The sequence below is a fragment of the Pseudomonadota bacterium genome, from assembly GCA_039193195.1.
Lineage (GTDB): Bacteria > Pseudomonadota > Gammaproteobacteria > Steroidobacterales > JBCBZW01 > JBCBZW01.
In genome coordinates this window covers 1-57,671 of record JBCCWS010000020.1, presented here as the reverse complement: position 1 = coordinate 57,671, position 57,671 = coordinate 1, and the positions used below count along the sequence as shown (strand labels likewise).

49 protein-coding genes (1 of these 49 running past the window's edge) are annotated in these 57,671 nt (G+C 64.8%); 18 read left to right on the top strand and 31 right to left on the bottom strand.

What is annotated here, in order from left to right:
• A protein-coding gene (locus tag AAGA68_15990; GenBank protein MEM9386559.1) for an FAD-dependent oxidoreductase crosses the window boundary here: on the top strand, positions 1–824 show its 3' portion. The gene continues 796 nt to the left of window position 1, outside the view; the window shows 824 of its 1,620 coding nt (coding positions 797–1,620); the start codon falls outside the window, past its left edge; the stop codon is at positions 822–824.
• Between the two features lie 117 nt (positions 825–941).
• Here the strand turns inward: AAGA68_15990 and AAGA68_15985 are convergent, their stop codons facing one another.
• Complete coding sequence (locus AAGA68_15985) at positions 942–1,994, bottom strand: SIR2 family protein (GenBank protein MEM9386558.1); 1,053 nt, start codon at positions 1,992–1,994, stop codon at positions 942–944.
• Between the two features lie 81 nt (positions 1,995–2,075).
• The gene (locus AAGA68_15980) at positions 2,076–2,900 is read right to left on the bottom strand and encodes a DUF2306 domain-containing protein (GenBank protein ID MEM9386557.1); all 825 of its coding nucleotides are present in this window, start codon (positions 2,898–2,900) and stop codon (positions 2,076–2,078) included.
• A gap of 222 nt (positions 2,901–3,122) precedes the next feature.
• Here AAGA68_15980 and AAGA68_15975 point away from each other — a divergent pair, with 222 nt between their 5' ends.
• The 3 genes from AAGA68_15975 to AAGA68_15965 are packed head-to-tail and all read left to right on the top strand — an operon-like array spanning position 3,123 to position 5,414.
• Positions 3,123–4,316: a sensor histidine kinase gene (locus AAGA68_15975; protein ID MEM9386556.1), complete on the top strand. Its 1,194-nt coding sequence runs from the start codon at positions 3,123–3,125 to the stop codon at positions 4,314–4,316.
• Complete coding sequence (locus tag AAGA68_15970) at positions 4,313–4,990, top strand: response regulator transcription factor (GenBank protein MEM9386555.1); 678 nt, start codon at positions 4,313–4,315, stop codon at positions 4,988–4,990. The genes AAGA68_15975 and AAGA68_15970 overlap by 4 nt, the downstream gene beginning before the upstream one ends.
• Positions 4,977–5,414, top strand: a complete 438-nt coding sequence (locus tag AAGA68_15965; protein MEM9386554.1) for a hypothetical protein — start codon at positions 4,977–4,979, stop codon at positions 5,412–5,414. The genes AAGA68_15970 and AAGA68_15965 overlap by 14 nt, the downstream gene beginning before the upstream one ends.
• A gap of 271 nt (positions 5,415–5,685) precedes the next feature.
• Here the strand turns inward: AAGA68_15965 and AAGA68_15960 are convergent, their stop codons facing one another.
• From AAGA68_15960 to AAGA68_15895, 14 genes are all read right to left on the bottom strand, one after another.
• The gene (locus AAGA68_15960) at positions 5,686–6,171 is read right to left on the bottom strand and encodes a BLUF domain-containing protein (GenBank protein ID MEM9386553.1); all 486 of its coding nucleotides are present in this window, start codon (positions 6,169–6,171) and stop codon (positions 5,686–5,688) included.
• A 13-nt stretch (positions 6,172–6,184) separates the two neighbouring features.
• Positions 6,185–6,712, bottom strand: a complete 528-nt coding sequence (locus AAGA68_15955; GenBank protein MEM9386552.1) for a BLUF domain-containing protein — start codon at positions 6,710–6,712, stop codon at positions 6,185–6,187.
• A gap of 31 nt (positions 6,713–6,743) precedes the next feature.
• The gene (locus tag AAGA68_15950; GenBank protein ID MEM9386551.1) at positions 6,744–7,493 is read right to left on the bottom strand and encodes a hypothetical protein; all 750 of its coding nucleotides are present in this window, start codon (positions 7,491–7,493) and stop codon (positions 6,744–6,746) included.
• 386 nt (positions 7,494–7,879) lie between these two features.
• Positions 7,880–9,358 (bottom strand): sialate O-acetylesterase, encoded by a 1,479-nt coding sequence (locus AAGA68_15945; GenBank protein ID MEM9386550.1) that lies wholly within the window; start codon positions 9,356–9,358, stop codon positions 7,880–7,882.
• A 108-nt stretch (positions 9,359–9,466) separates the two neighbouring features.
• Positions 9,467–9,958 (bottom strand): sterol desaturase family protein, encoded by a 492-nt coding sequence (locus AAGA68_15940; protein MEM9386549.1) that lies wholly within the window; start codon positions 9,956–9,958, stop codon positions 9,467–9,469.
• A complete protein-coding gene (locus AAGA68_15935; GenBank protein MEM9386548.1) occupies positions 9,959–10,339 on the bottom strand; it encodes a hypothetical protein in 381 nt (126 codons plus the stop codon). It abuts the gene before it with no gap.
• A gap of 54 nt (positions 10,340–10,393) precedes the next feature.
• On the bottom strand, positions 10,394–10,615 hold the full coding sequence (locus AAGA68_15930) for a helix-turn-helix transcriptional regulator (protein ID MEM9386547.1): 222 nt from the start codon (positions 10,613–10,615) through the stop codon (positions 10,394–10,396).
• Positions 10,616–10,621: 6 nt separating this feature from the next.
• Positions 10,622–11,041 (bottom strand): hypothetical protein, encoded by a 420-nt coding sequence (locus tag AAGA68_15925; protein ID MEM9386546.1) that lies wholly within the window; start codon positions 11,039–11,041, stop codon positions 10,622–10,624.
• A gap of 83 nt (positions 11,042–11,124) precedes the next feature.
• Positions 11,125–11,766, bottom strand: coding sequence for a 2'-5' RNA ligase family protein (locus AAGA68_15920; GenBank protein MEM9386545.1), 642 nt, complete (start codon positions 11,764–11,766; stop codon positions 11,125–11,127).
• A gap of 106 nt (positions 11,767–11,872) precedes the next feature.
• Entirely contained in the window at positions 11,873–12,688 is an 816-nt protein-coding gene (locus tag AAGA68_15915; protein MEM9386544.1) for a phytanoyl-CoA dioxygenase family protein, read from the bottom strand.
• A gap of 27 nt (positions 12,689–12,715) precedes the next feature.
• Complete coding sequence (locus tag AAGA68_15910) at positions 12,716–13,891, bottom strand: MFS transporter (protein ID MEM9386543.1); 1,176 nt, start codon at positions 13,889–13,891, stop codon at positions 12,716–12,718.
• A gap of 28 nt (positions 13,892–13,919) precedes the next feature.
• Complete coding sequence (locus AAGA68_15905; protein MEM9386542.1) at positions 13,920–15,122, bottom strand: aminomethyltransferase family protein; 1,203 nt, start codon at positions 15,120–15,122, stop codon at positions 13,920–13,922.
• Positions 15,119–16,675 (bottom strand): NAD(P)/FAD-dependent oxidoreductase, encoded by a 1,557-nt coding sequence (locus AAGA68_15900; protein MEM9386541.1) that lies wholly within the window; start codon positions 16,673–16,675, stop codon positions 15,119–15,121. Before AAGA68_15900 ends, AAGA68_15905 begins: the two co-directional genes overlap by 4 nt.
• The gene (locus tag AAGA68_15895) at positions 16,668–18,281 is read right to left on the bottom strand and encodes an NAD(P)/FAD-dependent oxidoreductase (GenBank protein ID MEM9386540.1); all 1,614 of its coding nucleotides are present in this window, start codon (positions 18,279–18,281) and stop codon (positions 16,668–16,670) included. Before AAGA68_15895 ends, AAGA68_15900 begins: the two co-directional genes overlap by 8 nt.
• Positions 18,282–18,449: 168 nt before the next feature.
• Here AAGA68_15895 and AAGA68_15890 point away from each other — a divergent pair, with 168 nt between their 5' ends.
• The 3 genes from AAGA68_15890 to AAGA68_15880 all read left to right on the top strand — a co-directional run bounded on the left by AAGA68_15890 (position 18,450) and on the right by AAGA68_15880 (position 23,976).
• Positions 18,450–20,411 (top strand): NAD(P)-binding protein, encoded by a 1,962-nt coding sequence (locus AAGA68_15890; protein ID MEM9386539.1) that lies wholly within the window; start codon positions 18,450–18,452, stop codon positions 20,409–20,411.
• A 25-nt stretch (positions 20,412–20,436) separates the two neighbouring features.
• Positions 20,437–21,930, top strand: a complete 1,494-nt coding sequence (locus AAGA68_15885) for an aldehyde dehydrogenase (protein MEM9386538.1) — start codon at positions 20,437–20,439, stop codon at positions 21,928–21,930.
• Positions 21,931–22,113: 183 nt separating this feature from the next.
• Positions 22,114–23,976, top strand: coding sequence for an NAD(P)-binding protein (locus AAGA68_15880; GenBank protein MEM9386537.1), 1,863 nt, complete (start codon positions 22,114–22,116; stop codon positions 23,974–23,976).
• Here AAGA68_15880 and AAGA68_15875 read toward each other — a convergent pair whose 3' ends face one another.
• On the bottom strand, positions 23,977–25,209 hold the full coding sequence (locus AAGA68_15875) for a diguanylate cyclase (protein ID MEM9386536.1): 1,233 nt from the start codon (positions 25,207–25,209) through the stop codon (positions 23,977–23,979).
• Positions 25,202–28,159 carry an EAL domain-containing protein gene (locus tag AAGA68_15870; protein ID MEM9386535.1) on the bottom strand — a complete coding sequence of 986 codons (2,958 nt, stop codon included), beginning with the start codon at positions 28,157–28,159 and terminating at the stop codon, positions 25,202–25,204. Before AAGA68_15870 ends, AAGA68_15875 begins: the two co-directional genes overlap by 8 nt.
• Positions 28,160–28,458: 299 nt before the next feature.
• On the opposite strand from AAGA68_15870, the gene AAGA68_15865 reads away from it, so the two are divergent.
• The 3 genes from AAGA68_15865 to neuC are packed head-to-tail and all read left to right on the top strand — an operon-like array spanning position 28,459 to position 32,856.
• On the top strand, positions 28,459–30,198 hold the full coding sequence (locus AAGA68_15865; protein MEM9386534.1) for an NAD-dependent malic enzyme: 1,740 nt from the start codon (positions 28,459–28,461) through the stop codon (positions 30,196–30,198).
• Positions 30,199–30,202: 4 nt separating this feature from the next.
• The gene (locus AAGA68_15860; protein MEM9386533.1) at positions 30,203–31,663 is read left to right on the top strand and encodes an FAD-binding oxidoreductase; all 1,461 of its coding nucleotides are present in this window, start codon (positions 30,203–30,205) and stop codon (positions 31,661–31,663) included.
• The gene (gene neuC, locus AAGA68_15855; protein ID MEM9386532.1) at positions 31,660–32,856 is read left to right on the top strand and encodes a UDP-N-acetylglucosamine 2-epimerase; all 1,197 of its coding nucleotides are present in this window, start codon (positions 31,660–31,662) and stop codon (positions 32,854–32,856) included. The genes AAGA68_15860 and neuC overlap by 4 nt, the downstream gene beginning before the upstream one ends.
• A 55-nt stretch (positions 32,857–32,911) precedes the next feature.
• Here neuC and AAGA68_15850 read toward each other — a convergent pair whose 3' ends face one another.
• From AAGA68_15850 to rpsU, 7 genes are all read right to left on the bottom strand, one after another.
• Positions 32,912–33,619 (bottom strand): winged helix-turn-helix domain-containing protein, encoded by a 708-nt coding sequence (locus AAGA68_15850; protein ID MEM9386531.1) that lies wholly within the window; start codon positions 33,617–33,619, stop codon positions 32,912–32,914.
• A gap of 265 nt (positions 33,620–33,884) precedes the next feature.
• Entirely contained in the window at positions 33,885–35,126 is a 1,242-nt protein-coding gene (locus AAGA68_15845) for a hydroxymethylglutaryl-CoA synthase (GenBank protein ID MEM9386530.1), read from the bottom strand.
• A gap of 225 nt (positions 35,127–35,351) precedes the next feature.
• The gene (locus tag AAGA68_15840) at positions 35,352–35,750 is read right to left on the bottom strand and encodes a BsuPI-related putative proteinase inhibitor (GenBank protein ID MEM9386529.1); all 399 of its coding nucleotides are present in this window, start codon (positions 35,748–35,750) and stop codon (positions 35,352–35,354) included.
• 360 nt (positions 35,751–36,110) lie between these two features.
• Positions 36,111–37,967, bottom strand: coding sequence for an RNA polymerase sigma factor RpoD (rpoD, locus tag AAGA68_15835; GenBank protein ID MEM9386528.1), 1,857 nt, complete (start codon positions 37,965–37,967; stop codon positions 36,111–36,113).
• A gap of 189 nt (positions 37,968–38,156) precedes the next feature.
• The gene (dnaG, locus tag AAGA68_15830) at positions 38,157–39,962 is read right to left on the bottom strand and encodes a DNA primase (GenBank protein MEM9386527.1); all 1,806 of its coding nucleotides are present in this window, start codon (positions 39,960–39,962) and stop codon (positions 38,157–38,159) included.
• 102 nt (positions 39,963–40,064) lie between these two features.
• Complete coding sequence (locus AAGA68_15825) at positions 40,065–40,517, bottom strand: GatB/YqeY domain-containing protein (protein MEM9386526.1); 453 nt, start codon at positions 40,515–40,517, stop codon at positions 40,065–40,067.
• Positions 40,518–40,547: 30 nt separating this feature from the next.
• Positions 40,548–40,763 carry a 30S ribosomal protein S21 gene (rpsU, locus tag AAGA68_15820; protein MEM9386525.1) on the bottom strand — a complete coding sequence of 72 codons (216 nt, stop codon included), beginning with the start codon at positions 40,761–40,763 and terminating at the stop codon, positions 40,548–40,550.
• 104 nt (positions 40,764–40,867) lie between these two features.
• Here rpsU and tsaD point away from each other — a divergent pair, with 104 nt between their 5' ends.
• The 3 genes from tsaD (at position 40,868) to AAGA68_15805 (ending at position 43,743) form a co-directional block, all read left to right on the top strand.
• Positions 40,868–41,893 carry a tRNA (adenosine(37)-N6)-threonylcarbamoyltransferase complex transferase subunit TsaD gene (gene tsaD, locus AAGA68_15815; GenBank protein ID MEM9386524.1) on the top strand — a complete coding sequence of 342 codons (1,026 nt, stop codon included), beginning with the start codon at positions 40,868–40,870 and terminating at the stop codon, positions 41,891–41,893.
• A gap of 87 nt (positions 41,894–41,980) precedes the next feature.
• Positions 41,981–42,334 (top strand): dihydroneopterin aldolase, encoded by a 354-nt coding sequence (folB, locus tag AAGA68_15810; protein MEM9386523.1) that lies wholly within the window; start codon positions 41,981–41,983, stop codon positions 42,332–42,334.
• A 56-nt stretch (positions 42,335–42,390) separates the two neighbouring features.
• Positions 42,391–43,743, top strand: coding sequence for a S41 family peptidase (locus AAGA68_15805; GenBank protein ID MEM9386522.1), 1,353 nt, complete (start codon positions 42,391–42,393; stop codon positions 43,741–43,743).
• Between the two features lie 36 nt (positions 43,744–43,779).
• Here AAGA68_15805 and AAGA68_15800 read toward each other — a convergent pair whose 3' ends face one another.
• Positions 43,780–44,562, bottom strand: coding sequence for a pteridine reductase (locus AAGA68_15800; protein MEM9386521.1), 783 nt, complete (start codon positions 44,560–44,562; stop codon positions 43,780–43,782).
• Between the two features lie 134 nt (positions 44,563–44,696).
• Between AAGA68_15800 and AAGA68_15795 the strand changes: the two genes are divergently transcribed.
• Together AAGA68_15795 and AAGA68_15790 are read left to right on the top strand one after the other, a co-directional pair.
• Positions 44,697–45,932 (top strand): SAM-dependent methyltransferase, encoded by a 1,236-nt coding sequence (locus tag AAGA68_15795; GenBank protein ID MEM9386520.1) that lies wholly within the window; start codon positions 44,697–44,699, stop codon positions 45,930–45,932.
• An 88-nt stretch (positions 45,933–46,020) separates the two neighbouring features.
• Positions 46,021–46,836 carry an undecaprenyl-diphosphate phosphatase gene (locus AAGA68_15790; GenBank protein MEM9386519.1) on the top strand — a complete coding sequence of 272 codons (816 nt, stop codon included), beginning with the start codon at positions 46,021–46,023 and terminating at the stop codon, positions 46,834–46,836.
• Between the two features lie 17 nt (positions 46,837–46,853).
• Here the strand turns inward: AAGA68_15790 and AAGA68_15785 are convergent, their stop codons facing one another.
• On the bottom strand, positions 46,854–48,089 hold the full coding sequence (locus AAGA68_15785; protein ID MEM9386518.1) for a multifunctional CCA addition/repair protein: 1,236 nt from the start codon (positions 48,087–48,089) through the stop codon (positions 46,854–46,856).
• A 24-nt stretch (positions 48,090–48,113) separates the two neighbouring features.
• On the opposite strand from AAGA68_15785, the gene AAGA68_15780 reads away from it, so the two are divergent.
• Positions 48,114–49,277 (top strand): aminopeptidase, encoded by a 1,164-nt coding sequence (locus AAGA68_15780; protein ID MEM9386517.1) that lies wholly within the window; start codon positions 48,114–48,116, stop codon positions 49,275–49,277.
• Here the strand turns inward: AAGA68_15780 and AAGA68_15775 are convergent.
• The 4 genes from AAGA68_15775 to AAGA68_15760 form a co-directional block, all read right to left on the bottom strand.
• A complete protein-coding gene (locus AAGA68_15775; protein MEM9386516.1) occupies positions 49,244–50,230 on the bottom strand; it encodes a complex I NDUFA9 subunit family protein in 987 nt (328 codons plus the stop codon). The genes AAGA68_15780 and AAGA68_15775 overlap by 34 nt on opposite strands.
• 110 nt (positions 50,231–50,340) lie before the next feature.
• Positions 50,341–52,386 carry a transglycosylase SLT domain-containing protein gene (locus AAGA68_15770; GenBank protein ID MEM9386515.1) on the bottom strand — a complete coding sequence of 682 codons (2,046 nt, stop codon included), beginning with the start codon at positions 52,384–52,386 and terminating at the stop codon, positions 50,341–50,343.
• Between the two features lie 115 nt (positions 52,387–52,501).
• Positions 52,502–53,911, bottom strand: coding sequence for a DegQ family serine endoprotease (locus AAGA68_15765; GenBank protein MEM9386514.1), 1,410 nt, complete (start codon positions 53,909–53,911; stop codon positions 52,502–52,504).
• Positions 53,912–54,259: 348 nt separating this feature from the next.
• On the bottom strand, positions 54,260–54,715 hold the full coding sequence (locus AAGA68_15760; protein MEM9386513.1) for an Hsp20/alpha crystallin family protein: 456 nt from the start codon (positions 54,713–54,715) through the stop codon (positions 54,260–54,262).
• A 482-nt stretch (positions 54,716–55,197) separates the two neighbouring features.
• Between AAGA68_15760 and AAGA68_15755 the strand changes: the two genes are divergently transcribed.
• Together AAGA68_15755 and AAGA68_15750 are read left to right on the top strand one after the other, a co-directional pair.
• Positions 55,198–57,342: an adenosylcobalamin-dependent ribonucleoside-diphosphate reductase gene (locus AAGA68_15755; protein ID MEM9386512.1), complete on the top strand. Its 2,145-nt coding sequence runs from the start codon at positions 55,198–55,200 to the stop codon at positions 57,340–57,342.
• Positions 57,343–57,476: 134 nt separating this feature from the next.
• Positions 57,477–57,671 (top strand): NrdJb (locus AAGA68_15750; GenBank protein MEM9386511.1); only part of this gene is annotated, 195 nt, incomplete at its 3' end.

The following is a 57,671-nucleotide window of genomic DNA, read 5'->3' as shown; positions in this document are numbered from 1 at the left end:
AACGCGGGACGGATGCACTGGCGGTACAGGATGAGGAGTTTGGACCCGGTGTGTACCAGATCGCCGGCGGCAACGACCAACTCGCCACTGTTCTCGCCGAGCGCTTGGGCGATCAGATCGTCACCGAGCACCGTCTCGTGCGGGCTGCCACAGAGGATGGGCGGACCCGACTGCACTTCGAGACCTGGTCGGGCCAAACCGAGGTGCTCGCGGACCGCGTGATCATGGCCCTTCCCTTCCGCGTCCTGCGCACGCTCGATATCGAGCAGCTCGCCCTAGGCCCACGCAAGCGCTTGGCGATCAGCACCCTCGGCATGGGTACCAACAGCAAGCTAGCGGTGCAGACCAGAGGCAAGGTATGGCGGCGCCAGGGCGCGTCAGGAGGCGCCGAGACCGATCGCGACTTTCAGGTGCTGTGGGAGCAGTCGGCGGTGCAGCCGGGGCAGACGGGCGTCTTGCTGAGCTTCACGGGAGGCGATCGTGGCGTCGCACTCGGCGAGGGCACGACCGCCGAGCAAGCGAGTAACTTCGTCAACGATGTGGACAGTCTCTTCCCGGGCGTGGCGGCGGACTGGAACGGTCGCGCGCTGCGTTCACACTGGCCGAGCGAGCCCTTCCAACTTGGCTCCTACGCCGGCTACGAGGTGGGACAGTTCACCACCCTGCGCGGCATCGAGTTCGCCCGAGAGGGCGCGGTCCACTTTGCTGGCGAGCATACGGCTCTCGCGTTTCAAGGGTTCATCGAGGGCGCCCTTCGCAGCGGAGAGCGCGCAGCGAACGAAGTACTTGCTGCGCTTGCGCGCACGCGGCTTGAGGCCGACTAACCGCTTAGGCATGCGCGGGAAGGGCATCCCCGCGTATCCTGCTTCACCCTATCCGCCGTTGCTCCACGCCTTGGAGTCTATGCGGGCTACTCCGCAGCAAGAAAAGGAATGGACTCCTCACGGACGGCGAAAGCACTCTTCTATCAACGCCTTGAAGGGTTCGCCCCACTCGGGCAGGACGTAGGTTTGCACGCCTCTTCGCTCTAGGTGAGAAGCGATGAAGCGCTCAGGGTCGTCTTGGACTGTGCAGATCCAGTAGTGACGCGAAATGGCTTGCCGCGTTTTGGCGTGAGCCCTGGCAGGCGTGTAGCCATTGTAGGCGTATCCTGCCGATCGGTCGCGCACGAACTCATCAAACCGCAGCCCCAGCCAGCGCATCATGTTGACGTCGGTCATCGACATGCCGATGAAGACGCAGTTGCTCAGGTGAAGTGCACTTTGCATCACGCGGTTGGCGAAGGACGCCGGATTCGCCACCGACTCCCAGTACTCCGCATCGGTGAATACCAACGTATCCTCAGCCCCTCGGTTGTAGTAGGGCTTGTGAGGGACGAAGCCATGTAGATGGTAGACGTCGATGGCCCGACGACCGTGGGCGCGAGGGCCGTACTTTGGGTGATAGCTTGCGCGGGGTATCGGGTAAGCGACGATCGTGTCCATGTCCTTACCTTCGTTGGTGCCACGCTCCAAGAGATCGTCAGCATTGAAGGTGATGACGCGAACGATGCGGCAATCGGCTCGCCGTTGTTCGTCCTGCAGCAGCGCAATGAGTACGCTGAGCGTGTCCGCATCTGTCGGCTCTTGCGGGCTGCCGTAAAGCTTGTTGCGGATCTTGCGCACCATCGCTTTGCGCACGACGCTCGGGTCGATGGTATCGGCGTGCACCTCTTTGACCAGGGCGATCTCCGAGCGCGTGGCACCTTCGATCTCCTCGAGCAGAATCTGATAGGCCAACGGGTGCGGTGGCGCCTGTTTGCCGGCGAGCCACTCGGGCACCTCGCGCTTAGGTTTGAGCTCCTGCCAGAGCTCCCGGACCAGCTTTGACCAGGAGGGTACGCCCCGACCGATGGAGACCCCCGCCCCAAGCACGAGCGTGATCTCGCCGTCCTTTGCCGCGTTTCTGAGCGACCTGCGGATATGGCGTTGGCGCTTGCGGACGTAGTGTCTCATCGGATCGCCTTAGGCAGGGTGCGTGCGCACAAGATGCGCCGATAGTAGCAGTCCCTGCAAACTTGGCGCCGCCCACCACGCTTACATCCTCGGCAGCCACATGCCGGTGGTCGCCGTGAAGATCCCAAGGCCCATGTACACGCTCAGCAGTGACAAGGTGCCAATGAAGGCCATTTGGTTGCCCGTGGAGCTGCCGCGCTGGCAGTGGAAATACCACTCCAGCATGGCCAGCGGCAACAGGTATTGCGCAAACCCGAGCACGTAGAGAAATGGACCCGTGAACGGTTCCCAGTCGATGCCGACACCGCCAGTGAGCAACACCCATCCCATAAGGCCGACGCGGAAGAACCAAACCGCACTCGCCACCATGAACAGGCGCAGAGCCCAACGGCGATGCTCGGCGATACGACGTGCGGCGGCGTGGTACACGGCAAGCGCCGCGAAGACGATGATCAGCACCCCGTCGGTGGTGATGCCGATCTTAGAGATGAGATCGCCTAGGGGGCTTCGGGTCCAGGTCATGTAGAGACCGAAGCCGGCGCTGGTCACCGCCGCCAGCAGGTAGCTGCGACCGAGCCAGCGATGGAAGCTGGGGAAGCGAGTGCGCACGGCGGGGACAAGCTGCAGAGGACCGCCGCCGATGACGATCGCGGCGAGCAAGACGTGGCCGATAGAAGCCAGGTTGCCGAGCGTATCGCCTTCGACGAAGCCTCCTGGGAGGTGCGATCCCTGCAGTGCGCGGATGCCGTGCTCGGCGACTGGAGGATAGAACACGGCGAGGATGTAGGCGAGGAACAGCCAGTGCCCCACGGTAGCGAGGATGAACCAGACCTTGACCGCCACCTGCACGGCCTGCCTCGGTGTGACCGCGCTCAGCATTCTTCTGTCTAGGGCGATGTCGTTCATGAGGCGTCCTTGGCGGCAACGGTGTGTTGGTGGCGCCATCTTGGGGTAGACCTCGTGCTCCAACATCGGCCGCAGGGTCGGTTTGCCTCTCCCCCAAAGGTCGTAGAAGCGCCGCCGCAGCGATCCGACCCGATGGGTATGACAAGCGTCGCACCACGGTTTAGGCTCTGCCCATGAACCGACCGCATTCGGGTGCAGCCTTCCTGCGTACTGCCGATCGCGATGGCTGAGCGCACCACCATCGCGGGTGTCCGCGCGTGGCGACCACTCCTCGCCCCCGCCCAGCGCTGGCCGCTCTCGACGGATCTGCTGATCGCCGTCCTGTCCCTCACGCTCACCCTGCTCATGTGGGCGCGCCAGGGCATGGCAATGACCTCGTTTACCGATGTAGGCACTTTCGTGTGCGCCTTCGTCGGCAACCTGGCGTTGCTCTGGCGTCGCAGCCATCCGCTGTGCACGCACTACGTGGTGCTCGCGGCATGCGTGCTGGTGCAGCTTGGCTCGATGAGTGGTGGGGTGTTCGCGTTGACATTCTCCCTCTACAGCGTGGGTCGGCACGCAAAGGAGAGCCAAGACAGCATGATCGCCATGGCGGCAGCTGTGCTGTTCGTCGCCGCGGATGCCTTCGTGATCAGTTCGGCGAGTATTGGTGGCACCCTCGCCGTGATCATGGCGGTAGCGCTCTGGTACGCAGGCCGACGGTATCGGTTCCGCGGCGAGTACCTGCGACTGCTCGAGGAGCGTGCGGAGCATCTCGAGCGTGAACGCAGCGTGGACGCGGAGCGGGCGGTCACCGCCGAGCGCACGCGGATCGCTCGCGAGATGCACGATATCGTCGCCCACCAACTGAGCCTGATGACGGTGCAAGCGGGCGCCGCGAAGACGGTGAGCAAGTCAGACCCAGAGGCAGCGCGCGAGGCGATGGCGGCGGTGGAGAAGGCGGGACGTCAGGCCGTTTGCGAGATGCGCCACCTGCTTGGGGTGCTAAGGCCGGTGAGCGAGGAGGAGAACGGACTTGACCCTCAGCCAGGCGTGGGCGATCTGCCGGCGCTCGTACGCGAGGTCGGCGACGTTGGACCCGCCGTAGCACTCACCATGGACCCGACTGCCTCAGCCTTGCCGGCCCGCCTTCAGCTCACTGCCTACCGTATCGTGCAGGAAGCGTTGACCAACGTGATTCGCCACGCGGGAGAGGGCGTGGCCGTGGACGTTGCGATCACGCGGCTGGAGGGTATGTTGCTGGTGGCCGTGAGGGACGATGGACGCGGGGGCGATATCACCGAGAGCAGCGGGCACGGGCTGCGGGGCATGCGTGAGCGGGTGGAGCTGATCGGCGGTCGGTTCGATGCGGGCAGGCTCGCCAATGGGGGCTTTCAGGTGCGAGCTGAGTTACCCGTCGAGCCGGGAGCAAGCTGATGTTGCGGGTTCTCGTGGTCGATGATCAGCAGCTTGTGCGACGTGGTTTCGCGATGGTACTTGGGCACGAGCCGGACATCGAGGTAGTGGCGGAGGCAGGCGATGGTGTGGAGGCGATTGCGGCTGCCCGGCAGCACCAACCGGATGTCATCCTCATGGATATCCGTATGCCTGAGCTGGATGGGCTTGAGGCGACCGCCCGCATCCTGGCCGAGGTGGGCGATAGCACCCGCGTCATCATTCTCACCACCTTCGATCCCGACGAGTACGTCTACCGAGCTTTGCAAGCAGGGGCTAGCGGGTTTGTCCTCAAGGACATTCCGCCCGAGGACCTGGTGAAAGCCGTGCGAACTGTGGTTGCGGGAGGCGCCATGCTAGCGCCCGCTATCACCCGCCGACTCATCGCCCGCTTTGCTGATCAATTAGGTGCTCAGGGCAATCTCACGCAGCGGCTTGAGCGCCTGACCGCGCGCGAGCGCGAGGTGCTGGAGGCGGTCGCGGATGGTAAGAGCAATGCGGAGATCGCCGGTGCCCTGTTCATCGGTGGCGCCACAGTGAAAACGCATGTCTCCAGCGTCCTCTCGAAGCTTGGCTTGCGCGATCGTGCTCAGGCGGTGGTGTTCGCGTACGAGTGCGGTCTGGTGAAGGTGGGGCGTCGGGATGTCGGTTTCTGACGCAGCGCGCGGGGCCCAAGACGAAGACAATGCCTTGTATAGGTTGGCGGCGGGCCTCGGCTTGTTGCTTGGCTTGTTCTTGCTCCTGGGCGCTTACGGACACTTCGAAGCGGTGCTAGCTGATCGAGCTCACCGCGAGCGGCTCTCTGTTGCCGCATGGCTTGCGCTGGCCGTGCCCGGTCTGATCCTCTCGGGGGCGGGGTCGATCAACATCGGCGTCTGCGCCGCGCTGTGGTCGGGTGTGTCCTGGGCCTTGAACTTGGCCCTTCTGGGCTGCGCCGGCGCTGTGGCGTATCTCGCCTACGTCATGACGACCGACTTACCCGGGCACCCCGTCGGCGCCTTTCTTGCGCTCGTGGCGAGCCACACGGTGCTACTCGGTGCCATTCGGGTCGGGTTGGTTTGGCCGGCGCCCACTGAGTGAGTCGCCGTATTCAGTACTCTAGCTAGTGGGCCGCTTGGTAAACAAGGTGCTACTCGCCCATCGGATCTGCCCAGGGGCAGCGTCCGCGGCGTTGCATCGCTTGCCAATGGCGATGTCATTGGCTGTGCGACGCGCCTTGCTGACGCTGCCCCTACGCATACTGAGCGTTACCCCATTTTACAAGCGGCCTACTAGGCCGACACAAACGCATGCGGGGGCGCTGTTGGGGGGCTCGGCGTCCAGCGTCGGCAGACCCGTTGCACGCTCTCGCTCAGCCGGCGATGGACACTGGGGATGAGCCTGGAGTTTCGCCTTGCCGCTCCGTGCTTCGTCGCCCGAGATCGCGCAATAGCGCTCGCGCGGATTCGACGTTGAGTAGATAGGGATTGAACTCGAGGGTCGTCGAGTACTTTAGGTATATCGCTGAGTTCTCCTCGGTGGGGGAGGCGTAATTCATCGACCAGCGTGCCCAAGATCTGGCCTTGATCTCGCGGCACTCGATTACCTGAAGATCATGGTGGCGTCGATCGGCGATGAGCTTGATCAGCAGGGCGTTGATGTGCGCGCGCGGCCCCTCCAGCGTCTGCAAGAAGTAGTCGCGGTTGAAGGTGAGCATTCCTGTGATACCCGCTCGCCGATTGTTGTCGCGTGCTTGCTCCAGGATCCTCTGGCAGTCTGCTGGAGACACGTCGGGATTCATTCGGCTTGCGTAGGTAAGTGAAACCAGAATGTGGGCGTCTGCGTGCGGCGAGGTCATGGCTGTTCTCCTCTCAGGCTTTGCCTAGTAGCCGGAGTAGGCGTAGCTTGGGTGTCGGTGTTTCGCGTCGAGGCCGCCTTTCCTGCATCTTGGTGAGGGACTCGATCAGCATCATCACTTGGCGAGTGCTCATCAGGTAGGGGTTGAATTGCGTGCCGCCGGAGAATCGTAGCGCTTCCTTCTGGTACTTCTCGCTTGGCGTCAAGTAGTTCATCGACCAACCTCCCCAGCGGCGGCCGTCAATCTCCCTCGCTTCGATAACCTGGAGGGAGAAGTGGCGCGAGTCAGCGGTGAGCTTTCGAAGTAGCTCGTTGATCATGGGGCGTCGCCCCTCGATACTCTGAAGAAAGTAGTTGTGGTTGAAGATGAGTACGCCGGTGATGCCGTTGGCGGTGTTGTTCTTGCGTGCCTGAGTGAGGATACGCTGCAGCTCTCCTGGCTCGTTATGGGTGTTGAAGCGACTCATGTAGGTGAGGCGCAGTAACACGTGCTCCCCGTGGAGATACTTGATGTTTTCGTCGCTGCTAAGTGCGGGCTGCATGGTTGCGCGATGCTCCTAAATCACGAAGGGCTCAGGTGTCCTCGCTCGCGTGGACCGCTGCCACGAGCTTAGCGATCTCTCGGGGCATTCGCCTGCTAACGCGCGTCCTGAAGGCATCCACGAGTTCGAGCAGATCCCCGGCCGTTCGGCATTCCTCCAAGCGAAACATCCACGACCAGCGATCCTCGATCTTGGGGTGGCGTTCGAAGAGCTCCGCCAGCATCGTGCGCAAGCGATCGACCCGCTCGTCCTCGAGCGATCCCGGGGAAGTGCGCGGTGAGGGCGCGGGGGCCGACAATTGATCGCGCTGGAGTTCGCTCGCGAATAGCCTAGGTGGTGTCGGCGGATCCGGGCGCGGCGGTGCTTGCGTATCTAACAGGGGTGGCTGTGCAAGCGCCTGACCCTGGTCGCTCGGCCCGAACACTGGGCTGGAGGACAGAATGATGTCCTCTTCTGGTGGGTTGGGATGCTCTGAATACTCGTCGAGCGGCGCGTCCGTTGTCTCGTCCGTCTCAGATTCCTCCCCCTCTGCCACGTCAGCGGTGATGAGGTCGAGATAATCGAGATCGATTAGTAGTGCGATTAGCTGGTCGACCCCCCCAAGGGACTCGAAAGCCTTGCTGCCATTCAACGCGGCGCGGTAGTTACTCACCGTGTCTCGTCCATTCACCAAGATGAGCAGGGTGCGAGCCTCGCGCGGCAAGATGCCGTCTGACTGCTCGCGCATCTCGGCGTAGCCTTTCTGCGTCTTCGCGAGCACCTCCTGACCCGTCAACAGCATGCAGCACCTCCATCCGATGGAGTGATCGCGTGGTTCGTCGGGACGTCGACCTGCCAGTGCTTAGCAGGTGTGCGGTCGCTGGCCTGGGCTAGCCAGCGGAGCTACGAACCTTTGATTAGTTGTTCTTGGTGGTTTCGAACTACCGAGTTTAGATAGTAGCGGTGCCTCGGTCGGCTAGCGAGGCATCTTCGTCATAATCTGTCGCGAGCCCAAAACGATCGCCGCCCATGGGGATCACGGCGAGCCAGGGTGTCTCGTTTTTCGTGCTCGGGGGTGCGCATGCCGCCATCGTCGTGCCTTTCGCATACGGCGATGGGCGCTGCGGGCCTGTCCGCAGGGCCCTATTTGGGCGTTAGCAGGCCAAGATGGATGATCAGGACTGGCGCCTAGTCGAGTAGCACCCGGAAGGCAGGCACGGCGATACCCGAAGCGCCCAAAGCCCAGCTCCGCTCGAACAGGCGCGAGTTGCCATAGAGTACTTCCGCAAGCCTGCCGCTGATAGGGCGCGATAGCGTTAGCGTGATCACGTTGCTCATCGCCGAGGTGCTCGCCACCGTATTGATTCCGGCTTCATCTGTCACCGAGTACAAGCGTGCTTCTCCGGCGAAGACCTCGGCGTCGTAATGGAGCAGCACGCTGGCACCGTCTGCGCCCAGGGTGACCTCCTGCAGCTCCGTGAGCGAATCGACCGCTTGGCCGTAGATCATCTCCCGCGCCGCCAGTGCGAAGCGGCTGCCGATGGTCTTGTAGCCCTCAACGGTGTAGTGGATGGTGTCCCAGGTTGGTTGATCGATCGCTGTCGCCAGGGCCACATGGGCGTCCTCTCGAGCCACTAAGCGCTGCGCTTCTTGCACGGCAATCCATGTGGGAACGAAGCTAAAGGCGTAGGTGCCGAGCTGACCGACGATGAAGGGCATCTGCGGGTCCTGAAGGTCGGCGCGGTAGCTTGCGATCAGCTCCCGCAGCAAACGTCGGTAATAGGCCGGAAAGGTCGTGATGGCATCGGACTCTCCCTGGAACCACAGCACCCCTGCCGGCGCGGCGCCGTAGTTCTGCAGGCGCGTGCGGTAGAGGAGAGATCCGTACAGGGTGTCGCGATTGGTTGTATCGTTGAAGTCCCGCTGCCACTGAGTGGCCAGGCTGCTGCCGCCTAGGGGACCGGGGATGATCGCGATGGGCACGCCGGTGGCGCTGTAGACGTCCTTGGCGAAGCGCAGCATCAAGGAGTGGGACGGGAAATCCAAGGAGACCAAATCCACCTGCTGCCAAAAACCGTCCATAGGTTCCGTGCCGCGCTTCCAGGCGTAGTCGTTGCCGAACAGGTGAACCTCGTCGATCGGCAGCTCCATTGGCGTGCGCGATTCGGCGTATCCGGCCATGTTGCTTTGTCCCGCAGCCAGGTACACGTCGCCTACCGCGACTTCCTCGATGGTGGCCTCGGCGGCGACATCGCCCGTCACACCGTCCACTAGCCGCAGCAGGACGTGGTAGTTACCGCCGGTGGGAACCTCATCGATCACCTGCTCTAGCGGCGTGCCATCGCTCGCTTCTACGGCCCAAGTGTTGTCGGCGTAATCCTGGCCCGGGAGCGTGTCGCCGCTGCTCGCAAGGACGATGCGCGCCTGGAGTTGGCCTGCGTTGGGAAGTGCGTAGTTCACTCGCAGGGGCATCGGCGCACCTCCAGCGTGGGTGCGTTGGATGAGCTTCCAACTCACGGTTCCGCGGGGATTGACCTGGACCCGCAGGTCAGCCTCTGCTCGCGCTGGCGTCGCGAGAGTGAGCGTGCTCGTCGCGGCGGCTAGCAGGGCCAAGAGCCACACCTTAGCGCGGTAGCGGAAGCCCCATCCCTGGGTATGGGCGTGCATGATTGTTCTCCCACGATTGTTCGACTCGCACCCTACGCACTCACAGTGCCACGGACAGACCGGGCGCGCTAGGGATGGCGCTTACACCGAGTAGCTCGCGACGCCATCTCATCCGCCAGCGTTGGGAGAGGTTTGCGTGTCTCGGGGTTCACGGTACGGCATCAGGAAAATTCCCCAAAGGGACGGCTGTGTGGGGCCCGTACCGGTCTGCGTGGTGGCCGCGTCGCGGAAGCTGCCGAAGAGCCGGTCCCACACGATGGCGGCGCAGCCGAAGTTGGTGTTGCTCTCCTCCAACACCATGGAGTGGTGATGGATGTGATATCGGTTCGTTGTGAATAGCCAGCCGATCACCCGTGTGTTGAGATCGAGGTTTGCGTGTGCCAGGAAGGCCAGGGTCAACAGCAACAGGTACGACCCACCCACTGCGGCCCCCGCACCGAACAGCAGCTCGACGACGGCGCTCGGTACGGTGAGCACTAGGAGGATCTCCAGCGGGTGGTTAGCGCCTGCGTTGATGGCCGCCAGGTTTTTAAACGCGTGGTGCGATCCATGGCCAGTGATACGCCATACCCACGACCAACGATGCTCCGCCCGGTGCAGTCAGTACCAGATGAACTCGCTCATAAAGAAGGCCAGCAATACCTGCGCGATGATCGGCCATTCGGTGGGCCAGACATCGAGCCCAAGCGTGCTGCGAAGGTGGGCGAGTGCGGGGTTGACCGTCTGCGCGTAGAGCGGCGCGACGATCGCGCCCCCGAATACGTAGGTGGCGATGAACACTGCCCCCAGGGCGCCCTTGTAGCCGATCGGTTGCACCCATTCGGGGCGAGCGGGCCAAAAGTGCTCAAGCAGGGCCAGCAACACCTGCACGCCGAGGGCGACCAGCAGATACACCCACGCTGCGTCTTGGTTGAAGTACCAGAGACTTAAGACACCTACCATCAGGGTGGGTTGAAGGCCGTACTTGATGATTAGCGACATGGCGTGCGAACTCTGCGTGTGTTCGCGGTATCGCTGCAAGGATCAAGCCAGCGTCTACTCGTCCTCGTGCCAGTAAAACACCTCTTCGACGCCCACCTGGAAGAGTCGGGCGATGCGGAACGCGCTCTCCAGCGACGGCGAGTAGCGGCTCTTTTCGATGGCGGCGATGGTCTGGCGCGTCACACCGATCGCCTCGCCCAATTCCGCCTGCGATATCCCGCCGTGCAGTTCGCGAAGCTCTCGTACGCGATTGCGTATCGTCGTGGAACGACTCAAGACGAGTTAGCCGAAGCGATAGAGCACGATACGCACAGCGTACTCGCTGATGCTGGCCAGAACGAGGCTCGCGAAGACCCCGTAGAAGAGCCAATCACCTTGATAGGTGAACAGGTACAGGCTGAGCGCTGCTAGCACGCCGAGAGACAGCAAGGCGCCAGAGGCGCTCGCTGCGCGGCGGGCGATCAGTCGATCACGCTCGTCTTCGCCCGCGTTCGCATCTCGAACGGAGCTGAGCGCGGCAAGGATGTGCCCTACTACGGCCAAGAGTACGAGGATGACCGTGAAGGCGATAAGCACGGGCAGCACGGGGGGGACCAGCATCCCCGCGGCGCGCGACCCCATGACCACGAAGTAGATGTAGAACGCGGCGCCGGCCAACAGGCTCAGCACCATCACCCAGGAGGATTTCTCATGGAATCCCATTCAGAGACCTAATGTTAGAAATTTTTAACATTTCCAGTGTCGCGCGGCTATGGGGGAATGTCAAATATCTTTTACATCCCTTGCTAGCTACCTGGGAGGCGAAAGGTCCGCAGTTTGCGGAACTGGAAGCGCTCGTCCGGACGTAGGTAGGTAATGCTCCGGCAGGGGAACTTGCCGACGGGCGCTTGGCCGCGAAGCTGCGCGTAGAGCGCTTCATCGGCCTGCGGCGATGAGAGCCCTTCGGCAATGCTCATGTGGGGAACGAAGCCGTCCGTGTGCGGCTGGGAGAGGTCGAACAACCCCGTCTCGTGCAGTGCGCGCCGTAGCGCCATTACTCTACGTGCCGGTTGAACCTCCAACCACAGCACCGGATCGGGCAGGAAGTTGCGCAGCGGTCCGTAGCGGATCTCGAATTGGTGCTGCAAGCGCAAGATGGTGGTGATCTGGGCGAAGGCCTGGCGTGTAGGTTCCTGACGAAACGGTTGGGTGACCGTGATGTGAGTGTCGACGTAGCCTTGGCTGACCGGATCGTAACGGGCTCGCCAACGGTCGACTACGGCACGAACGCGGGCCGGTGGCCTAATCACCAGCGTGCCGTAGCGATAGGCGCGCTGCCAAGCGGGCCATCGAGTGGTATCGACCGAGAACTCGCCGGTGCCAACTATCGTCGGGGTGGTCTGCGCCCTTGGGCGCGGAGGTGCTTGCCTGTCTCCATCTCGCGACATGCGTGCGCTTCCCGGTGAACGCTGTCGCCCGCACGCTAAGCCCGCGCGATAGGTTCAACTCGCTAAATGGCCTAGGCGCACTGTACCGCAGACGCAGATCGCGAGGTCAGGACTCGTACCAGTTGTTGTCGGGATCACCGGGGTAGACGCCGAGGTAGGGCCCGTCGCTTTGATAGCCCATCAAGCGACGAACTCGCTCTGGTAGGGCGTCTGCAATTTCGCGAGGCACGCTCAGGTACTGGTTTTCCTCTTGCCGTAGCCACCCCAGGCTGTAGGTATTGACCAGGCCGGTGCGCGCAGATGAGGTGGTGTTGGCGCCGCCGCCGTGCCAGGTCGTGCCGAGGTAGAACAACGCCGAGCCGCGCGGCATCTCCGCCTGGGCAATATGCTCTTCCCTGATATCACTCCGCTGGTTCGGCGCGTGCTCAGCGAGCACCATGCGCGTCGCGCCGTTCTCCCGCGTGAAGTCGCCGAGGGCCCACATCACCGAAAGCTGCAACTCGACGCCAGGCAATGCGATGGGGTAGAGATCGTCTACATCGCGATGCAGCTGCTGATGCCGTTCGCCCGGCAGCACCTTGATCGCAGTGGTGCTACCGATCCGGTAGCTATTGGCATGGGGCAGCAGGATCGCGTCGGCCACCTCGAGCACCAAGGGGTGGGCTATCAGGGTTGGCGATGAGGGCGACACCTTCAAGATGGCACCTGCCCGCAGCGTGCGGTAGCCGTTGAAGTCGTTGGCGAATCTCGCACCGAAGTCGGCCAAGGGTGGCTCTAGCTCGGCGAGCACGGCCTTGGGCACGCTCGCCGGCACCACGTCGCGAACGATCACCCCGCCTTGCGTGCGCAGCGAGCTGATGATCGAGTCCGTAGGGGAAGTTGATGCGAGGCTGGGAATTCGCGCGCGGTCATGGTCGGGCATCAGCGGCTCCCGAAATCACCGGTCGACCTACGATGCGTCAGCTAGCGCTGGGCACGAGGTGCGCAGCTGAGCGTACATCGTGGCGTAGATCAGCAGCGCTAAGATCGACGCCGCGGCACAGAAGATAAACACTCCGTGGTAGCCGTATCCGCCCGCGAGCACGGATGCCGCGATGTTCGGCCCAATGATTTGACCGAGGCCCTGAGCGCCGGGCATCAGGGCGGAGTAGCGACCATCCGGGTCAACGTTGGCGACCGTCGCCATTTGATAGACGTCGATGAACACCCAGAGAAAGTTGAAGCTAAACAAGCTGATCACGATGTTCACGTTATCAATGCCGTTGGCGAGCATCGCCACGATGACCGCTTGCAGCACTAGGGTCACCATCAGCGGGCGCGCCAGGCCGAAGCGATTACTAATCAGGGTGGCGAAGAGGCATCCGAGGATAGAAAAGAAGGAGGTGATGACGAGCGCCCGCGCCACCCAATCTGGGTCGGCGGCAGAGTCTGCGCTCGCCAGTTCGATGTAGGTCCAGTAAGCGCCGATGTTCACGTAGGTGACACCGATGGCTGCCAGCACCATCCACGGCAGGTAGCGTGGGACGGTTGGCGCCACGGTGGCTTCGCGCGCGGTGTCCACCGCTGGGGCCTGTCGTCCCGCGGGAAACCAGCCGAGGAACGGCAGCGTGAGCAGGTAAGTCACGATGAACACAAGGTAGATGCCCGTCATCGAGAGCATTGGCAGCACGGCGAGTTCGAGCGCCTGAGAAAAGGCGAAGGCGAATAGGGCGAAGTTGAAGGCTCGGGCTGGTCGTGAGGTCGCCCCCAGGTTGGCGACAGCAACGGCCGTGTAGATGCCGCTGCCGATGCCCGACAGGAAGCGAAGCCACAGCACCTGCTCGTACGCCGTGATGGTGATGCATAGGCCGTTCGCCGCTACGGACAGGGCAATGCCGAGCAGAGTGAGGCCGCGGCGAGAGCAGCGTGCGATTAGCATGGAGGTGAGCACTGCGCCCACGGACAGACCGCCGAGATCGGCCCCGGCGACGCGGCCAACCTGCACTTCGCTGAATCCAAGCTGGTTTACCCAAGCTGAGCTGATGACCGGAATGCCCACCAGCACGCCGTAGCCAACCAGCACCATGTAGAGCGAGACAGCCATGGCGCGCCAGCTATCGAAGGGATTTTGCGACGCGTTGCTCATGCGGTCCTTGGCCTTGCTTGGAGTACGTTCAGTACGCGGCGGGCGGCGTCGCGCTGCGATGAACGGGAGAGTAGAAGGGTTTGCTTGTTATCGTGCAGGGCTCCCACGCCACGCGCCAGGCCAGCTCTCGCTGATAGTCGATCTTTGCCCATACGTCGCTGGGGAGGGCGCCGTCGGAGAGCGCGAGCTCCGCCAATGCCAAGTTTGCCTTCAGTACCGGTGACCAAGTGCTACAGCGAACCACCCCTATCTCACGGCCCTTCCGGCGTTTGTACAGAAAGGCATCGCCCACCGCTTTGTTGCCCCCCACGATCAGCTTGCACAGGCGGCGCCGTGCGGGCTGAGCGCGTTCCTCGGCGAGGGCGGCGCGGCCCGTAAAAGGCCCTTTGCTGAGATCCACGGCCCACCCGAGCCCGAGCTCCTCAGGCGAGCGTTGGTGCTCTGGCATCAGGGCTGTCTCGGCCGTGATGAAGTCGAAGCCTGGCATGATGAATCCTGCCTCGATGCGCGCCATCTCCATCGCATCCAGGCCGATGGGCACAACATCTAGGCAAGCGCGTTGTGCCATCAGGGAATGCCACAAGGCGTCGCCGTGCGCGGGATGCACCCAGACCTCGTAGCCGAGGTCGCCCGTAAATCCCGTTCGTGACACCAGCGCGGGAGTCCCTGCGAAGGATGTCTGAACGCTGCGGAAGGGCTTGAGCTGCTCCAGTTCGCCAAAACCAGCTGCCGCGAGCACCGTGTGCGAGGTGGGCCCTTGCACCGCCAGCGCTGCGATCTCGTGCGTCTCGCACGCGATGTCGACATCGAAGCCGAGCGCACTCGTTAGCAACCAGTCGAGCTGGTGATGCTGCGCGCAGAGACGGAACTCGTGTTCGCTCAGGCGGAAGATCGTGCCGTCATCGATCACCTTTCCTTCGTCGTCGCACCAGAGCGCGTAGGTGACGCGACCGATCTGAAGCTGGCTCACGTCTCGCGTCACCAGGCGATTGAGGAATCGCAACGCGTCCTGCCCCGCGATGCGGTACTTCTCCATCGGGGTGAGATCCATCACGGAGCAGCCGCTGCGAATGGCGTAGTACTCGCGCGCGAGGTTGTCGATCACCTTGGCTACCTTGTAGCCGTTCCAAGCGGTCCAGTGCTCTCGCGTGGATAGCGCCTCGTAGAAGTGTAGGAATGGCGTGGCGTCAAGGGCTCGGCGGAAGTGCGTATGATCGAGGGTGGTGCTCATGGGGCGTCCTTCGCGGCGAGGATCGCCGCGGCTGCGTTGCGACCGGGTCTGCCGCTCACATCACCGCCTGGGTGGCAACCGGCGCTACACAAGTACACGCCGCGCACCGGAGCGGCGTACCGCGCAGCGCCGTAGAGTGGGCGCAGCATCAGCGACTGGTGCATCGATAGTTCACCGTGGTGCCAGTGGCCTTGGACGGCACCGAACTGAGCTTCCAGGTCTGTCGGTGTCATGAGATCGCTGCACACGACCCGGCTGCGCAGCGCGCGATCGTACTCACCGAGCGTGTCCAGTGCGCTGTCGAGTACGCTTTGACGAAATGCATCGGTGTCACCCTGCGTTTGGTAGGGCACAAAAGAGATGTTCATGGACATCACGTGCTTGCCCTCGGGGGCGAGGCTCGCGTTGGCGAGGGAGGGCATCGTGATCTCGAGCACGGGCGCGGGACTGTGTCGTCCGTACTTGCTCGGATTGAAGGCCTTCTCCACGTAGTCTGCCGAGGGGGCAACCAGCATGCGCCCGCCGAGGGTCTCCGGGGTGAGCCCTGGAAAGGCGGGAAGCGAGTTCAGGCCGAGATGCAGCTTCGCGACCACCCCCCTGCCGCGGATCTGCGTGATGCGGCGGGCGAATGCGGCGTCGAGGGAGGGCAGCCCGAGCAACTCTTCGAAGGTCGCGCGCGGGTCCACGCCCGAAATTACCGTGCTGGCGCGGATGCGCTCACCATCGCTCAAGATGACGCCCGTGGCCCGCGAATCCTCGATGGAGATCGCACGCACCTTGGTGTCGTAGCGCAGCTCACCGCCCGCCGCCCGTAGCGCGTTTGCCAAGGCGGTGCCGATGCTACGGTCGGCATCGGCGGCGATCGCCGGGAAGCGATCGTGTGCATTCGCTAGGCGATGAAGCCAGGTGAGCACGGTGCCAGGTGTGCGCGGACCCATCGCTGACCCCTGCAGTGCCTCCAGCGCCATCAATCCCTTAATCCGCTCATCAGCAAAGTGCTCATCGAGCAGGTCGTAGATGTTCATGCCTGCCACGCGCAGCAATTCCTGCAGCTTCTCCCGCCCAAGCCCGAAGCGAAGCCTCAGGGCAAGTGAGGAGAGGCCACGAAGCTCACCCATGCCGAGGTGCTTGAGTCGTGGCGGCGCGCTATCGAATAGGGGTGCCAAGCAATCGGCGAACTCTGCAAACCCCGCGCGCAGGGCCCGGTAGGCAGCTTGGTCGCCCCGCGTTGCGCCAGCACCCGATAGATCGGTGCCGAGGGCACTAAGCGTTTGACCCTCGGGGTCGAGCACCGTCGTCGGGGCGGGCGCGCCAGCCCTGTAGCCGTGCTGTTCGAGATCGAGGTCCTTCACCAACCGGTCATCGAGGGGATACTGCGCGTGGGCGATGGGCGCGCTATAGCCTTCGCCGAAGGCGCGGTACGACGCCATGCCGCCCGGCATCGCTGCGGCCTCCAGGCAGGTAACCCGTCGGCCGGCGCGCGCCAGGTAGGTGGCACAGACAAGCGCGTTGTGACCGGCGCCGATCACTACGGTGGTCGAGGGCTCAGTCATCCGGAAACTCGCTAGGCGTGATATCAGTGCGACGCAGGTCGGCGAGAATCTCGCGCGCTGCGTTGCAGCCCGGTGCGCCCATCACGCCACCGCCCGGGTGCGAGGACGAGCCGGCGAGGTACATGCCCTTCAGCGGACCTCGGTATTGGGCGGCACCCGGGAAGGGCCGGTTGAACAGCAGCTGGTCGAAGGTGAGTTCGCCGTGGAAGATGTTGCCCTCGAGCAGGCCCACCTCCGCTTCTAGTTCGCGCGGCGTGCGCACCTCTGCGTGGGCGATGAGGGACTTGAAGTCGGGACTGTAGTCGGCGATCTGGTCGATTACCGTGTTGCCGAAGGCGGTGCGTTTCTCGTCGGTCCAGCCGCCCTCTACGTCGGCGGGGCAGTACTGCACGAACACGCTCATCATGTGCTTGCCCGGCGGCGCGATCGTGGGGTCGTACTGGGAGGGGATCAGCGTGTCCGTGTAGGGGTCGGCGGACCAGCGCTTCTCCTTCCAATCATCGTAGGCCAGTTCCAGGCGCTCCAAGGTGTCCGTGAAGTGCATGTGGCCGAGCGTTAGCGGTGACCCTTCGGGCAGGGCGCGGAAGGTGGGAAGGCCCTCTAAGGCAATGTTCAGCTTTCCTGACGAGCCGCGGGTCTTGAAGCGCTCAGCGCGGGACAGCAGGGTGGGCGGTACGTCGTCCGCTTCGAGCAATCGCGTGAACGTCGTCTTGGCGTTGAGGCTGGAAACCACCACGGGTGCGTCGATTTCCTCGCCTGAGCCGAGCACTACGCCGGTCGTGCGCCCGCCGCGCGACTTGATCTTCTCCACCGCCGCATCACAGCGCAGCTTGCCGCCGTAGCCCTCGAAGGCGCTCGCGAGGGCCTTGGCCACGGCGCCCATGCCGCCGCGCGCGAAGCCCCAGGCGCCGACGTTGCCGTCCACATCCCCCATGGCGTGGTGGAGCAGCACGTAGGCGGTGCCGGGCGAGTAGACGCCGAGCCCGGTGCCGATGATGCTGCCGCCTGAATAGTGGGCGAGGATGGTCTCGTTCTCGAAGTAGTTTTCGAGATATTCCGCGATCGACATCGTGAAGAAGCGAATGAATTCATACAGCTGGGCCTCGCTCAGGGCCCAGAACTTCTTCAATAGGTAGGCGAATTCGAAGGCGTCGCGGGGCGCTAGGGATGTGGGGTCGGGGGGCGTGCGCAGGAGCATGCCGCGGATCAGGCGGCACCAGCGCAGGACGTCCGCATCGAAGCGCACGGCCGCGTCCGCATCGCGCGGGCTGTGTCGGCGCAGCTCTCGGCGGCGAATCGCCGGGTGTTGGTAGCTGCCGAAGTAGTCACCGTCTCGCTTGAAGGTCATGCTGCTCACCAGCGGGATGACCTTCAGGCCGTGGCGGCCGAGATCGAGGGCAGCGTATATCTCCGGGCGGAACAGGCTGCAGACGTAGGAGCAGTTCGAGTACGTCCACCCCTCATGGAGCTCGCGACTCACGGTGGCGCCGCCAGAGTATGGGTTGCGTTCCAACACCAGTACGTCCAGGCCGCTTTTCGCGAGAAATGCCGCGGTCGTCAGGCCGTTGTGCCCGGCGCCGATCACGATAGCGTCAAATCGTGGCACTAGGATCCTCGTTACTCGAACATCGACGCCCTCGACGTTAATCAAAGTGCTCCGCGCGATCGTTTACGCGTATAGGCGCGGTGTTCGCTGGCGCCGAGGGGAAGTACGTTCGATGCTGGCGCCAGCGCCACCTGCCCACGGCTTTCACTGGTCTAAGCGAGGCCTACCGTGTCCAAGGGACCAAGCAGCACAGACTTACGCCCCCAAGAGCGCTCCGATCGGGCGTTGGGCATGGGATCGGACATCACGCGCCGAGACTTCATCAACGGATTCGGCGCGATGGCGGGAGCCATGATCGTGCCCGGGGCAGCCCTCGGGGCGGACCGAGCCCCGTTCGCCGCCGCCCAGCCCGCGCTCGGGCGGCCTCCCGAGCGTATGGGCATGCGCGGCAACCATGATGGCGCCTTCGAAGTGGCCCACGCCTTGGCCCGTGGTGGGCGCACGGACTTTGGGCCGGTGCTCGATTCAGGGGAGAAGTATGATCTCGTGGTCGTTGGCGCCGGCCTGAGCGGCCTCACTGCCGCCTACCTCTTCCATCAGAAGCAACCGGACGCGCGCATCCTGCTCCTAGATAACCACGACGACTTCGGCGGCCACGCCAAGCGCAACGAATTCGAGGTGGGGGGGCAGCGCCTGATTGGCTACGGAGGCACCCAAACCTTCGAGGCGCCGGCCGGCTACCCGCGGGCCGTAAGGCGCCTACTGCGTGACTTAGGAGTCGATCTTAAGAGGCTCGGGCAGGCCTACGATCAGGATTTCTATCGCCGCCACAAGCTGGCGGGCGCGGTCCTTTTCGCCCAGGATCAGTGGGGCGAACGACGCCTCGTCCCCTACGACCTAGGCGGGTTTTGGAGTTGGCTACCGCTGGCGCCGGGAGTCCCAGCGCATGAGGCCGTGGCGGCGATGCCGATGTCCCCGAAGGCCAAAGCGCAGATGCTGCGCGTGTTGACCGATCGCACCGATCGCTTCGAGTCCTGGTCCCGACAGGAGCGCGAGGAATACTTGTATACGCTGACCTACGCCGAGTTTCTGCGCCGTCACCTGGACGTGACCGAGCCGGAAGTGTTTCGCGCCTTGGCGGGCTTGAGTACGGACGCCACCGTCGATATCGACCAATGCGCTGCCGGCGACGTGTTTCTCTACGGTACCCTGCCCGGCGGAGCCGTCACTGGCGTCGACGTCGACTTCGCCTTCGAAGACGACCCCTACATTCACCACTTTCCAGATGGACTGGCGAGCGTTGCCCGCTTGATAGTGCGCCGCCTGATCCCCAGTGTCGCGCCGGGCGACACGATGGAGGACATCGTCACCGCGTCCTTCGATTACGGCAAGTTGGACCTCGAGGACCAACAGGTGCGGGTGCGCCTGAACAGCACCGCGGTGAACGTGACGCATACGCCGGGCGATGGGCCCGGTCAAAAAGAGGTGGCGGTCACCTACGTCGCCAACGGCCAGGCGCAGCGTGTCCACGGCGATCGCTGCATCCTCGCCTGCAACAACGCCATCATCCCCGCCCTATGCCCGCAGCTGCCTGCGCCTCAGCGGGCAGCCCTGCAGAGCCGCATACGCGCGCCGATCATCTACACCAATGTAGCGCTGACCAACTGGCGCGCCTTCGAGAAGCTCGGCGTGGGCTGCGTGGCAATGCCAGGTGGCTACTTCGTCAACGCCATGGTCGATTTTCCCGTGAGCATCGGCGATTACAAGTTCTCACCCGCACCGGACTCGCCGGTGGTGGTGCATATGGAGCGGTTTCTGTTTTACCCGGACCCACACCTCACGCCGCCTGAGCTCTACAGTCTCGGTCGACACGAATTGATGACGACGCCATTCTCGACCATCGAGCGCAATGCTCGCGCGCAGCTGACGGAATTGCTAGGTCCAGGTGGCTTTGACCCAGCGAAGGACATCGCAGGCATCACGGTGAATCGCTGGGCCCACGGCTACGCCTATTCCTACGATTGGCGCAACGATGAGTTCTACGACGACTGGAACGACGAACGATTCCCCCACGTCGCCGGTCGCAGACCCTTCGGCCAGATCGCCATCGCCAACTCAGATGCGGGGGCGAGCGCGCTCTTCCCGCAAGCGGCCATGCAGGCCCATCGCGCCGTGCAAGAGCTCACCTGATTTGTCCCAACCAGGGAAACGAGACATGGATATAGCAGACGACAACTGGCGCACCGCTGCGGACGCGCTTTCCATCGAGGCTCGCGCCTTCATCGACGGCGATTATCGCCCATCGATGTCCGGGGAGATCCGCATGCTGACTCGGCCGGCCGACGGCACTCCGCTGGCGGATGTGGCCGAATGCTCGATCCAGGATGTCGATCAAGCGGTCAAGGTCGCGCGCAAGACCTTCGAAAGCGGCGTGTGGTCGCGCAAAGCGCCAGGGGATCGCAAGGCCATCATGGTGCGCTGGTCAGAGCTCATGCAGGCGCATGCTAGCGAACTCGCGTTGCTTGAGACTCTCGACGCGGGCAAGCCGATCGGTGACACCACGGGCGATGATGTTCCCTCGGCGATTCGCACGATTCGCTGGAGCGGCGAAGTCATCGACAAGCTGTACGATGAGATCTCCCCCTCTCCAGCTAGCACCCTGGCTCTGGTGCAACGCTTACCGCTCGGCGTGGTGGCGGCGGTAGTGCCCTTCAACTTCCCCATCTCCACCACCGCGTGGAAGCTAGGGCCGGCCCTCGCCACGGGCAACTCGGTGATCGTCAAACCGTCGGAGAATACGCCGCTCACGGCCATTCGCATCGCGGGTCTCGCGGCCGAAGCGGGGCTGCCGCCGGGGGTGTTGCAGGTACTGCCCGGCGACGGCCCGACCATCGGCGGCCATCTCGCGCGCCATCCGGATGTGGACGGGGTGACCTTCACGGGCTCGACCGCGGTCGGCAAGCGCATCATGCAGGACGCCGCGCAGTCGAACTTGAAGCGCGTGTTCCTCGAGCTCGGCGGTAAGAGTCCGAACATCGTGTTTGGCGACGCTAACCTCGACAAGGCCGCCGCTGGCGCGGCCCTGGCCGTGTTCTACAACGGCGGCCAGACCTGCACGGCAGGCACGCGACTGTTTGTAGAGAACTCCGCCCACGACGCCTTTGTCGAGAAGGTGCTCGCGCACTGTCAGGACTGGCATCCGGGAGATCCCCTCGATCCCGATACAACGATGGGACCGCTCATTAGCGAGAAGCAGTTTGAGACCGTATCCAGCTACGTCTCCGTCGGCCGGCAAGAGGGCGCGTCGCTTGTGGCAGGAGGCAACCAGACCCACCTCGACTCCGGCGGCTATTACCATGAGCCGACGGTCTTCACCGGGGTGCGCAACGACATGCGTATCGCCCGCGAGGAGATCTTCGGGCCGGTCCTGTCTGTGATCGGCTTTGACTCGGCCGACGAGGCTATCGCCTTGGCTAACGATTCCATCTACGGGCTCGCGGGTGCGGTGTGGACCCAGAACATCAACACCGCACACAAAGTGGCGAATGCTCTGCGCGTGGGCACCATGACCGTGAACAACTACTTCGGCGGTGACATCACGGTGCCCTTCGGTGGCTTCAAACAGAGTGGCAACGGACGCGATAAGTCTATCCATGCCTTCGACGACTACACGGAGTTGAAGACGACCTGGTTCGAGTTCGACGACTAGTAGTGTGCTGTCCCAGAAATTCGTTGAGAAATACGCGGGTACTTTTCGCCCCTGAGTACGTTGCTCCTCCTCCCGTGGGGCCTGCCACGCTCGTCCTCGCGCCGCACCCAGGAACGAAAAGCCCCGTGCATGTTTTTCAACGAACTTCTGGGACAGCACACTAGTCGGTAAGGGAGAGGGGACGTGAAGCGTCAGGTAACGCGCCGTGATTTTCTGAACGGGATCGCCGTAGGCGTCGGCGCCTCCATGGTGCCGGAAGGTCTCGCGAGAGCGATGGACCCGCACCTTGCCTTTTCAGAAGACTACCCGCCTGCGAAGGTGGGGCTGCGCGGCTCCCATGAAGGCTCCTACGAGGTGGCCCACTCGCTGCGCGATGGCGGAGCCCTACCGCCGGCAGAGGATACGGGTGAGCTCTACGATCTGGCCGTGGTCGGGGGTGGGATAAGTGGCCTATCCGCCGCCTACTTCTACCGCCAGGCGGCGGGCAGCGGATCGAAGATCCTGGTACTGGATAATCACGATGACTTCGGGGGCCACGCGAAGCGCAACGAATTCACGGTCGGTGATAAGCAGCTGATCGGCTACGGTGGCACCATGCTCATCGAGGCGCCCGGGGGCTACCCGGCGGTTGCTAAGCGCCTCCTGCGCGAGCTGGGCATCGACACGGATCGCTTCAAGCAGGCATATCATCACGATCTCTTCGATGACCTCGGCCTGGCCTCCGCCACGTTCTTCAATCGCGAGCGTTTCGGCCGTGATCACCTCGCGGTGGGATCGCTCGCGGATGCGAAGGTGGTGGCAGGGGCGCCTTTGAGCGACGGAGCCAAGGCGCAGCTTGTACGCCTGTTCGCCAATGAGCGTCACTACCTCGACGAGGAGTTGGGCCGCGACGCCCAGCTTGCCTACCTGACGGAAGTCAGCTACGAGACTTACCTCAGGGAGCGCGCCCAGATCGGTGCTGAGGCCCTCGCCGCGATCAAGGACATCAGCCGCGGCGTGTGGGCGATCGGCATCGATGCGTTTCCGGCGCGGGCCGCGATGGTGAGCGGATACCCAGGATTCGGCGAACTGGACCTCGGCCTCTACTCGGATTCAGCCGAGGCGGAGGAAGACCCTCATCCCTACATCTATCACTTCCCCGACGGCAACGCGACGATCGCCCGCATGCTCGTGCGCGAGATGATTCCTAAGGTTGCACCGGGGCGCACGATGGATGACATCGTCCTTGCGAAGTTTAACTACGGCGCCCTCGATCGGGCCGCCAACAAGGTGCGTATTCGCTTGAACAGCACGGTCGTGCGCGTCCGACACATCGATGACGATCTCGACAATGCCGTGCGCGTTACCTATGTGGTCGGTGGCAAGGCGCGCACGGTAACGGCGCGCCAAGTAGTGCTCGCCTGCTATCACGGCATCGTGCCACGCCTGTGCCCGCAGATGCCCAATCCCCAGCGCGAGCTCCTCGGTCAAGCGGTCCGAGCGCCCTTGGTGTACACGAACGTGGTGGTGCGCAACTGGCAGTCCATCGCCAATCTCGGCTTTCACCGCGCCCTGTGCTCGGGCAGCTTCTTCCACAATGTGATGTTGGACTGGCCCGTCTCGATCGGCGGCTACGACTACCCCGTCAGCCCCGAAGAGCCCATGGTATTGCACCTCAATCACGTGCCCGGGGAGGCTGGGCTCAGCGCAAGGGAGCAGTTTCGCGCCGGCCAGCGCTCCCTCCTGTCGACACCCTTCGGCACCTTCGAAGATCACGTGCGCGATCAGCTGACGCGCATGCTCGCTCCAGGGGGCTTCCAGGCTGACCGTGACATCGCCGCTATCACCGTGAACCGCTGGCCCCACGGCTACGCCTACGCTCACGACCCGAAGACCGATCGCATTGCCTTCGAGCCGGACCTGTGGTCGCCGGAGGAGCGTTACTGGGAGCGCAATCGCGATGCCTTTGGCAACATCGCCATCGCGGCTAGCGACGCGGCCTCCAACGCGATGTCGGAAGCGGCAATCGAGCAGGCCTACCGAGCCGTCAGTGACCTGACGAGCTAGCTAGTTAGCTGGCTCTGGATTAGCGAACCACTTCCAAGTGGCCTTGCCGTCCGCCTTGGCCTTGTAGAGCGCTTGGTCGCTTTCGTACAGCACGGCGTCGACGGAGCGTGCCCCCGGCGGCACCATCGCGAGCCCGACGCTAGCGCCGATACGTACTTGCGTGCCCTGCACGTTGATCGGCTTGGCCATCTCCGCCACGAGTCGGGCTGCCATGGCTTCTAGATCTTTCGGAGCCTTCGCATCGGCTACCAGAACGACGAACTCGTCTCCGCCGAGGCGCGCGGCAAAGTCGCCGCGCCGTCCCACGTTGTTCAGCAGCGTGGTGACATGACGCAGCACATCGTCTCCGGCGCTATGGCCGAGTTCGTCGTTGACTGCCTTAAAGCCGTCGAGGTCGATGTGTAAGAGCCCAGTGTGCTGTTCTTTGCGCCTGCTTCGGGCGAGGGCGGCCGTGGCCTGCTCGTAGAAGTAGCGGCGGTTGGGCAAGCCCGTGAGATCATCGTGACTTGCCTTAAAGGTGACGTCCTCAAGCTCGAGTGTCCGCCTACCGATCTCTCGCACTAGTGGACGGAAGATCACCAGCACCTCAACCACCAGGCCGAGAAGCGTAATGGCGTAGATGATGGTCTCAACCCGGTCCAGTACATCGATGCGGTGCTCAGCTTCACGCTGGTACTGGAGAACGACCTCGTTGAGTCCGCCCAGCAGGGGGCCTTTGGCTGTCTCGGCAAGGCGAGAGGCGCTTCGGGATCGCGCGGCGTCGGGCGCTGCGGCGAGCAAGTCACGCACGTCTGCGGCGAAGGTGCGCACGGCGTCGTCCACCGGGTAATCGCCCTCGAAGTAGAGTGCTCGCAGGGGCCGAGACATCTCGGAGCGGCCCCCGCTGGCGTCGAGGATCGCCAGGTGTGAGGTGCTAAAGACCTCCAAGTCCTGCTCGACTCCTGCGCGTATCTTACGCTTCGCGCCGTGGCTTTCGGCCTGTATCAGCTGGATGACTTGCAGGGAGATGCGCTGGGAAAGCATGCGCTGGCGGCCGCTGATGTTGATCAGACCGGCGCTGTCGCTCTGTTCGCAGATCATCGCTTGCGCCGTGAAGAACGTACCGGTGGCTGCGGCAGCGATTAGCAGGAGGGCGAGGGTGTAGCTGCGAATGATACGCCGCTGGATGAGGCGAGCTTCGCTGCTCGCCGCGATGTCTCCCGTGCCCTCTCGAGGGGATTCGCCCTTATCCATCGGAGGTGATCATGGCGTCGGCGCGGGCGCTGCCCTCGCCAGTCAGCAGAGCAGGGACGGCGCTTGCGGGCACGGGGCGGGCAAAGTAGTAGCCCTGGGCGCGCTCGCATCCCATGTCGCGCAGGAGCGTGAGCTCGGCCTCCTCTTCGATCCCCTCGGCGATCGCGTCGATGCCAAGCTCGTTACTAAGGGCGACGACGGAGCTGACAATCTTGTGGTTGGTCGCCCCCGGAGCGACGCCGCTCACCAGGGAGCGATCGATCTTCAGGGCATCCACCGGTAGGCGGTAGAGGTAACTCAAGGACGAGTACCCCGTGCCGAAGTCATCGATGGAAATCGTGATCCCGCGCTCGCGCAAGCGCAGGAGCGTGTCACGGGTGTGCTCGATGTCTTTGACCAAGCCGCTCTCGGTTAACTCGACGCCAAGGGCCGTGGGGGGAAGCCGGAAGGCCCGGAGGGATTCGTCGATGTAGGTCACGAGGTCGCTGCGCGATACATCGTGATTGGAGAGGTTCACCGCAACCCGCGGGAAGCTCACATCGGGGTGTTGGTGACGCCAGTGGGCGATGGTGCGGCAGGCGCTTCGGATCACCCACCGGTCGAGGGCCACGATCAGTCCGGTCTCCTCCGCCAGCGTCACGAACTCCATCGGGCTGATGGAGCCGAGGGTGGGGTGCTGCCACCGGCATAGGGCCTCGAAGCTGGTGACGGACCCGTTGTTGAGGTCGACGATCGGCTGGAAGTGAAGGGTGAGATTCTCGCTGCGCAGCGCATCGCGCAGGTCCTCCTCCAGTCGCTGGCGACGCATGGCGCGGTCGCGCATGCTGGCATCGAACTCCGCGTAGCGTCCCCGACCATCGCCCTTGGCCTGGTAGAGGGCGATATCGGCATCGCGCAGCATCTCCGAGGCTTCCTCGTACAGCTCGTCGCCGTGTACGAGGCCGATGCTCGTGCCGACGCGCACCTCTTGCCCACCGGCGGTCACGGGGTTGTTGAGCGCCGTAAATACGCGGTCCGCCACCTGCAGTGCTTGCTCGCGAGTGGGCAAATCCTCGAGCAGCAGCACGAATTCATCGCCACCGAGGCGGGCGGCGAGGTCCGTCTCGCGGGACAGAACAGACAGGCGCCTGGCGACCTCGATCAATACCTCATCACCGATAAGGTGCCCTAGGCTGTCGTTGATGACCTTGAAGCCGTCGAGGTCGAGGAACAGCACAGCGAAGCGTCGCTCGGGGGTTCTGCGCAAGCGCGAGATGGCCAGGTTGGCGCGAGTGATCAGTTGGCTGCGGTTAGCGAGGCCCGTAAGTGAGTCGTGGGTGGCGTGGTGGATGAGGCGAGCCTCGGCGCGGCGCCGATCGCCCACATCCTGCAGGGCGGAGACTGCGAAGATTACGTGGCCTTCGTCGCCGTAGATCGGCGAGCTCCAAAGCTCCACGGCCAAGTCTTCGCCGTCGCGCTCTAGCTCGATGCAATCAACGTGCGCGGGCTCGCCGGCAAGGGCGGGGCCGATGGTGGCGCCTTCTACTCTCTGTAGCACCTCTTTCGCGTGGTCTGCAAGGTCAGCCTCGGCCCAGGGGCGGCCGCTGTCCATTGGCGGCAGGCCCAGCAGCTCCGAGGCGGCGGCATTGACGAAGACGAGGCGGCTGTCCGCATCGTGCAGCATCGCGCCAACGGGCAACATCTCCAAGGTCTCGCGCAGCTGATGCTCTGAGTTGGCGAGGGCGGCGTTCAGGTGTTCGAACTGGGAGAAGGTATCGCGCAGGCGTGCGGTCATCTGCTCCAGGGCAAGGTGCAGCTGGGCGACTTCGTGGCTGCCGGCGCGGCCTGGGTCGCCTAGGTCGATGTCCTGGCTGGCGATCGCACCGGAGGCGACCTGACGTGCCGCTTCGCTCAGGCGCGCGAGGGGGCCGACCACGCGCCGAGATACCAGGGTGCCCGCGAGCAGGGCCGTGAGTACCGCGCCCAACGCGAGGGCGACCGAGAGGCGCCAGCTGGCGCGAATCGGGCCGAGGTAGACTGCCTCCGGCACGCTGGTGATCACACGCCAGTCGAGGCCGTTGCCGTCGCGAAACGGGGCGACTTGAACGAGGTGGGTTTCTCCCTCGACGTCCAGGCGTCGGGTGGTCGCTTCGGCCATGCCGTCGACGCTGCCGCCCAACGCGGCGAGGGTTGCCGAGACGAGCGATGCGCCTAGCGCCTGCGAGCTCGCGAGAACGCGGCCTTCGCCATCGCTCACAAACACCGCGCCATCCTGGGCCGCCTCGATCGTGGCGAGAAAGTCGGACAGGGTCTGGAGGGAGATCGCGGCACTGACGACGCCCTCGACGCGGCCTGACTTCCGTTCGATGATCGGGTGGACGGCGCTCAGCAGCAGAGCATCCGTGGCGTAGTTGCGGTAGGGATCGGTCCAAGCGGTGCCGTCGCTGGCAAGTCCAAGCTGAAACCAAGGACGCGAGCGCAGATCGTAGGAGTCGGTGCGCTCCACCGCGCCGAGGGTCGCGTCCTCGCCGAGGGTGCGCGTGGTGAGTCGAGTGGGCGAGGAGGCCTCGGTCAGCTGGGCGACGATGCGGTCGCCGCGGTCGTCACGGCTCGCTGCCGTGACCCATCCATCGAGTCGTCCGACACCGGACACGTAGAGCGCCGGGTCTTGCTGCATGGGGTAGGCCAGGTAGCTTAGGAGCGACTCGCGGGCCTGCGGATCGATCAATCCGCTGGAGATGACGTGGGCCACGTCTTGAGTGATTCGCTCGGGTTTGGCTAGGAACTCATCCAGATAGTGCATGACCTCGCCGGCGACGCTGCGCCACAGGTCGGCGCTCAAGCGATCTACTGAGCGTCTTCCCGCGTCCAGCAATAGACCAGCGACCACCGCCACCGCCACGCTGACGATGGCGACGAAAGGGGCGGTGAGCAGGAGATGGAGAGACGGGCGTGGGCGGACGGATTGCATTCGGGACGTGAATTTTATAACTCGGCGCGAGAATTATCGGCGCCCAAGCCATTTGGGGCAGTGCGTCAGGTCGAAGTTTCGCCCTGTAACGGTGTCTTGTGCAGCGGTTACCATTTAGGCGGTTGTGAGCCAGTCGGCGTTGCTCGGCCTCGGGGTGCGGTAGCGCTGCGCTCGTGGGACGGGTGCAACGGCTGTGACGCCGCAGTCGCGTTTGACTCAACGCGGGTGTGATGCTCACCGTTGTCATTTCGCGAGCGAACTGAGCCTCTTGCTACAGCGGAAGTTAAGGATCCAAGGTCATGCCCACGAGACGCTTCGTACTGAGAACGGACGATGAAGGCCGCGAGGTGCTGGACGTGCCCCTGCGCGGTCAGACGATGTTGCGCCAACCGCTCTATAACAAGGGCACGGCGTTCAGTCCGACCGAACGTCAGCAATTCCATCTAGAGGGCGTGCTGCCGAGCCAGTTCGCCAGCATCGAGTTGCAAGCGCGACGCATCTACGCCTCGATCTGCAACTACGACGAACCGCTTAATCGATACATCTCCCTATCCGCCCTCCAGGACCGAAACGAGCATCTGTTCTATCGCGTCCTCGTCGAACACCTAGCGGAGTTGATGCCCATCGTTTACACGCCAACCGTGGGCCAAGCCACCCAGCGCTACAGTGAGACCTTCCGCCGCGGGCGTGGGATATGGATCACGCCGGATCAGAAGGGTCGTATCGCTGAAGTGTTGCGAGCGGCCGCGCCTTGGGTCGAGGTTGAGCTGATCGTGTGTACCGACAACGAGTCGATTCTCGGCATTGGCGACCAGGGCGCCGGCGGTATCGCCATCTGCGTCGGCAAGCTCTCCCTGTACTGTGCGGGAGCGGGCATTCACCCGGCGCGCACCCTGCCCATTAGCCTCGATGTTGGCACCGACAACGAGGCCTTGCTCGGTGATGATCTCTACCTCGGTTGGCCTCACCCACGCTTGCGCGGTGCTGCCTACGATGAACTCGTGGCCGAGTTCGTGGCCGCCGTGAAGGAGGTCTTCCCCCGCGCCCTCGTGCAGTGGGAGGACTTTCGCCACCGCAATGCCCTCGCCATCCTCGAGCGCTATCGAACAGACCTCCTGTCCTTCAACGATGACATTCAGGGGACGGGCGCGGTGGCGCTCGCGGGCGTTCTATCGGCGCTTCGTATCACCGGCGAAGGCCTTGATCAGCAGCGAATTCTGATCATGGGCGCTGGTGCAGCGGGCTACGGTATCGCCATGCAGCTGAAGGCCGGTTTGGCGGATCTCGGCGTGCGCGGCGAGGACACGACGCGTCGGATCGCCGTGCTGGACAGCCGCGGCCTAGTCGTGATGAACGAGGCGCTGCAAGGCTACAAGCGCGAGCTGGCGTGGACCGCAGATCAGGCGCGCGAGGCGGGCCTCGACGATCCGTCGCACCGGGATCTCCTGCAGGTGGTCAAGCGCTGGAAGCCAACGGTATTGATCGGTGCCTCTGGGGTGCCGAGCGCCTTCGATGAAGCGGTGGTGCGAGCGATGGGCGCTGCCGTCGAGCGGCCGGTCATCATGCCCTTCTCCAACCCCACGGCGAACGCCGAGGCGGTGCCTGGCGACGTTCTGCAGTGGACCGATGGACGAGCCCTGATCGCCACGGGCAGCCCCTTCGCCGATGTGATCTTCGGCGACCGTCGCTACCGCATCGGTCAGGGCAACAACGTGTTCATCTTCCCAGGTCTCGGTATGGGAGCCTTGCTGGCGGGGGCCACACAGGTCACCGACGGCATGATCAGCGCCGCCTCCCAAGCCCTGGCGGACGCGGTGGCGGACGACGAGCTCGCCGAGGGGCTGTTGTTTCCCGCCATCGAGCGCCTGCGCGAGGTATCGGCACAAGTCGCCTCGGCGGTGGTCGCGCGGGCGATGGATGATGGCGTTGCGGCCGATGGCGACCGGGATGCGATCGCCAGGCGCGTCGCGAAGGCCATGTGGTATCCCGAGTACCCCCAATTCAACCCAGTGGCTGTGGACGCCTGCGAGGACTACTGAAATCATGAATCGGCGCGAGGCGCTGCAGGCGATCGCTGCGTGCGTGGGGCCGCAGGGCGTGGTGGATATTGCCGCTGACGGCGAGCGCTACCTGATTGATCACCGTCGCCAGTACCAGGGGCAGGCGGCGATGATCGTGCGACCACCGGACGCGCCCAGCGTCGCCGAGGTGGTGCGCTTGGCGGCTGCCTCCAAGCTTGTGGTGGTGCCTCAAGGCGGTAACACGGGCTACTGCGGCGGCGCGACGCCCGGCATCGACCATAAGGCCTCGGGAGAGCGAACGATTCTCTTGAGTTTGGAGCGTTTGCGCCGAATCCGCCAGGTAGATGCAGTCGGCTACAGCATGACCGTAGAAGCCGGTGTGGTGCTCGCTGCTGTGCAGGCCGCGGCGAGTCGTGAGGGTATGCTCTTCCCGCTCTCACTCGGTTCGCAGGGCTCCTGTCAGATTGGCGGCAACCTCGCCACCAACGCTGGCGGCACGGCGGTCTTACGTTACGGCAATGCGCGCGAGTTGGTCCTTGGCCTCGAGGTGGTGCTGGCCGATGGCAGCCTTTGGAACGGTCTGCGCGCGCTGCGCAAGGACAACGCTGGCTACGACCTGAAGCAGCTGTTTCTCGGCGCCGAAGGCACTCTCGGGATCATTACGGCGGCGGTATTGAAGCTGTTCCCCGCGCCCCGCGAGCGGGCGACGGCGCTGGTGGCAATCACCGATGTCGACGCCGCGTGCCAGCTGCTCAGCCTCGCACGACGCGAGAGTGCCGATGCCGTCTCTTCCTTCGAGTACCTGCCGCGCTTTGCCCTAGAGCTGGTAGCGCAGCACATCGAGGGCGGGAGCAATCCCCTGTCCGAGCCAAGCTATGAACACTACCTACTAGTGGAGCTGTCCTCGGCCGCCGCAGACGCCCGTTTGGAAGGCCGCTTGGAGCACCTGCTGGCAAAGGGTCACGCTCGTGGCTGGGTGCAGGACGCCGTGGTGGCGCAGACCGAAGCCCAGCGTGAGCGACTTTGGCGGTTGCGCGAAAACGTGCCGGAGGCCCAGCGCTTGGCTGGCGGTTCTTACAAGCACGATGTGTCCGTGCCCGTCCCCGCCCTGGCCGCGTTCCTTGCGCGTGGGCTCGACGGGGCGGCCAAGGCGGCGCCCGATGCCCGCCCCTGCGCCTACGGTCACATCGGCGATGGCAACCTGCACTTCAATTTCCTCGCGCCTCGCGGCGAACGCCTGGGCAACTACTTCCAGGGTGATCGTGGCGCCAAGGTGTCTGCTGCCGTGCTCGATGCGGCGGCGGCGCACGGCGGGAGCGTCTGTGCCGAGCACGGAGTGGGCTACCTCAAGCGACCGTTGATCGCAGGCTATCGCGATGCCCTCTCCGTGGAACTGATGCGGCGGGTGAAGGGGGCCTTAGATCCCGAGGGTACTTTAAATCCCTACAAGGTCATTCCCGACGATGCTGAGGCTCAGCGGTGAGCAAGGCGCGACGCCACGTCGCCGTGATCACCAGCAGCCGCGCTGACTACAGCCATCTGCACTGGGTCTTGCGAGAGATGCAGGGGAGTCCTCGCATTATGCTGTCTCTGATAGTGTGTGGATCTCACCTTAGCGATACATTCGGTGAGACGATCCGTGAGATCGAAGCTGACGGCTTCGAGGTGACTGCCCGAGTGCCCTGCCTAGCCTCGGGCGATGACGACGTGGCGATGGCGCGCACGGTGGGAGATGCAGTGCTCGGCCTCGCCGAGGTGTTGGGGGAGCTGCGTCCGGATCTGTTGCTGCTGATCGCCGATCGCTACGAGATGCTAGCGCCCGCCGCCGTCGCGACCACCCTGCGCATCCCCATCGCCCATATCGAGGGCGGTGAGGTGAGCCAGGGCGCCATCGACGACCCTGTCCGCAACGCCCTAACCAAGCTGTCACACCTTCACTTCACGCCGACTCCGCTGGCTCGCCGCCGCGTGTTGCGGATGGGTGAGGAGTCTTGGCGGGTACGCTGTACGGGGGCGCCTTCGCTCGATCACCTCACTCGCAGTGAGCTGCCGGCGGGCGAGGCCCTCGCCGAGGCGCTCGGCTTCACCCCGACCGAGCAACACGTGGTGGTGGCGGTGCATTCCCTGACGCTCGCGCGCGATACGCTGCGCGAGGCCGATGCCACCTTTGCAGCACTTCGCCGCTTAGTGGAGCAAGCCGTGTGCCAGCTCGTGTTCTGCTTCCCAAACGCGGACGCTGGCGGCCAAGCGCTGATCACGCGAGCTGGAGCCCTCCAGGCTGAGTACGGCGCCCCACGGGTGCACCTTCGCGTAAACCTCAATCCGCGCGTTTACTGGGCCATGCTCGCCAGGGTGGGGTGCCTGCTCGGCAACAGTTCGAGCGGCATCATGGAGGCGCCTGCCCTTGGCCTACCGGCCGTAAACGTGGGCGAGCGACAGGCTGGCCGGGAACGGGCGCGCAACATCATCGATGTGCCGGCTGAGGCCGAGCGGATCGTGGGCGCTGTGCAGGAGGCGCTTAGCGATCGTTTCCGGGCATCTCTGGTGGGCATGGAGAATCCCTACGGGGATGGGCAGGCAGCCGTGCGGATAGTCCGCGCGCTCGAAGATGTGCCCTTAGGAGAGGCTTTGCTGCGCAAGTCACCGGTGCCGCCGATAGACCTCGAGGAGAGCTAACGTATCTGCTGCGCCTGCTGGGGGACTGTCAGCCTGAGCTGAGGAAGCGATTGCGCTAACAGTCGCACTCGGAGGGGAATCGATAGCCCACGCCGCGCACTGTCTCGATTCGCGCGCAGTGGCCTGCGTGGTCTAGGGCTTGGCGAAGGCGGCGCACGTGCACGTCGACCGACCGTTCCACCATGTCCTCGCGTGCATGCCATACGCTGTTCATTAGCTGCAGGCGCGTGTGGACCCGATCGGGATAGCGCATGAAGAAGCGCAGTAGACGAAACTCGGCCGGTCGCAGGCGAACGCTGCAGGTAGCCGTAGTAGCTATGTGGTTGCTCGCATCGACTGTCAAGCCGTCGAGTTTGATCACCTCGGTCGGCTGATCGCTTCGACGCAGCAGGGCGCTGACGCGGGCCATCATCTCGGCCAGAGATAGAGGTTTCACCAGGTAGTCGTCGGCGCCGCGTTGGAGGCCGCCGACGCGCGCTTCCTCACTGCCATCCTTAGAGATCAGCATGACCGGGATGTCGCAGCTGTTGATTTGGCCTTTCAACGCGTCGAGGGTGACCCGGTCGCTGCCGTGTTGCGCCGATGAACCCGTGCGCCACTGCAGCACCACCAAGTGGGGGCGCCACGCCCCCACCGTTTCAAGCGCTGGCCATGGGTGCGCGGACTCGAGGGTCACATAGCCGTGCTCGTAGAGAGTACGTGAGAGCTGTAGGCGGTCTGAGTGGTTCTCGTCGATGACCAGGATTCGGTGCGCGGCGTCCAATTACGAGTCTCCGCAAGGGCTGCCCGGCGATGTTCTTTGAATCGCCTGCATATCGCACGACGCCCTTGGGCACGCTCGGCGCGGATGCCAGGCGAGCCGAGCTGATGCCGACACTCTGCTGTCGAGGGGCGCGATTCGAGGGTGCATTGGAGCAGACCATCATGACAGCCACGTGTCACCGGCGCGTCCACCTCGTGCCAATGAGGGGAAGCACATCCGGTCGGGCGGACCGCCCGACGCAGTTCGTCCTCAGGAGCCTCGCGCGCTAGGCGGAGTAGCGCCGTTGGTGATCGACCGTGCCAACGTAGTACAGACCGCCATCGAGGCCCCAGCGGGCGGGGTCCGCGATCGCCGTGCCGTTTTGATCGGCCTCTTCGCTCGCCACGCACAGGCGCTCGTAGTCCTCGATCGACAGCCGTCGACGGCTAGCGAGGTGCGTGCTGGGGTCGATGGCCTCGGCGTAGCGCGCGGCGCCATCGGTGACGTTGGCCACGGAGAGCGCGGCGCCGCAGCCGCTGCCGTAGGAGAACAAGCTCACCGTGTTGCCCTCGCGCTCGGCGTCAGCTTGGCGTAGGTAGTCGATCAGGGAGAGAAATAGCGAGCCCGTGTAGATGTTGCCGACCACGGCGTTCAAACTCAGCCACGGTTCCACCCGTTGCTTGTAGCTTGCGTTGATGGTGGCTGCTTCTTCCGCGTCACGCTCCACGCTGTGGCCGAGCTCCGTCTCCCAATGCCGATGGTGGGCCTTACGCGCCATTTTGGTGAAGGGCACGTGGTAGAAGCAGGCGTCTAGCTGGCTCATGGCGAAGGCATCGGCATCGCCAGCGTGTTCGCTCGCGTCGTGCCAACAGCCGCTCAGCGCATCGAGGTAGCAGTCGATGGAGTAGTGCCCGTCGGCGAAAGCATACTTGCTGTAGAGCGGACGCCAGAAGTCCATCACCTGACGGGTGTACTCGCCGGAGAGTGCCGTGTTCAGGGCAAAAAGGCGCGGATCGCTGGAGACGACCATAGCTACCGCGCCTGCCCCTTGGGTCGGTTCGCCCGGCGTGTTGATGCCGTAGCGGGCGATGTCCGAGGCGATGATCAGGGCTTTGCGGCCACGGGCGCGGCCGGCCAGGATCCAATCCGTCGCCGTGCTGAGGCCAGCCATGGCGCCGTAGCAAGCGTGTTTGGTCTCGAAGGTGCGGCAGCTCGTGGGTAGGCCGAGCAGTTCGTGCACGTAAACGGCGGTCGGCTTGGAGTGATCCACGCCCGTCTCCGTACCCACGATGAGCGTGCCTATCTCGGCCGGGTCGATGTTGAAGGCGCGCAGGGCCTGACGGCCGGCGAGGGCGGCCATGGTGACCGTATCTTCGCAGGGCGTGGCCACGGCCATCTCGCGCTGGCCGATGCCGCGGGTGAATTTCTCAGGCTCGACGTTCCGTGCCCGGGCCAGGTCCTCCATGTCCACATAGCATTCCGGTCCGTAGAACGCCATGGCATCAATGCCTACTTGGATCTGACTCACTCAGCGCTACCTCTCGATGCCCTGGCCTGCCGCGTGGGGGCAAACCGCCTAGGAGTGTCAGCTTTCGCCGACAGTAAAAAACGCAAGCGTACCCCCTGCGTGGACTCGCGCCAACGCTCCAAGAGAATGGAGGGGCGGACCAGGCGACGGGGAATCGGGGGCGCTGGTGGCCGCGATGGTGCTGGATCAGCCGGTGGCGGGCCGGCTGGTCCAGGATAGTGCACGTTACAGAAGGGTGATCGCCAGCGGTTCAGGCCGTGCTACCGAATCGCCCACCGTCTCGAAGTCCCAGTCAGCACTGGCGTCGATGCGATAGCTGCCGGCGCCGAGGCGCGCACCGTTGTCGTTGGTGCCGAGCCATACCTCGTCGAAGGTGATGGTCTCCCCAGGGAGGACTTCACCCCGGAAGATCTCGGTAACGCACGCTCCGTCGTTGATCGATCGCCAGAGCACCTGGTTGTTACTCACGGCGTTGAAGATGACCACATCGCACGGTTGGCCGGTCTGAAAGGCCACCGTCCGATAGGACGGGTTACTCACCTCGAGGGTGAGGGTGATTTCTTCGCCCGCAGTGAAACTGTCCGTTGGTACGCCGAACTTGTCGCTGGCCTTCAGCGAGGTCACCAACGCGATGCTCCCTTCAGGCGGCGTGGCCTCAGGCGGTGGCGGGATCGGGGCAATGGGCGCTTCGGGCGATCCGTCACTGCAGGCCCCCCAGGGCTAGGGTCAGGAGGATGAGTGGGGGTGGGTATTGCTTCACCGTGGTATCCACCGTTAAGGGAATTGTGAGTAACCCAATAAGGACGCCAGTATTCTCAGTGTTGATAGCGGCGTGCGCAAGGGCGCTCGCCTAAAGAGCGAGCGCTATCACGTGCGCTGCCTGGCGGGCCGCCGATGGCGTAGGATTGGCGCCGCGAAGACTAAAACGCCCGCCACCTCGGCTGGAGGTGACAGGCGCTGAGTGCCCGGTCGCTGCTGAGCGACTCAATCCTCGAGCAGGAAGCTCCGCAGCTGCTCCGAGCGGGTCGGGTGGCGCAGCTTGCGTAGGGCCTTGGCCTCGATCTGACGGATACGCTCGCGAGTCACGTCGAACTGCTTGCCGACCTCCTCCAGCGTGTGGTCCGTGTTCATGTCGATGCCGAAGCGCATGCGCAGCACCTTGGCCTCGCGCGGCGTGAGGCTGGCGAGCACCGCATGGGTGGTCTCGCGCAGGCCCTCCACCGTGGCCGAGTCCACCGGTGAGTGCACGGACTGATCTTCGATGAAGTCGCCGAGGTGCGAATCTTCGTCGTCGCCGATGGGCGTCTCCATGGAGATCGGCTCCTTGGCGATCTTCAGCACCTTGCGCACCTTGTCTTCGGGCATCTCCATGCGGATGGCCAGTTCCTCGGGCGTCGGCTCGCGACCCATCTCCTGCAGCATCTGACGGCTGATGCGGTTCAGCTTGTTGATGGTCTCGATCATGTGCACCGGGATACGGATCGTGCGGGCCTGGTCCGCGATGGAGCGGGTGATGGCCTGACGGATCCACCAGGTGGCGTAGGTGGAGAATTTGTAGCCGCGGCGGTACTCGAACTTGTCCACGGCCTTCATCAGGCCGATGTTGCCCTCCTGGATGAGATCCAGGAACTGCAGGCCACGGTTCGTGTACTTCTTGGCGATAGAGATCACCAGGCGCAGGTTAGCCTCGACCATCTCCTTCTTCGCCCGGCGGGCCTTGGCCTCGCCGATCGACATTTGGCGATTGATCTCCTTGATCTCACCGATCGGCAGGTAGGACTTCTGCTCGTAGGCGATCAGCTTGCGCTGGGCGCGGATGATGTCGTCCTTGAGCTTCGCCAGCTGCGAGGAGTGCTTGCGCTTGGCCCGGATGTGCTTGTTAATCCAATCGAGATTGGTCTCGTTCTCCGGGAAGCTGCCGATGAACTCCTTGCGCGGCATGCCGGCCTGGCGAATGCAGAAGGTCATGATCTGACGCTCTAGGGAGCGGATGCGATCGACCGTGCTGCGCAGGTTGTCGATGAGCGCCTCGAACATCTTCGGCGCCAGCTTCAGCTCCATGAACTGGGCGGCAAGCTCCTTGCGCAGCTGCATCGTGGCATCGGCCTGGCTGCCGTTCTCGGCGATTGAAGTGAGTACCTTGTCGTGCAGCGCGCGGATCGCCGTCATACGCTCCTGCGCTTCGACGGGATCCGGACCGGTGGGTCCCTCGTCCTCCTCTTCCTCGTCGTCCTTGTTGTCAGCGGCGTCTTTAGCGTCTTTTGCGTCGGCGCCGTTAGCATTCGGACCGCCGCGATTTTGCGGCGTCTCGATCTCATCGGGTTCATTCGGATCGATGAAGCCGGTGATGATGTCGATGAGGCGGCCCTCGCCGGCTTCCACGGGGGCGTAGGCGCCGAGCAGGCGGTCGTAGGTCGTCGGGAAGACGGCAAGGGCGTTGCGCACCTGCGTGAGGCCGTCCTCGATGCGCTTGGCGATGCGAATCTCGCCCTCGCGCGTGAGCAGCTCTACGGTACCCATTTCGCGCATGTACATGCGGACAGGGTCGGTGGTGCGCCCGAACTCTGCATCTACGTTGGCGAGGGCAGCGGCCGCCTCGTCGGCGGCGTCGTCATCGTCCGACACGACCGTGTCCGACAGGAGCAAAGACTCAGCGTCCGGTGCTTTCTCGTGCACCGTGATGCCCATGTCATTGATCATGTTCACGATATCTTCGATCTGCTCGGGATCGACGATGTCGTTCGGCAGGTGGTCGTTGACTTCCGCGTACGTCAGATAGCCCTGCTCCTTGCCTCGCGCAATGAGGATTTTGAGCTGGGACTGACGGTCTTCCGGAATGATCGGTAGCTTAGGTTCGCTCAAGTTCTGTGCCTGTTTAGGTCAAGCCACGGAAACCGGTCAGTATAGACGCAGTCTTGTGGTCTATCTACAGCCCGCCGTCGGGCGCGGGGCCGATTGGGTGTGAAACATCCTTACCTGCAGGTAACGCCCGCGCCGGCCTGGTGGGCTCGCTGTCGCGACCTCGGCGCCCTAGTGAGGTGCCTTCAGCAGGTCCTGCAGTTCACGTTTCTCGTCACCGGTCAGCTCAGCCGCTGGCCGCTGCATCAGCTCAGCCGCTCGGCGCTGACGCCCCTCAGCGGCAATCTTTGCCAGGCAGGCGGCCAGGTCTACGGCCGCGGCTGACAGCACGTCCCCCACCACCTGGCGTGAGGCGTCGTCTTCCAGTAGCACGCGCTGGGCGGCGAGGGCTGTGAGGTGACGTCCCGCCTCCTCGTCTCGCCACCGCTCTACCAGCGTTGCGGTCGTGATATTTGGGTTACTACGCGCAACTTCAATCACGTCCGCCAATAGAGATGCACCGGGCACAGGGAGCGTTGCTAATGCGCTCGTATCCTCTGCATCGGCAGCGATCGTCGGATAGTTGAGCACCAGGCGCAGGGCGCGGCGCACCAGCGTATCCCGCTGCCCTTGCTGGCGGTGCCTTTGCGACGCGGCGCGGCGCGGCCGATTTGGCGCCGCGCCTTGGGGTGGCGCGGCCGGCGGCAGGTGGGTCGCCAAGCGCTCCGGGGCCAGCCCCACCTCCTCGGCGATGGCCTGTTGCAGCAGGTCGCGGTAGACACCCTCGGGCACCCGGGCGATTAGCGGACGTGCCAGCTCGGCGAGGCGGGCTCGGCCGTCCACACTGGCCAGGTCCAGGCCCTCGGCGAGGTGGGCGATGAGGAAGCGAGAGAGCGGTTGCGCCTCCTCCACGCGCGCTTCAAAGGCCTCGCGGCCTTCCTGACGAATCAGTGAGTCCGGGTCTTCGCCGTCCGGCAGGAACAGGAAGCGCAGCTGGCGGCCCTCGCGTACTTCGCTCAGGGCGTTGTTGAGCGCCCGCCAAGCCGCTTGGCGACCGGCGCGGTCACCGTCGAAACAGAACACCACCTCGTCGCTGACTCGGAACAGGCGGGTGAGGTGGTCGGCGGTGGTGGAGGTGCCGAGGGTGGCCACGGCCCAGGCCACGCCGTGCTGGTGCAGGGCGATCACGTCCATGTAGCCCTCCACCACCAAGATCCGCGGGATGCTGCGCAGGGTGCGGCGCATCTCGTACATGCCGTATAGCTCGCGGCCCTTGTGAAAGAGCTGCGTTTCCGGGGAATTCAGATACTTGGCGTCCTTTCGGTCCTTCTGCAGGACGCGTCCACCGAAGCCGATGACCCGCCCGCGGGCATCGCGAATGGGAAACATGAGGCGGTCGCGGAAGCGGTCGTAGCGACGGGTCTGGCCGCCGTTCTCGCCGTCGCGGGTGATGATCAGGCCGCCGTCCAGGAGCATGCCGCGACGGGCTTCGTCGGTGCCGAACTGGCGCAGGAGGCCGTCCCAGCCCTCGGGGGCGTAGCCGAGGAGGTAGTGCTCGGCGGTCTCGCCGTCGACGCCGCGGCCGGCCAGGTACTGCTCGGCGCTCTCGCTGCTCGCGAGGCGCTGGCGGTACCAGTTCATGCACTCGGCCATCAGGTCGTAGAGCGCCTGCGAGGGGCCGTCGTCGTGGCGGCTAGCGTCGCGTGGCACCTCGAGGCCGGCGGCCGAGGCGAGCTCCTCGATGGCGTCGAGGAAGCCCATGTGGTCGTGCTCCATCAGGAAGTCGATGGCCGTGCCGTGCGCCGAGCAGCCGAAGCAGTGGTAGAACTGTTTCACCGGGCTTACGTAGAACGACGGAGTCTTCTCTTCGTGGAAGGGGCAGCGGCCCTTGTGCTCGTGGCCGGCGCGCTGCAAGGGCACGCGACGCCCGATCAGCTCCACCAGGTCCGTGCGGGCCAGGAGCTCATCGATGAAGGACTGTGGAATGCGGTTTGCCAAACAGAGCGCCCACGGATGACCTGCGCGCGGCGGCGGGCCACGCAGTGCTACAAGGTCGGATGGTAAGGCGCGAGGCGCCAGGGAGGCGAGGGGCGTCGCGCCCTAGGCGGCGCTGAGGCAGGCCTTCACCAGCTTGCTGGCAAGGCCCATGTCCAGGCGGCCCGTGGCCTTGGACTTCACGATGCCCATCACCTTGCCCATGTCCTTCATACTGCTGGCGCCGGTGTCGCTGACGGCCTGCTCGACCAAGGCCTGGATATCAGCCTCGCTCATCGCCTGCGGCAGGTAGCCCTCGAGCACGGCGATCTCGGCCGTTTCCTTCTCAGCGAGGTCTGGACGATCGCCCTGGGTGAACTGCTCTGCCGCGTCCTTGCGCTGCTTGATCATCTTCTCGACGATCGCGAGGGTAGCGGGCTCGTCGAGCTCGATGCGCTCATCTACCTCGCGCTGTTTGACGGCGGCGAGCACCATGCGAATCACGCCGAGGCGGAAGGTTTCCTTCGCGCGCATGGCGGACTTCATGTCGTCTTTCAGCTGCGCGAGCGTCTCAGACACGGGCGTTCCCGGGCGGTGGTGGGAGGGGGCTTAGTAGAGGCGCTTGCGACGGGCGGCCTCGCGAGCCAAGCGCTTGGCGTGACGTTTCACGGCCGCAGCCTTCTTGCGCTTGCGCTCCTGAGTGGGCTTCTCGTAGTACTCGCGGCGACGTAACTCGCTGAGAATGCCTGCTTTTTCGCAGGAGCGTTTGAAGCGGCGGAGAGCCGCGTCGAAATGTTCGTTCTCGCGAACGCGAACGCTGGGCATAGTGTCCTCGTCAAGGGTTGGCATCGCGTCGCGTTGGGCGAGCGCAGGAAAGCCGCGCATTGTAGGCTACGCCCCCCTTCCGTTGCAAAGCCCTTGGTGTGTCCTTGAACGTCCTTGGTATCGAAACCTCCTGTGATGAGACTGGGGTCGCGGTCTACGCAGGCGGGCACGGCGTCATCAGCGAGGTCCTGCACAGCCAGGTGGAGGCGCACGCCGCTTACGGGGGCGTGGTGCCGGAGATCGCCTCGCGCGATCACGCCTCGCGGCTCACTCCTCTTGTTCGCGACGCCTTGGCGCAGGCGAGCCTCGAGCGCCCGGATGCGATCGCTTACACGGCCGGGCCTGGCCTTGTCGGAGCCCTGCTGGTAGGCGCAGCCACCGCTCGCAGTCTGGCGTACGGCTGGGGCGTGCCCGCGGTCGCCGTGCATCACATGGAGGGGCACCTGCTGGCAGCCCTGCTCGAGGCCGATGCCCCCGACTTCCCCTTCATCGCCCTGCTGGTCTCCGGTGGGCATACCCAACTGATCGATGTCATGGGCCCCGGTGTGTATCGATTGCTTGGAGAGTCGCTAGATGACGCCGCTGGCGAGGCATTCGACAAGACCGCCAAGCTGCTGGGTCTGGGTTACCCCGGCGGTCCTGCCCTGGCGCGGCTGGCGGCGACGGCGGCCGGTGGGCGCTTCCAGCTGCCGCGCCCGCTGCTCAAACGCCAAGGCTTGGACTTCAGTTTTAGTGGGCTCAAAACTGCCGTCGTGCACGCCGCAGCAACCCTGGCGGCAGACGATGCAGCTGGACGAGCGGATTTGGCGAAGGACTTCGAAGAGGCCGTGGTGGATGTGCTGGTGGGCAAGTCCCTGCGGGCGCTAAGCGAGACGGGACGCCATGCCCTGATCGTGGCTGGTGGTGTGGCCGCCAATACACGCTTGCGTGAGCGCCTGCGCGGGGGTGCGGCAGCCTGCGATGCCCGAGTGACCTTCCCGCCCCCCAGCCTGTGCACGGACAACGGCGCCATGATCGCCCATGCTGGTTGGTGGCGCCTGCAGGCCGGCGAGCGGGCCCCACTATCGGTGGCGGTGCGGGCGCGCTGGCCCCTCGCAGAGCTCAGCGCCATGGCCGCTTCGCCGCCCTGACCCCGGGGAGCGCGTGCTATGTTTGCGCGTTCCGGCTAGACGACCTATCCCGGTCGCCGCCGCCAACTGCTCACGGGCTGGAGGTCCATGGATACGATTTTTCTGCAAGAGCTCGAGATCGAGACGATCATCGGGATCTACGACTGGGAGCGCGAGGTCAAGCAAACCGTCAGCATCGATCTGGAGATGCCGGTAGACGCCGCTAAGGCAGCGGCGACAGATGACGTAGCGGATTCTGTCAACTACAAGGCGGTGGCTAAGGCGGTGATCGGGTTGGTCGAACCCGCGGGCTATCAGCTCATCGAGACGATGGCCGAGGAGATCGCTCAGCTGATCCTGCGCGATCACGGCGTGAACTGGGTGCGCGTCAGCGTGTCCAAGCCGGGTGCGATCCGCGGTTCGCGCAACGTCGGCATTCGCATCGAACGTCACGCCGCGTAAGCTGACGCTCGCGTCCCGGCGGCGAAGGCGCGACGACATTGCGGGGTGAATTCTCGATGAAACGAATCGTGTGTGGACGGCGTGTCACGATGCTATTAGGTGCGCTAGGTGCTGCCGTCCTTGCGGCCTGCGGCGGCGGGGGAGCCAGTGCGCCGACGCCAGATGTGGAAGCGCAGGCGGGGAGCTGTTCCGACGATGATCAAAAGCAGTTCGTGCTCGATGTCATGCGGGATATCTACTTCTGGGTAGATGATCTCGATGGCAACGTCGATATCGATGCCTTCGCTTCCCCTGAGGCCTTGCTCGAAGAGCTGGTGAGCGTTCAACCTCTCGATCGGTTCTCATTCATCGGCAGCGCCGCGGCCGACGATGCCTTCTTCTCCGACAGCCAATTCATCGGCGTAGGGCTAGGACTTAGCACGCGCGAGGATCGAGTGTTCATCACCCAGGTGTTCGGGGATGGGCCGGCAGCGGCAACGGGCCTCACGCGGGGCGATGAGCTTTTGCGCATCAACGGGATCGATGTGGCCGATGCGCTGGCCGGCGACGGCATTGGCGCCGCCTTCGGCGACGATGCGATTGGCGTGATGGTGGAGCTGCGTGCGCGGCGTACGGCCAGCGATGAGATCACCGACGAGGTGCTGTTCAAAGACCTGGTCACGATCGAGCCGATTCCCGCCAGCACGATCCTCGACCTCGACGGCACGCCCGTTGGCTACGTCGTGTTCCGCGATTTCGTCAATCCCGCCTTCGACGCACTTGGGGAGGCATTCGGTGACTTCGCTGCCGCCGGGGTCACGCAGCTGATCCTCGACCTGCGCTACAACGGCGGCGGCTTGATCTCCGTGTCCGAATTTCTGGGCGATTTGCTCGCCGGCGGCTTGGCTGGATCTACCTATTACTCACGTGAGCATAACGACGCCAACACGGAGTTCGACTTTAGCGTCGATTTCGTCGATCAGGCGAATGCGCTGACCTTGGATAGCCTGATCATCATCACCACCCGGGGCACGGCGTCTGCGAGTGAGCTCGTGATCAATGGCGTGACGCCCTACCGTCAGGTCACACTGGTGGGTGATACAACCTTCGGCAAACCGATCGGTCAGTACGGCTACGAGTTCTGCGACAAGATCCTCCGCCCGGCAAGCTTCGTGGTCGCCAACTCGCTTGGGAACAGCGACTACTACGATGGTTTCGCGCCGGACTGCGCCGCTAACGACGACCTCACGCGCGCCCTTGGTGACCCGCAGGAGGCGATGCTGTCCGAGGCCCTGGACGTGCTGCGCAACGGCACCTGCACCACGCCCTTCGCCAAGGCGGCCGACGCTCAGGCGGCCAAGGCAGCGCCGCAGTCACCACCGCCGCCCCGTGCGCGTCAGGTGGCGCGCGAGACTGGCGAGGTTTACTGAGCCTCTGCTGGTGGGGCGCTCGCTTTCGAGCAGCCCCTACCAACCGATGCTACGTCCACCGTCCACGGCAATGATCTGCCCTGTCACGTAGTGACCCTGAGTGGCTAGGTAGAGCACGAGGCTCGCGATGTCATCGGGGTCCCCCATGCGTTTGAGCGCAGTGTTCGCCACGATCTTCAGACGCAGGGCCTCATCGTCTTCGCCCTCGGGCCACAGGACCGGGCCTGGGGCGATGCCGTTCACGCGTACCTGCGGGCCGAGTCCGCGCGCTAGGGACTGGGTGAGCATGGTGAATCCAGCTTTGGCCGCGCAGTACACGTAGTGGTGGGCTAGGGGGCGGCGGGCGTGGATGTCGAGCATGTTGATGATCAGCCCATTGCCCTCCCGCAGGGCGGGCGCGGCGGCTTGCGCCAGGAACATCGGCCCCTTGAGATTGGTGCCCATAAGGTCATCCCATGCCTCAGAGGTGATTTCACCCATCGGCGTCGGGTAGAACGTGGAGGCGTTGTTCATCAGCAGGTCGAGGCCGCCGAAGCGGTCGGTGACCTGCTCAACGAGGCCGGGCAGCGTATCCACTTCGATCACATTGTTACGAATAGCTATAGCCGAATCAGGACGTTTTGCGTTCAGCTCCGCCACAAGCGCGTCTGCGTCCGTGGCCGAGGAGCGATAGGTGATGGCCACGCGGCCGCCAGCGCCATGCCAGCGCCGTGCCACGCGCGCCCCGATACGGCGCGCGGCGCCGGTGATCAAGGCGACGCCCGGTTGCGTGCGCATCATGTCCTGTTCGAGACTCGCATCTCCGGTCTTGTCCATCATCCGAATGCCTTTATCGTCGCGGTGCGCCTGCGCGCGCCAAGGGAGCTGAGCGGGCATCATACCGTTTCGTTTGCTATGCCCGAGGAGGATTCTCAGTTGCCTACATCGTTCGCTCGATCGCTCCCGATGTTGCGATGAATCCTACGAGCATCTCTTCCGAGCTACCGTTGCCGGGTCCTGCTGCACGTGCTCACTCGCAGCGTGTCATCGCACGGGTGCAGCGAGCCATCGATGCCCGCGGTGACGGCTGGCTGCCCTTCGATGCCTACATGGATCTGGTGCTGTACGCCCCGGGCCTCGGCTACTACAGCGCAGGGGCACGCAAGTTTGGCGAGGACGGGGACTTCATCACGGCGCCAGAACTCAGCCCGCTGTTCGGCCAGGCAGTTGCGCGTTGGACGCAGTCGGTGGCATCGCAGCTCGACGTCGGTGAGCCGTGGACCGTGGTGGAGTACGGCGCCGGCACAGGAGCCTTGGCGCGCGCGATGCTGGACGCCCTCGTCGGCACGGCGTCACCGCCCTCGCGCTACCTGATCGTGGAGCTGAGCGGCGATTTGCGTGAACGTCAGCGCGAACGGCTCAGCGGCTGCGCCCTAGCTGATCGCGTGCAGTGGCTAGACGGCCCGCCGCTGTCGCCCGTGAGGGGAGTGGTGCTCGCCAACGAGGTGCTCGATGCCTTCGCTTGCGCGCGCTTTCGCGTGCGCGGCGAGGGTGCGCGTTCGGGGGTGGAAGTCCTCGGTGTCAGCGGAAATGGCGAGGCGGCCCTAAGCCTTGCATGGCGCGCGGCCGATCCCGATCAGGTGATGGCAGTGGAAGCCCTGGAGCGGCGACTCGGTCGCCCCTTCGCGGCCGGCTACGTCTCCGAGCTGTGTCCGCGCCGCGATGCCTGGCTGGCCAGTATCGCGCCGAGCCTGGAGGCGGGCGCCATGCTGCTCATCGACTACGGCCTCAGCGAGCAGGAGTACTACGCGCCCGCCCGTCGCGACGGCACGCTCCTGTGCTACTACCGCCACCGCGCCCATGATGACGTCCTACACTTGCCCGGTCTTCAGGATCTGACCGCCTGGGTCGACTTCAGCGCCGTCGCACGGGGCGCGGCCGCCCTAGCCCTAGATCTGACGGGCTACACCACTCAGGCGGGGTTTCTGCTCGGCAACGGCATCGACGCCCTCGCCAGCGCCGCCATGGCATCTGCCGTGAGCGAGGCGGCACGCTTGCAGGTGGCGAGCGCATGCCGCCAGTTGCTGCTGCCGGGAAGCATGGGGGAGCGCTTTCGGGTGATGGCCCTCGGCCGCGGCCTCAGCGAGCCGCTGCCCGGCCTGGCGGGGCCAGATTTGCGTCGAACCTTAGGGCGCTCGAGCGCCCGTTGACCCTCGGTGGTCTCGAAACTCGTTGCGCGCTGCATTATCCTGCGCGACGCGCCGGCGCTCGCCCAACCCACCGTCCCTAGGAGGCGCTTTGGATCTGCTGCAAATCGTCGTCCTGGCGCTCGTTCAGGGCCTGACGGAGTTTTTGCCTATCTCCTCATCGGGCCACCTGGTGCTGGTGCCAGCATTCCTCGGTTGGGAAGACCAGGGCCTGGCCTTCGATGTGGCCGTGCACGTGGGCACGCTCGTGGCGGTGGTCGCCTACTTCCGCCGCGACCTGATCACGATGGCTGCGGCCTGGTGGCGCACCCTTAGCGGGGGCTCCCTCAAGGGCGATGCGCGTCTGGCCTGGGCGGTCATCGCCGGCACGATTCCCGCCGGCATCGCCGGGCTGCTGTTCATGGACCTCATCGGGCAGTATCTGCGCTCGCCCCAGGTGATAGGCGCCACCACCATCGGCTTCGGTGTGTTGCTGTGGGTGGCGGATCGCTTCGGTCTGAAGCGCCGCGGTGAGTATGCGATCGGCCCGGTCGACGTGCTCGTCATCGGTGTGGCTCAGGCCCTCGCGCTGATTCCCGGGACCTCGCGCTCTGGCGTTACCATCACCGCGGGATTGATGCTCGGCCTCAGCCGCGAAGGGGCATCGCGCTTTTCCTTCCTCTTGGCCATTCCGCTGATCTCGTTGGCGGGCTTGGTGAAGGCACTCGAATTGCTCGAGTCCGACGTGCCCGCGGACTGGGGCGTGCTCGGGCTCGGCACGCTGATCTCCGCCGTGGCCGCGTACGCGTGCATACGCACCTTCCTCAAGGTGGTGGATCGCCTCGGGATGCTGCCCTTCGCCCTCTACCGTCTCGCCCTCGGCGCGGTGATCTTCGCCGTGTTCGGCATCGGCTTCTCGACGCTCTGAGCTGCCTGCTAGGTTTATCACTCGGAGGTGAACGCGCGGCGCACGGCGCTGACGGCCTCGAGCCGCTCGCGACGGATGGCCTCGCCGATCTGCGGCCCAGCCAGGCCCTCGCGCTGCTCCGCACTCAACCGCACTGCCGCCGCCGCCTCGGCGCAGGTCTGCAGGAACTGCGCTTGTGGATAGGGGCGATCCTCAAAGCTCGTGCGCCCGCGGAAGTCGGCCTCGCAGGCGAGCAAGATCGGCCCCAGGCGATCGGGCCTGCGCAGCACGTCCATCTGCTCCAGCAAGCGCAGGATCGTGCCCGGCCGCAGCTCGAGGGCGCGGTGGATGTTGCCGTGGTAGCGAGCCACGGCGACGGCCAGATCACGAAAGTCGTTGGGTATGCGGAGGCGTTCGCTCAGGGCGATGAGCATCTCGGCGCTGCGCTGCTCGTGGCCAGGATGGGAGGGCCACTTCTCTGCCGGCGTGGTGCCCTTGCCAAAGTCGTGGCAGAACGCCGCGAAGACCACCATAGGGTCCTGTGCTCCCAGGGTCGCCGCTTGGCGCAGGACCAGCAGCATGTGCACGCCCGTGTCGACCTCCGGGTGCCACTTCGGCGGCTGCGGCACGCCGAACAAGGCGTCGAGCTCGGGAAACACCACACCGAGCGCTCCGCACTCGCGAAGCACGCTGACGAAGGCATCGGGACGCTCGGTGCCGAGCGCCTTGTGGGTCTCGGCCCACACGCGCTCCGGCACCAGGGCGCTGACCTCGCCGGCAGCCACCATCTCGCGCATGAGCGCCAGCGTGTCCGGGTGGACGCGGAAGCCGAGGGATGCGAAGCGGGCAGCGAAGCGCGCGGCGCGCAGGATGCGCACGGGGTCTTCCACGAAGGCCGGCGAGACGTGGCGTAGCCAGCGTTGTTGGAGATCTCGCACGCCGCCGAAGGGATCGATCAGTTCGCCGTCGTCGCTACGGGCGATGGCGTTGATCGTGAGGTCGCGGCGACTGAGGTCATCCTCGAGGGTCACCTCGGGTGAGGCGTGAACGTCGAAGCCGCGGTATCCGGGAGCGGTCTTGCGCTCCGTGCGGGCGAGCGCCACCTCCTCGTGCGATTGGGGATGGAGAAAGACGGGGAAATCGTGGCCGACGGCGCGGTAGCCCTCGGCGAGCAGTTGTTCGGGGGTGGCGCCGGTGACCACCCAGTCGCGATCGCCGGCCTGAAGACCGAGCAAGTCATCGCGCACACAACCGCCAACCTGATAAAACTCCATGCGTGAGATGGTATCGAAAGGCTGATGACCCCCGCCATGATCCAACCCCGACTCCCCCCGGTTTCACACCGTCCGCTGAGCGCAGGTCTGCTCCTAGGGCTGCTGGTCGCGGTGGGCGGGTGCACGAACTTGCCGTTCTACGCCCAGGCCGTGCGCGGCCATCTGTCGGTGATGAGCAAGCGGGTGGAGATCGAAGCGTTGCTCGATGACCCTGCCCTCGACCCTAGCTTGCGCGAGAACCTCACCCTCGTGCTCGAGGTGCGGGACTTTGCGAGCTCTGCCTTGGGGCTGCCAGAGAACGGGAGCTACCGCAGCTACGCGCAACTCGATCGGCCCTACGTGGTGTGGAACGTGGTGGCAGCTCCCGAGTACTCCATCGCGCCCAAGCAATGGTGCTTCGCTTTCGTCGGATGCTTGGCCTACAAGGGCTACTACCAGGAGCGCAAGGCCCGAGGCTTGGCAGACAAGCTCGAACGACGCGGCTACGAGGTGGTGGTCGGTGGCGTAGCCGCCTACTCCACGCTGGGGCGCTTCGAAGATCCCTTCCTCGACACCATGATCGGCTACACCGATGCGCGCACGGCCAATCTCATCTTCCACGAGCTCGCTCACCAGAAGCTGTACGTAAAGGGCGACAGCGCCTTCAACGAGGCTTTCGCCACGTACGTGGCGCAGGAGGGGGTACGGCGCTGGTTCGCGGCGACTGAGCGGCCGGCGCAGGAGGTGGAGCGCTATCGCACGCGGCAGGCGCGGGCGCGGGCGTTCAATCGCCTAGTGCTGACCGGGCGCATGCGTTTGCAGGCGGTGTACGCGGACGAATCTCTGGATGACGATGCCCGTGCCGAGGCCAAGCAGGCCGCGCTCGAGCGCCTGCACCAGGAGTATGCCGTCGTGCGGGACGGCGCGTGGGGCGGCTACGCGGGCTACGACGCGTGGTTTGCGTCGCTCAATAACGCGCGCTTGGCGTCGGTGGCTACCTACCACCGCTGGGTGCCTGCCTTCTCCGCCTTGATGCGACAGGCGGGTGGGGATTTCGGGGCGTTTTACGCAGCCGTGCAAGCCTTAGCGGACGAGCCGCCGCAGGTGCGTCGAGCGAGCCTGCAGCGCCTGCTTGCGATCGCCTCGCAAGACGATGCGCCCAGCGCGGCGGCCGGTCAGTCCGCGTTCGGCCGCTCGTCGCGGTACTGATCGAGCGGGGTACGCTTCGCATCGCGCAGGTAACCCGGCACGATCGACTCCATGGAGGCCGGTTGCAACCCTAGGCGCCCGAGGCCATCGGCATCGCACACGCTCGGCACTGAGAGTGAGCGAAAGTTGTCCGAACTGAAGGGCTTGCCGGGCAGGAAGTCCATGATCTTGGCTTGCACGCGGGCTATGCCGTCGGGCAGGGCCAGCACGGGCTTGTCAATCTCCAGCGTGTCGGCGATGAGGCGAATCACCTCGCGTAGGGAGTACACGCGCGGTCCACAGAGTTGATAGGTATTGCCGTAGGTGGCGGGGTCGCGCAGCGAGCTGGCGATCGCCTCCACCACATCGCCCACGTACACGGGTGCGAAGCGTGCGTCAGCCTTGGGCAACGGCATGAACGGCGCGGGCAAGCGCAGCAGATCCGCGAAGCGGTTGATGAACGAGTCCCCCGGTCCGAACACCACCGACGGTTGGTACAAGGTAACGGCCAGATCGGCGCCGTGCGCCTCGCGCAACAACCCTTCGGCGACGCCCTTGCTGCGCAGGTAGTGGCTTGGCCCGTTGTGTGCATCGGCCTTCAGAGCGGTGATCTGGCCCAGGCGGCCAACGCCGCTCGCGCGGCAGGCGGCGATCAGCTTGCGTGTCAGCTCTACGTGTACGTGATGGAAGCCGCGGCCGTCATCGCCCTTCTCGTTGAGGATGGCGACGAGGTTCACCACCGCCGTGTGCCCCGGCAGGGTCTGCTCTAGCACGCGTGGGTCGTGTACGTCGCCCTCCACCAGCCGCACTGTGGGCATGACCAGGAGGTCACGATGGCGGGCGCGGGAGCGGGTAATGACGGTCACTTCCCAGTCGTCACTCACCAGGCGAGGCAGCAGGTGCCGGCCGATGAAGCCAGTGCCGCCAAGCACGGCGATGCGCGGACGCGGCGCGTTGGAATCTGCTCGGGTCATAGGATCTCAAGCGGTTGGGTGAAACGTCGGGTCGCGCAGGCGCGATGCGGGCGCCAGCGGGAGCGAATTATAGCGATCCCTGCGGGTCAGGTCTGTGTTCGGCGTAGCGCCTAAGGTCGCTTCAGCTGGTCGCGGGTCGGGACGGGGGGGAGCAGCGTGGATAGGGGTTGTCGAGGGCTGTCGCTCACTCCTGCCGGGTCACTCAAGCGCCAGTCGTAGATGATGCTGGCCATCATCACGCGGCGCACGTAGTGACGCGTTTCTGTGAACGGCACGCTGTCCACCCAGGCATCTGCATCCAGCGGTCGCTCCCGCGGCAGCCAGGCGTACACTCGGTGTTCACCAGCGTTGTAGGCCGCGGATGCGAGCGCCGGATGTTGATCTAGGCGGCCGAGCACGTCGGCCAGGTAGGTAGTGCCGAGGGCGATGTTGGTCTGCGGGTCGAAGAGCGATTGGCGATTCTGATAGCCGGCGCTCGCCGTGCGCTGGGCGACGGCCTTGCCCGTGGCGGGCATCAGTTGCATCAACCCGAGGGCACCGGCCTTGGACACGACCTCCGGCGAGAACAGGCTTTCGCTGCGAGCGATGCCAAGGGTGAAGTGCGTGGGCAGGCCGCTCTGACCGGCCCACTGATCGAAGCTGCGTACCCAGGGCAGGGGAAAGCGCAGGTGGAGATCGTCCCAAAGGCGTGCCGATGCTGCGGCGGAGATTGCGCTCGGGTGCCAGCCCCACGTATCGGCGATCAGAGCAGCCTCGCGCTTCTGGTCGCGCGAGAGCGTGCCTATGAGATCGGTCCACTGGGCTTGCGCATCCTTGAGCTGCCCCGTGGCCCACAGCTCCAGGGCCTCGCGGAGCGCGTCCCTGTCGAGCAGGGCAGCGCGCAGGGTGGGCGTCGGCACCGCCTCGGCGTGGGCGAAAGCGTAGGGCTTGCCGGCGCGATCGGCGGCCAGAAAGCCGTGGTAACTGCGGTCGCGAGCCACGGCGGTCCATACGGTTACGGCATCCTCGGTCCGACCAAGGCCGTGCAGGGCGCGTCCCTGCCAGTACTGCCACTTGACGCTGGTGCGTTCGGCGTCGGGGAGCAACTTGATCGCGTCGATGAGTGCCGGCCAATCGTTGGCCCGCATCGCCGTGCGGCCGCGCCAAGCCGCGGTTTCCAGATCGTAATAGGCGAGGGAGTCGAGGGCGCCAGCCGCCTGCGGGGCGAGGTCACGGGCGAAGGACAGGGCGATGCGGCGCTCGATGCGGTGGTCGAGATCGCGGGTCAGGGCGCCCTCGGCGCGCAGGCGCGCCAGATGCTCGGCCGCCTCGCCCGGATAGCGTACGGCCAGGCGATCGAACGCTAGGTAGAGCCACTGGGGATCGTCCGCCGCGAGGGTGATGGCGTCCGCGCGCGCCAGCGCCTGACGGGGTTGTTCGGTCGCTTGGGTCCAGCGGGCGGCGCGTGCCTGGGCCCGCGGTCCGGCCTTGCGCGAGAGGTAGCGGGCGAGGCCCAGCTGGCGGGACTTCAACGCCAGCTGTACGCGGTCGTGGTAGTGGTTCAGGCCTAGCATGCCGTTGCGGGCGAGCCAAGCGAAGGCGGGGTTGCAGGCGTCCGGCTGGCTGTGCCCCACCAGCCAAAGGGTGCGTGCGTCGTCTTCGATCTGCGCCAGATTGGGGTTTGCAGAGTCGAGGCGTGCGCTGAGCTGATGGCAACGTAAGGTGACGTCGGGGCGTGTTACGCCGCGCCACGTGGCGAGGTACTCGCTCCAGCGCTCCTGCTTGGCCAAATGCAGGAGCCAGCGGTAGCGCAGGCGGCGTGCGGGCAGGGCCTCGCCGTGGCGGCCGAGGAAGTCCGCGATATCGCGCGGGCCGCGGGAATCTAGGTCAGCGCCGAGCCAAGCTGCTTCTAGGTAGGGGTAGAGCAGGTAGTCTGCCGACACCTCCTCGAGGGCGCTGCGCTCGCCGCGCATGGCCTTAGGCAGGGCGCGACGAAAGGCCGCGCGCTGCGTTTGCAGCTCGGGCGATTCAAGCAGGGTGAGTACGGGGTCGGGACCGCTCTGCGCCGCCGCACCTAAGGGTGCGCTAAGGCAGATGAGAAGGGCCGTGAAGATACCGCATTGGTGGCGTCGCCGAGGTTCGGCGAGGCGGAAACTAGAGGATCGCGCGCGATCCATGACGAGCGGACTCCCTGTGCTGCCCCCGCCTCGACGCCCCTGCGGTGGTGCGGGGGCGCCAGGCGGGCAACGTGCCGTGCACCGTGCACGCCGTGGCCGCGATCGTCTCGGCGGCCTAGCCGATGCGCACGAGGCGCGTGCGGTCGTCTCGGACGACCTCCAGGAATAGTACGTTAGCGCCCGAGGCCGCGTCGGTAAATTCGTCGATGTCGGTGATCGGCTGGCTATTGACGGTGGTGACCACATCGCCAGCGCGCAGGCCGCGAACGGCGGCCGGGCTGTTGTTCACCACGGAGGTGACTAGCACGCCCTCGACGCTCGCGAACTCTGGCATGTCGTCGTCGATGTTGGAGAACTCAGCGCCTTCGAGGCCTTCGTGCAGGGTGGCCGCCTGCAGCGGCTCTTCCACCGGCTGCGCTGAACCCAGACGGGTCTTGACGGTGCGCTCCTTGCCCTTGCGGACCAGAGTTACTTCCACCTCGTCGTCCGGGCGCATGAGGCCGATCATGTTGCGCAGCTCGGCAGCGGAGTCTACCGCATCGCCATTTACACCTACGATCACATCGCCCGCGCGGATGCCGCCGCGGTCGGCCGCGCTCTGCGGCACCACGTCAGAGACCAAGGCGCCGTTGTTCACGCTCAAGCGCATCTCCGAGGCGACCGCCGAGTCCACGGTGTAGATATTCACCCCGAGCAGGCCGCGACGCACCTCACCGTACTCGAGGATCTGGTCCATGATCGTGCCTGCCATATTGATGGGGATGGCGAAGCCGATGCCGATGTTGCCGCCGCTGCGCGAGATGATGGCCGTATTGATGCCGACCAGCTCGCCGCGCAGGTTCAAGAGGGCGCCGCCGGAGTTGCCGGGGTTGATCGAGGCGTCGGTCTGGATGAAATCCTCATAGCTCTCGATATTCACGCCGGAACGGCCGAGGGCGCTGACAATGCCGGAGGTGACCGTGCTGGTGAGACCAAAGGGGTTGCCGATGGCCACCACGAAGTCGCCCACTTCGAGGACGTCGGAATCGCTCAGCGACACTTGCGAGAGTGCGACGCCTTCCATGTCTTCGATGCGTACGACTGCGATGTCCGAGGGCTCGTCGCTGCCGACCAGCGTCGCCGACAGCTCGGTGCCATCGTAGAGGCTGATGGTGATCTCGTCGGCGCTAGCCACCACGTGGTGATTGGTCACGATGATGCCTTGAGCGGCGTCGACGATGACGCCGGAGCCTAGGCTGCGCTGCGGCCGTGGCTGCTGAGGCTGACCGGGATTGCCGAAGAAGCGGCGTAGGAACGGATCGTTGAAGGGCGAATCCTCACCGGGCTGTTCCGCCTCCACGGTACCTTCCGTGGCGATATTGACCACGGCGGGGGCGACCTCCTTGATCATCGGCGCCAGGGACGGCAGCGGCTGCCCGTCCACCGCTACGGGGAGGGCAGCGGAGACCGCGCCGGCGGTGAGCAGGCCCGTCAGCGCTGCGCCCGCGCAGGCGACGGAGATGAGGGGAGAACGGGTGATTGGCATAGGTCGGCGCCTCGTTAGTGGGTCCTTGAGGAAAAGAGCTGGCGATGCTCGCCGTTACGCCATGGTTGCGTGAGCATCAGCCTTGGGTCTGTACGGGTAGCGTTCGCCGCCGAGCGCTTATAGGAGTCAACCGGCGCAAAACACACTCTGTGTGATCATCAATGACCGCTGGCGACCGTCAAGGTTCCTGTGCCCATCTAGGGCACGAACCCGGCAACCTTTACGGTAAACCGGGCTCGTGGGGCTACATGTCCGTGCTAGGCACTGACAGTCGCGATATGTCGGCGGGCAGAGCTGGCGGCCTGGCCCGCCGGGCTCGGCCGCTAGGCATCCGCCCGCCGCGCGGGCCTACTGTACGCGCACGTCGATGCGTCGCGGCTGCACCTGCGGCTGCTTCGGGATCGAGACTTCGAGCACGCCGTCAGTGCTGGTGGCCTCGATCTGCTCCACGTTCGCCGTCTCCGGCAGGCTGAAGCGACGGTAGAAGCGGCCCGCCACGCGCTCGGCCTTGCGAAAGCCCTTGGCCTCCTCTTCGCCGCGCGTCTCACGGGTGCCGCTCAAGGTCAGCGTACCACTCTCGGTGGTGATCTGAATGTCCTTAGCCTTGACGCCCGGCAGGTCCGCGCGCAGAACGAAGCGCTCGTCCTCTTCCTTCACGTCGACCGCCGGCACCCAGTCGGCGCTGACAGCGGTGTCTGTGTTGCTTGCGTGGTAGCGCGGGACGCGCGCGTCGAGCACGTTCTCAAGTTCGTTTTGCAGCTGGTGCATCAGAGTCCAGGGCTGCTGGTAGCGAAGGATCGTCATGGTGTGTTCCCCTCAGCGAGATGGTTGTTTCGGTGAAGCTTGACCTATGGCTTTGGCTTCGGATTTCAAGCGCTGACGGAACCGATTTGGCGGCCCCTGCGCGAAGTGCCTAGTGGTGTATGGGTTGGCACTGGGGTTTCCAAGGGGCGGGCGGGCACAAGATGTAGGGGCAGGACATGCTGCACCGCATATCCACAAGCCACCGAAAACACGGCCGCTCGAAAATTAATCACTGCGGATTATCTGTCTGTTTCCCCTCTACTTATTGGCGGATCTATCCACGGAATAGCTCACCAGATTTCCACTTGACGGGATGGGTCTCGCACACATAACCTAAAGTCATCCACTAGATCTAGTGGTGAGCGAGCCATCTAACCACACAATATGGGGTCCGAGCGGGCGATGCAGGTCGTCGCGATCGCCGATGCCAACCTGCCCCCGTCGCTATGTGGGCAGTGCACCAGGGGAAACTGAGGGGATACATGAGCAGCGAACTAGCCTTGCCTGAGCGCGACGTGACCGAGATCCCGTTGCAAGACGCGAGCCAGGACATTTGGTCCCGTAAGTACCGCTTGGTGGCCAAGACCGGCGAGCCGGTGGACGACACCCTCGACGACAGCTTCAAGCGCGTCGCTCGCGCGCTCGCGGAAGTGGAGTCGGAAGACCGCCGCGAGCTCTGGCACGAGCGCTTCCTCTGGGCCCTGCGCCGCGGCGCCGTGCCCGCCGGCCGCATCCTCTCCAACGCCGGCGCCCAGGAGCACAAGCCCGCCACCTCCACGATCAACTGCACCGTGTCCGGCACCATCCACGACTCCATGGACAACATCCTGGAGCGCGTGCATGAGGCCGGGCTTACGCTGAAGGCGGGCTGCGGCATCGGCTACGAGTTCTCCACCATGCGCCCGCGCGGCGCCTACGTCTCGGGCGCCGGCGCCTACACCTCCGGTCCCCTATCCTTCATGGATATCTACGACAAGATGTGCTTCACCGTGTCGTCCGCCGGCGGTCGCCGCGGCGCGCAGATGGGCACCTTCGACGTGGGTCACCCGGACGTGGTCGAGTTCATCCGCGCCAAGCGTGAAGACGGCCGCCTGCGCCAGTTCAACCTTTCGCTCCTGATCACGGACGAGTTCATGAACGCCGTGCGCGAGGGCAAGAACTGGAAGCTCGCCTTCCCCGTGAGCGAGAAGGACCCCGAGTTCGAGAGCCTCGACTTCGACGATCCCGATCAGGTGGTGTGGCGCGAGTGGCCCACGGCGGACAAGTACATCCGCAACGATGCGGGCCTGGTGGCGTGCAAGGTCTACAAGCAGATGCCCGCGCAGCGAGTGTGGGATCTGATCATGACCTCCACCTACGATTTCGCTGAGCCGGGCTTCGTGCTGATCGACCGGATCAACGAGAAGAACAACAACTGGTGGACGGAGAACATCCGCGCCACCAACCCCTGCGGTGAGCAGCCCCTGCCGCCCTACGGCGCCTGCCTGCTCGGCTCCGTGAACCTAACGCGCTTCGTCGTCGATGCCTTTACGCCCCAGGCGCGCTTCGATTGGGACGGCTTCCGCGAAGTGGTCAAGGTGTTCACGCGCATGCTGGACAACGTGGTGGGGATCAACGGCCTGCCCTTGGGGCCTCAGCGCGATGAGATCGAGGCCAAGCGTCGCCACGGCATGGGGTTCTTAGGGCTGGGCTCCGCCATCACCATGCTCTGCATGCGCTATGGCTCGAAGCCGTCCTTGGAGTTCACGGAGGAGGTCTCCAAGGAGCTGGCCCTGGCCGGCTGGCAGACCGCCCTCGAGCTCTCCCGCGAGAAGGGCCCCGCGCCGATCATGAACCAGCAGTTCGAGGTCACCGCCGACATGCTGGCCAAGCGCCCCGAGATGGCGAGCGACGGCTGGCGCGTGGGCGATCAGGTGCCGGGCCGCGTGCTCCACGCCCGCTACAGCCGCTACATGCAGCAGGTCGCCGGCATCGCGCCGGAGCTAGTGGACGAACTGGCGAACGTGGGCGCTCGCTTCACGCACCACTCCTCGATCGCGCCCACCGGCACGATCTCGCTTTCGCTCGCCAACAATGCCAGCAACGGCATCGAGCCGAGCTTCGCCCACCATTATATTCGCAACGTGATCCGCGAGGGCCGCAAGACCAAGGAACGGGTGGATGTGTTCTCCTTCGAGCTCCTCGCCTATCGCGCGCTGATCAACCCCGCCGCGATGCCGGACGGCGAGGGCGAGACGGCCCTGCCCGACTACTTCGTGACCAGCGATGCGATCACCCCGCGCGAGCACGTGGACATTCAGGCCGCCTCCCAGCGCTGGATCGACTCCTCGATCTCCAAGACGGCCAACGTGCCCACGGACTATCCCTACGAGGACTTCAAAGACATCTACATGTACGCCTACGAGAAGGGGCTGAAGGGCTGCACCACCTTCCGCTTCAACCCCGAAGCCTTCCAGGGCGTACTCGTGAAGGAAGATGACCTCAAGAACACGTGCTACGAGTTCACCCTCGAGGACGGTTCCACCGTGCGCCTGCGCGGCGACGAAGAGGTGGAGTACGACGGCGAGACCCACACCGCTGCCAACCTCTATGACGCCCTCAAGGAAGGGTATTACGGGAAGTTCTGAGCGACCGGCCGCGGCGCGCGGAGATGCGTTCTTGCATCGCCTCGGCCCGGCCCCACTGACACAGCATTCAAGGTAGGCGCCCGCCGCAGCGACATGCCGCTGGCTGGGCCGCCCCGACACTCGAGGAAGACATCATGGCCGTGAAGATCGCCAAGAAGATCACCAAGTACCGCGTCGACAAGAGCGAGGCGCCCGCGGCGGAGCCGGCTCCTGCGCCTGCGGCGGCCGCGCCGGCGCCGGCGGCGCCAGCTGCTGCCCCGCCGACCAAGGCGGAAGTCATTCGGATGCACGAGTCCGTGGACCGCCCGGACATGCTCATCGGCTCCACT

What these genes read in the sequence shown, in the direction of transcription:
- AAGA68_15915 (MEM9386544.1), bottom strand. Translation starts at nt 12,688, where the DNA reads ATGCCCGACCATGACCGCGCGCGAATTCCCAGCCTCGCATCAACTTCC.
- AAGA68_15925 (MEM9386546.1), bottom strand. Translation starts at nt 11,041, where the DNA reads ATGGGATTCCATGAGAAATCCTCCTGGGTGATGGTGCTGAGCCTGTTG.
- AAGA68_15865 (MEM9386534.1), top strand. Translation starts at nt 28,459, where the DNA reads ATGCCCACGAGACGCTTCGTACTGAGAACGGACGATGAAGGCCGCGAG.
- AAGA68_15785 (MEM9386518.1), bottom strand. Translation starts at nt 48,089, where the DNA reads ATGGAGTTTTATCAGGTTGGCGGTTGTGTGCGCGATGACTTGCTCGGT.
- AAGA68_15755 (MEM9386512.1), top strand. Translation starts at nt 55,198, where the DNA reads ATGAGCAGCGAACTAGCCTTGCCTGAGCGCGACGTGACCGAGATCCCG.
- folB (MEM9386523.1), top strand. Translation starts at nt 41,981, where the DNA reads ATGGATACGATTTTTCTGCAAGAGCTCGAGATCGAGACGATCATCGGG.
- AAGA68_15950 (MEM9386551.1), bottom strand. Translation starts at nt 7,493, where the DNA reads ATGCTGTTGACGGGTCAGGAGGTGCTCGCGAAGACGCAGAAAGGCTAC.
- AAGA68_15800 (MEM9386521.1), bottom strand. Translation starts at nt 44,562, where the DNA reads ATGATGGACAAGACCGGAGATGCGAGTCTCGAACAGGACATGATGCGC.
- AAGA68_15770 (MEM9386515.1), bottom strand. Translation starts at nt 52,386, where the DNA reads ATGGATCGCGCGCGATCCTCTAGTTTCCGCCTCGCCGAACCTCGGCGA.
- AAGA68_15960 (MEM9386553.1), bottom strand. Translation starts at nt 6,171, where the DNA reads ATGACCTCGCCGCACGCAGACGCCCACATTCTGGTTTCACTTACCTAC.
- AAGA68_15920 (MEM9386545.1), bottom strand. Translation starts at nt 11,766, where the DNA reads ATGTCGCGAGATGGAGACAGGCAAGCACCTCCGCGCCCAAGGGCGCAG.
- rpsU (MEM9386525.1), bottom strand. Translation starts at nt 40,763, where the DNA reads ATGCCCAGCGTTCGCGTTCGCGAGAACGAACATTTCGACGCGGCTCTC.
- AAGA68_15955 (MEM9386552.1), bottom strand. Translation starts at nt 6,712, where the DNA reads ATGCAGCCCGCACTTAGCAGCGACGAAAACATCAAGTATCTCCACGGG.
- AAGA68_15780 (MEM9386517.1), top strand. Translation starts at nt 48,114, where the DNA reads ATGACCCCCGCCATGATCCAACCCCGACTCCCCCCGGTTTCACACCGT.
- AAGA68_15935 (MEM9386548.1), bottom strand. Translation starts at nt 10,339, where the DNA reads ATGTCGCTAATCATCAAGTACGGCCTTCAACCCACCCTGATGGTAGGT.
- AAGA68_15795 (MEM9386520.1), top strand. Translation starts at nt 44,697, where the DNA reads ATGAATCCTACGAGCATCTCTTCCGAGCTACCGTTGCCGGGTCCTGCT.
- AAGA68_15945 (MEM9386550.1), bottom strand. Translation starts at nt 9,358, where the DNA reads ATGCACGCCCATACCCAGGGATGGGGCTTCCGCTACCGCGCTAAGGTG.
- AAGA68_15910 (MEM9386543.1), bottom strand. Translation starts at nt 13,891, where the DNA reads ATGAGCAACGCGTCGCAAAATCCCTTCGATAGCTGGCGCGCCATGGCT.
- AAGA68_15765 (MEM9386514.1), bottom strand. Translation starts at nt 53,911, where the DNA reads ATGCCAATCACCCGTTCTCCCCTCATCTCCGTCGCCTGCGCGGGCGCA.
- AAGA68_15900 (MEM9386541.1), bottom strand. Translation starts at nt 16,675, where the DNA reads ATGACTGAGCCCTCGACCACCGTAGTGATCGGCGCCGGTCACAACGCG.
- AAGA68_15965 (MEM9386554.1), top strand. Translation starts at nt 4,977, where the DNA reads ATGTCGGTTTCTGACGCAGCGCGCGGGGCCCAAGACGAAGACAATGCC.
- AAGA68_15980 (MEM9386557.1), bottom strand. Translation starts at nt 2,900, where the DNA reads ATGAACGACATCGCCCTAGACAGAAGAATGCTGAGCGCGGTCACACCG.
- AAGA68_15975 (MEM9386556.1), top strand. Translation starts at nt 3,123, where the DNA reads ATGGCTGAGCGCACCACCATCGCGGGTGTCCGCGCGTGGCGACCACTC.
- AAGA68_15885 (MEM9386538.1), top strand. Translation starts at nt 20,437, where the DNA reads ATGGATATAGCAGACGACAACTGGCGCACCGCTGCGGACGCGCTTTCC.
- AAGA68_15985 (MEM9386558.1), bottom strand. Translation starts at nt 1,994, where the DNA reads ATGAGACACTACGTCCGCAAGCGCCAACGCCATATCCGCAGGTCGCTC.
- AAGA68_15875 (MEM9386536.1), bottom strand. Translation starts at nt 25,209, where the DNA reads ATGGATAAGGGCGAATCCCCTCGAGAGGGCACGGGAGACATCGCGGCG.
- AAGA68_15805 (MEM9386522.1), top strand. Translation starts at nt 42,391, where the DNA reads ATGAAACGAATCGTGTGTGGACGGCGTGTCACGATGCTATTAGGTGCG.
- AAGA68_15870 (MEM9386535.1), bottom strand. Translation starts at nt 28,159, where the DNA reads ATGCAATCCGTCCGCCCACGCCCGTCTCTCCATCTCCTGCTCACCGCC.
- AAGA68_15775 (MEM9386516.1), bottom strand. Translation starts at nt 50,230, where the DNA reads ATGACCCGAGCAGATTCCAACGCGCCGCGTCCGCGCATCGCCGTGCTT.
- AAGA68_15760 (MEM9386513.1), bottom strand. Translation starts at nt 54,715, where the DNA reads ATGACGATCCTTCGCTACCAGCAGCCCTGGACTCTGATGCACCAGCTG.
- AAGA68_15860 (MEM9386533.1), top strand. Translation starts at nt 30,203, where the DNA reads ATGAATCGGCGCGAGGCGCTGCAGGCGATCGCTGCGTGCGTGGGGCCG.
- AAGA68_15905 (MEM9386542.1), bottom strand. Translation starts at nt 15,122, where the DNA reads ATGAGCACCACCCTCGATCATACGCACTTCCGCCGAGCCCTTGACGCC.